The following is a 54654-nucleotide window of genomic DNA, read 5'->3' as shown; positions in this document are numbered from 1 at the left end:
ACCTTCGACTTGTCGCCAGGCTCGCCGACCGCCATTTTTTCGCCGTGCCCGCCGGCGTGGTTGCCGGAGGCCAGGGCAGGGCCAGCGATGGCCGCAAGAGCCAGTGCGAGAGTATAAATTTTCATTTCAGGTCCTTTGGTTGCTGGGGATTTGCGTCAGCCGTGTTGCATCGGCTTCGGCGTGATGGTGGTGTTTGCGTCTTTGGCCTTGGTCGCGTCCGGCAGTTCGCCGGTCCACTCCCAGGCCTGGGTGCCGGGTGGGTTTTCGTACCAGCCGGGATCGGCGTAATCGTCCGCCGAGATACCCTCGCGGACTTTCACGACGGAGAACATGCCGCCCATTTCGATGGGGCCGTGCTGACCCCAGCCGGTCATCATGGGGACGGTGTTCTCGGGAATGGGCATTTCCATTTCGCCCATATCGGCCATGCCTTTGGTTCCCATCGGCATGTAATCAGGTTGAAGCTTGCGGATTTTTTCGGCGAGTTTCGACTTGTCCGCCCCGATGAAGGTCGGGATGTCGTGCCCCATCGCGTTCATCGTGTGGTGCGACTTGTGGCAGTGGATCGCCCAGTCGCCGAGATACTTGGCGTCGAACTCGTAGGCCCGCATCGCGCCGACGGGAATGTCGATGCTCACCTCCGGCCAGCGTGCTTCCGGCCGCACCCATCCGCCATCCGTGCAGGTGACTTCGAAGTCGTAGCCATGCATATGGACCGGATGGTTGGTCATGGTGAGGTTGCCGACCCGCACCCGGACACGATCGTTCTTCGAGACCACCAGCGGGCTGATGCCGGGAAAGACCCGGCTGTTCCAGCACCACATGTTGAAGTCGGTCATTTCCATGATGCGCGGCACGTATGAGCCGGGATCGATGTCATAGGCGTTGAGCAGGAAGACGAAGTCGCGGTCGACGCGCATGAACTTCGGGTCCTTGGGATGAATGACGAAGAAGCCCATCATGCCCATCGCCATCTGCACCATCTCGTCGGAGTGCGGGTGGTACATGAAGGTGCCTGACTTCACGAGGTCGAACTCGTAGACGAAGGTCTTGCCGACGGGGATATGAGGCTGCGTCAGGCCGCCCACGCCGTCCATGCCGGAAGGCAAGATCATGCCGTGCCAGTGGATGGTCGTATGTTCCGGCAGCTTGTTGGTGACGAAGATGCGGACGCGGTCGCCTTCGACAGCCTCGATCGTCGGCCCCGGCGACTGCCCGTTATAGCCCCAGAGGTAAGCAGTCATCCCGTCGGCCATCTCGCGCTCCACCGGCTCGGCGACGAGGTGGAATTCCTTGACGCCATTGTTCATCCGGTGCGGAAGCGTCCAGCCGTTCAGCGTCACGACCGGCTGGTAGTCCGGCCCGGAGGTCGGATGCAGCGGGGGCTGCATGTCGGCCGAGCCCATGGCCGGGGCATCCGGCAGGCCCATTGCTGATGTCTTCGTCCAGGCTCCGGCCGCCATCAGGGCGGCACCAGCGCCGAAAAGTTGTCTTCTGTTGAACATGTGAAAATCCTTTCTCAATGACCGCCGCCGCTCTCGGACGGTGAGGCGGCCTCGGTTCCGGCCGATGCCGCAGACGTGCCGCCGCCATAGACGGCGGGCGCGAGGTTGGCGTCCGCGAGCCAGAAGTCTCGCTTGGCGTTGACGGAGAGCAGGATGGAGTTGATCTTGTCCCGCGTGTCGGTGAGCAGTTCGAAGGTGTTGGTGATCATGCCGTTGTAGGAGAGGAGGGATTCTTCCTCGACCTTGGTGCGGAGCGGGACGACATTGTTGCGGTAATGGCGGGCGATGTCGTAGTTCGACCGATAGGCCTCATAGGCCGATCTCGCTTCCGAGCGGACGTTCACGGCCTTTTCCGCCAGCTGATTGGCCGCACGCATGTAGCCAAGCTCGGCCTTGCGCATGCGAGCCTTGCCGGTGTCGAAGATCGGGATCGCGAATTCCAGCTCTCCGGCCGCCGTCGTCTCCCATTTCTTGTCGCCGTCTTCCCCGACCTCCCTCTCGGACTCGGCTCCGGCAAGGATTTCGAGATCGGTGACGTATCGGGTCGCTTCGGTCAGGCCATAGGAGCGCGCGGTGGCTTCCAGTTCGAGCCTGGCGACCTGAAGATCGATGCGGTTGCCGAGCGCTTCCGCCTCGATCGTATCGCGTTTCATTGTTGTCTTCGGCAGGGGCGGCAGGCTGTTCGGCACCTGGAATTCGGCATCCGAGCCCCACAGGCCCATCTGCCTTGTCAGCTCTTCCTTCGCCAGGCGGGCGGCCAGGCGGGCTTTGGCGGTTTCACCGGCGAGTTCGGCTGCGAACACATGCTCGCGAGCCTGCGCTCCCTTGGCCATCGCCCCGGTCTCGCCAAGCTTCTCGGCAAGCTCGGAGGCCGCATCGGCGGCGGCCTGTGCGCGCTGGAGCTGTGCCACATTCTCCCATGCAGCGACCGCGTTGATCCAGGCGCGGCGGGTGTCGGCTGCAAGCTGTAGCGTGCGCACCGCAGCGTTCAATTGCGCCTGGCGGAAACGCGTATCGGCAATCTCGATATCGCGCTTCCTGGTCATCAGCGCCAGGATGTTGGTGGTGAAGGCGCCTTCAATCGTCCGGAACGCTTCCAGTTCCGGCGTCCCGATACCGGAGAAGCCAACCGAGACCGTCGGGTTCAGCAGCATCGTCGACTGCCACGCGTCGGCAGCACTCTCGCCGAGATCGGCGTAGGCGGCCTGCAGGCCCTTGTTGTTGATAAGGGCGATCTGCACTGCCGTTTCAGCGTCCAGCGTCTTCCCGCGCGCAAGAAGCGCCTTCACCTGAGCGGAGGCCACTTCGGCTTCCTGCCGGTTTTGAACCCAGACGGTCTGTTTGGAGGCAACCCCGCCGACGTTGGCGGAAACTGCCGCGAAACCGGCCTCTTTCGCCGCATATTCGGTACTGCTCACGCAGCCTCCGAGGACGAGGGGCAAGGCGGTGAGGGCGAGTAGCTTTCTGACGACGGTCATGAAGCGTCTCCCTTTTGCGGAGACTGCTGCTCGTTCTGTTGTCGCCAGGGCTTGGGATCGACCGGCTGTCGGGCAACAAATCCCGAGATGGGCGAACGATACTGGAGCGGCCGAACGGAATAGGTCTGCTCGACATCCACAGGTGCAATGACATCGGGAGGAAGAGTGGATGCGCAGCCGCCCGCAATAAGCGGCAGCCCCACCACCAATATGGAAGGTTTCATCTTAAAAATCCGAATAGTAGAGTCTCACGGGCAGGCGCGGTTCACCACGGCATGCCTTCGGACCCGCAGACGCGGGGACGACAGCTATTCAGATCTTGGGCGGACGGTGAAGAGGCGGCACTTCGCCCAAAATGCTCTGATCGTCGACGAACTGGCGGATTGAAGAGATGACGGGTCCGCCGACCTCGTGAGATTCGCAGACGATGCCGAAGCCGCCACAAAAATCCTTGCAGCATTGCTGCTTGGAAAGTTGCTCGTCATCGCTCGCGGACGAGCCGTGATCATGCCGGTCGGCAACACCCTGGACCGTGACGTCTTCGCTCGAAGCGGCATGATCATCGCCTGACATGGCATGGTGGTCATGCGCGCCAGCCACTATCGCCGGCGACTGCAAGCCAGGGAAAGCCGAACCGTGCATGGCGGCATTGGCATTGGACAGCGAGTATCCTGCCAGCGATACGATGATCACCAGCCGCACGAAAAGGAGCAGTCTGCCCAGTGCGTTCAGATACATTTTGCCCATAACCCCGGAGCTGCGATCAAGGCAGCGCCGCTTCAATATCCCGACAGGCCCTCCAATGATTCGCGATCTTCGAGAGGCTGTCCGGATGTGCGTCTAGGGCTTCCCCCTGCTGGAAGGTCAATATCTTTATTGCGTTCGATTGCAATTTTATCGGCGTTGGCGATTCAGGTCACCGTCTGGTCGTCACGCGGCAGGATCATCCGGTCGAGCGTTCCGTCCCGCCTGATCGACGGTCAGCGGATTTCCGATATTGGGCAGCAACTGCCACCAAAGCCCGTTGGCGATCAAACGCCGTCAGGAGGCGCAAAGAAACAGTTCATATGGTAGCGTCCGCCTCGTCCTATCCCATCCGCCTCATTGGGTTCGTCCGTCGGTTGAAGGCAGATGTGAAAATCGCCGTCTCCGGATGGTGACTCATTTCCATAAGGAATCAGGAACGACTGGTTTCTCGTCACCAGGTGATGGTCTCCCGGGTGAAGGATAACGGAGAACGCTCCGGGACCCTTCCTCACCCGGGATCGAGGTATAGCCTCGCAGTCTCCACCGAAATCTTTGCCTTTGCAGCACGAGGGCGGGTATGCCCAACCGCTGCCGGATTGATGGGCATCGCTCTGTGCGCAAATGCTGACCGATATGACGGCGAAAGACATCATGGACGCTGTTGAAGGTGTGAAAGCCATCGACGCCTCCAAACGAACATTCCGCCCACCGAAGAACGGAATTCTGCGTTGATTATTCAAGCGTGTACTGAAAAGCTTCCAAGCCTATCCTTTGTAGCAAAATTGCCGTTCAATTTCTAGTAGCGCAATGATGGCGGCATTTGCTACCGGGCGTCGCCACTCTCCCCAACCAGCTCCCACAAATCCACCTTCTCCGCGCGCCCCTTCACCTGCACCAGCCCCAGCGGCCGAAACTCAAACCCGTCGCCAACCGCGTCGTGAATGGCCGCACTCACCAGGATCGACGTACCAAAATCCTTGTTCAACCCTTCCAGCCGCGAGGCGACATTGATCGTATCACCCATGGCCGTGTATTGCTGGCGCGAGATGGCGCCGAAACTGCCGACGACGGCCGGGCCGGTGTGCAAGCCGAAGCGCGTGAACAGGGCGGGGTGGCCGTTTCTGGTGTTCTCCTCGTTCAGGCCGTCGACCGCCGCTTTCATGGCGAGCGCGCATCGGCAGCCGTTTTCGGCATGCCTGTCGTCCTGCACGGGGGCGTTCCACATGACGAAGATGGAGTCGCCGAGATATTGCACGACCGTGCCGCCATTGCGCTCGGCGATGGTGTTCAGGAGTTCGAAATAGGCCGAGAGCGTATCGACCACGTCTTCGGGCGAATGCTGCTCGGATATGGCGGTGAAATCCCTGATATCGGTGAAGAGCACGGTCACATCCTGCCGCGTCGCCTTGACGACCGTTCGCCCTTCTGGGCTGACAATCCGCCGGACGACTTCGCGCGGCACATAGAGGGCAAACTGCCCGATGGCGTGGCGGCTCGCCGCAAGCGCAGTCGCCAGCGTGTTGATCTCCGTTATCCAGGAATGCGATACGGCTTTCTCGCCGACATCGAGATCGCCGATCCTGCGCGCCTCGTCGGCCAGCCGGTTGAGAGAGCGGCTGACCATGCGCGACAGCAGCACCGATGCCGCGACACCGGCTGCCAGGAGGGCTCCGGCAATCAGGAGATTGTGCAGCAGCAGCCGGTGGGCCTCCGCCACCAGATCCTCCATCGGCACGATGATTGCGGCGGCACTTCCCTCAAACAGGCCGGAGACGCTGACGGGCGCGATCTGCACGAGCTGGCTTTCGCCATCGAGCTCGACGCGTGCCAGGCCGCCATTGGCAAAGGCGGGATCGCGCCTGAGCCTTGCCACGGTTTCGAGGCTCGAGTCGAAACTGTTTGCCGTCGCAACAAGCGAACCTGATGTTCGCGACCATATAGCGATGATCCGGTTCATGATATCAGGGTCGGAATGGGCGATGAGATCATCGCCGGCATCGATGATGTAGGCGCGCGCCCGCGGGGAAATCTCGCGCGCATCCAGCAGGCGGCTGATGGTCTGCAGGTGAATGTTGATGCCGACGACCACCTGGCCGTTGTCTCGCATGGGTGCTGCGATCGTCAGCGTCGGCGCACCAAGCGTTCCGGTGATATAGGGGCCGACGGAAACCGTTGCGCCATCCTGAACGACGGCCTGATACCAGGGGCGCTGGCGCGGATCGAAGGATGCGTATTCGACCTGCCGCTCGCCGATCGGCCTTGCCTCTATATCGAGAAACTGCAGCGTCGAGATGACATTGGCGCTCTGTCTGCCAGCGATCGTCCGGATCGCGAAAGCCGTGCCGTCAGGCGCTGCAAGCGTCCGGGAGATATCGCGCCTTTGGGTGTTGATGACCTGCAGATAGGAGCCGTCAGGATAGCCGGTGTAGATGCTCGTCGCATTGGGGACGTTTCGCAGAATCTCCAGAAAGAATTCCTGCTTTGCCTTGATATCCTGAGGCGGCGGAGAGGCGAGCAGCGGCAGGGTAGAAGCGAGCGCCACCGCCTCCGTGCCTCCCTGCAGCGTGTTGCGATATCCCTCGATCAGCCGCACGCTCATCTCGCGCATCTGCTGCACGCCGGCGCTCACGGCAGCATCGCTTCCACGGCTGAAGGCCAGCCAGATGATCGGCATCGACGTGAACAGCAGCGATGCGACGACCAGGACGCCGAGATGCAGCCTTAAGGGTTTGGACCAGCGCACGAGACTTTCCTCGAAATGCGGGCGCGTTCGGCACAGGTTTCATCTCAAACTTGTGTGGTTGTGCAGGAATGAGCGTACCCAACTGTCGCAGCTAACCGCTTTTTGAGGGCTTATACAAGCCGGATGCGGCTGTCACACATGCCACGTTTTCGCCGGTCGTTGGGGCGCGAATGAAAAGCCCGCGATTGAATGGCCTCCAAGCCTCTCGAAAATCGTCGACACTCTTCTATCTGCGCCATGGCCGGTATTTCCACCGGTTCGCCATTGAGGGCGAGGAGCGATGATTTTCGAACGGGGGCGTTTCATTGACGGACGATATCTCTCAGCCTGCCGGCAGGGCCGAATGGACGCTGGCCGATTTCCTCAGCACCTATCGCTACTGGGCCTTGTTTTTCGCCTCGCTGCTTCTGGCCTTTGGCGGGCAGGGGCTTGCCACGGTCTTTCCGCTGATTTCGCGCGAAGCCGGAAGCAGCTTTCAGACGGTCGGGATCTTCTATCTCGGCTCCAATGCCGGCTGGGTCATTGGGGCTTTCCTGGCCTTCGTCGTCGCCACCCGTCATGGCCGGCCGGCGCTGATCGCGCCGCTTGTCGCCTGCGCTCTTGTCGCCATCGCTGTCATCCCGGCGCCGGCACTCTGGGCTTCGCCCGCGTTCCTGTTTGTCTTCGGGCTGTTGTTCGGCGCGGCGCGGGCGTTTTTCCCGCTGGCGATCGCGATCTTCCTGGTCGGCGGGCGGTCCGGCAGGATTGATTTCGGCTGCGCGCTGACGCTGGTGTCGACCACGATTCTAACCTCGGGCTTCGCGCCCGTCGTCGCCTCCTGGCTCTATCAGGCCGGTCAGGGCGGGGTGCCCGTGACCCTCGGTTTTCTCGCCTGCCTGGTGGTTGCCGTCCTCCTGCTCCTGCCGGCGCAGCCTCTCGCCTTCGATGACGCGCCGCGTCTGCGCCACAGGCCGATTGCGCCGCAAAAGCGATCGCCGCTCATGGTCGCCGTGATCCTCATTGTGCCGATGGTGCTGATCTTCCTCCTCAGTCTCGGGATCTATGGCCTGCAGGGTGGGGATATCGAGGCTGGCGGCACTTTCGAGCTCACCCTGCTTCTGGCGCTCGCGGGGCTCGTCATTGCGATCGCGGCCCTCATCTATCTCGCCTGGTGGTGCTATCGCATCCATGGAGAGCTTGCGGGGGCAGCACCCTCGCAGCGCCTGCTCACACCGCTTGCCGCGATGCTGATCGCAGTTTTCGTGCCGCTCGGCCTGCCGGTTCTGCTGATGACGCTCGGCGATCTCCTCAACGATCGCGGCGGCGAGAGCGGAAAGGGGCGCCTGATCTCCATCGCCTGGCTCGCCTTCTGGAGCTTCCTCCTCCCGCCTGTTGCGATCGCACTGGTGCAAAACGCGGCGAACAGGAGCTATGACGGGGAGGCACTGCAAGCCGGATAGACCGGTGGGTATCGATCGGACAAGCACGCCCATGGGCCGGCGAAAAGAGCGCTCTATGGAAACGATATTGCGCAGTGTGCCGTGTCACACACTTTTCACGCGACTCTTGCTTCCATCCATGATTATTTCACGCGCTTAACGCGTTTTGGCGGACTGAGCAGGTATAGAGGCTCGCGGACGTATTGCGTGGCGAGCCCTATAACCGGCCTCAAATTCTGAGGAGGTTTCGGCCCTTTTGGGCCTGGATCGCTCGCCGGCTCAGCGTCGAAACCATCTTGAAATTGCGTTGGCTAAAGCCTGTCCGGCCGTCGACCGGACTTATCGCTTTAACGAAGGGCGGTTTCCATGCGAACTGCGCCTCCTTCGTTTTCCCATGATGCCAGGGCTTTCTGGTCCGGGTTCAGCTTGCGCCGCCGGGAAGCCGGGTAGCCAGGGCGGGGGATCGTCACGTCTTTCATGTGCCGGATCACCAGCGCCTCTTCATGATGTTCGCCGCTTTCGGGGGGTCGGGGATCGGACGACGCATAGTCTGCGCGCTTGAGCCCGCCCAGCAGACGCCAGCGCTTCCGGCTCGCTGCAGCAGTTCCGTCTGGAAGGAAGATCTTTACCATGGCCAACCGTTCTCGCATGTCGCGATTGAGTGTTTGAAGGTGGAAGATTCTCACCCTCCCTGGATCGGAGCGAAGGGGAGCCTGTGTCTGGCTGTGCCCGCTTCGTTGACCGCCCAACACCCGATGATGCGCTTCCATTGCGCTTTATCCAAGGCGGGAGGCCCCGGCGTTCAAGGCTGGTCAGGCTGTCATGGAAAGCCGGCGTCACTGCCAATCGAACCGCGCCGGCCGTTGGCCGAAGCGCACAACGCTATGCAGGCTGGGGTCGTGTCGACCGGGTTCAGGTGGGTCGGGCTGTATCGGCTGGGACTTCACGTCGAGGACGTCTTCGATCCGCTTCAGATGGTAGAGAACCTTCCTCTGGCGATCGTAAAGCCTGCCAAGCAACGCATAATCCAGATCCAGCGGCGCCCCGATCATGCGCAGCCTTCTAAGGACGATTTCCTGGCTGGTGACGTGCCGCGCCGCCTTTGCGGCGTGGAGCCGCGCGAACTCCAGATCTTTTTTCTTATATCGCACCGACTGCATCTGTTTCGCCAATCGTTTCCGTTATTCGCGCCAGGCCGGGACGCTGTTCTCTAAGGCTCTCGGCTATGGTTGCGGAGGTTTTCGACGGCACGGCCGCTGTGGCCACGAGTCCGCAACAGCTCCTGCGGATGCCGACTGCAAATCAAATTCGGAGCTTTCAAAATAACCAGTAGCATTCTCATCGCAGGCTTTCAAAATAATAAAATATTTTTTGATAATAAAAATGAAAAGTATGACTTTTGTCATTTTAAAAATAAATAAAACCGGAAAAATACAACTTTATTACGAGATATTTTCTGAAGTTTTCGGTATTTTTATTTGAAAATATTTCCATAGTAATTTAGAAGATGCTATCTGTCTGCGTGAACGTAGGATGAATTTTCAAGCATTTATGAAGTAGCATCTTCTAACTAACCGACAGATGAGCAGGGACACGGAACGAAGGCAGATCAAAGCCGGCTCACCATTGATCGTGACGTTCCTGTCACTTCTTCTCCGGTGATGTGTGCGGTCGCGGGCCGTGGCAATGACGGGGTGGGGCGCTGCTCACCACGGCGAATGACAGCAGACCACGGCATGGAACAATAAGGCTGCCGGATGGTTATATGAGGCTAGGCGACGGACATTCCCGTTCGTCATTCAACTCCCCGGAGCCTGCTATCTTCATACTGGAGCGGCTGCCTCTTAAAGCAGAAAGCAGGAGGCGGTTATGTTGAAGGTCAACCCCGGGAATATGCCGACGACAAAGTGGCGCACAGGCATCAGGTCCAGTGCGGGATTTAAAATCTGCATTTGGATACTCATTGCGGCTGCTTTTGCGATGCTTGCATGGAGCATCATTCTTGCATGACTGCAGTGACCCCGGGTTTTCTGCCCGACTGCAAAATCCAATCAATCTTCAAGGAAGGCCATACATGTCACCTCAAGACGAGGAACGTGCTCTATTCGATCGTGTCTGGGCCAAAGGTGCTTTAGTAGCAACAACCAATCGAGACCCAGTGCTCGCCGACATCGCCAGCAGCAAGCCGACACTCGAACAATATCGCAAGACCTACGGCTCTCGAAAAACCGATCTCATCAGGATCATAAAACTCGGTATCTCCCAGCTCCACGCTTCCGGTGAACTGCATGAACCGTAATCTACTTCTTTTGGGTGATTACATCAGGACAAGCGCCTGGCTCCGGTGGAGCCCCATGGCTGCTGCCATGCACCAGTTCGCATCCGCCGCTAGAACGGGATAATCGAAGGGCTCCCACTCAATACTCGGCAAGCCCCCCACATCGGTTTCGGTCCTTGTAATCCTACTACCGCCGCTTAGCTACTTTGGTCGCGTCGCGGTCGATTCGCAATTCATCCAAAAGGGTTAGGGGGGAGAGCCGCTCATTCGTGCTGACGGGGCCTCACGATAACCTTCCTGTCAAAGGGCGACAGGTGCAATGGCCCTGCCGGCCCAAAGCCGATGCTCTCCTCCATCAGCGGGTCAGAAGACCGTCCTCGCCAGCACAAGGCCACCGGCCGCGCCCAAGAATTCTTCTGTGGTTGTTCTTGCGCATTACTCGCGCCAGGCGGGCGGCAATGTTAGAGATTACCTGCTAACTGGGGTTATCTAATGAAAAAACTCATTCTCGCCGCGGCGCTTGCCGCAGCGCTCACGTCCTGCGCGAAAAGACCTGACGCCATCGTGCAGGCCGATATCCCGATGCAGGCCTACACCAATCTCAGCTGCCAGCAGATCGCCAGCGAACACGCGAAGGAAAAGGTGAAGCTCGACGGCCTCTCGAAGCAGCAGATCTCGGCCGCCAACGGCGATGCGTTTGGTGTGTTCCTGGTCGGCGTGCCGATCGGCAGTGTGGCCGGTGGGGATAAGGAAGGCGAGGTTGCGGTGTCGAAGGGCAAGGTTTCGGCGATGGAGAGCGCGGCGCTGTCGAAGGGGTGTAAGTTGTAGGTTGGGGTGTGGGGAGGGGACGCAGCCGGCAAGAGCGCCGGAGCGGCAACCCTCTCCACCGTCATTTCTGTGCTTGTGACAGAGGCCAGCCACTGCGCTTCTGTGCTGTGAATGAATCGTTTTCTGCTAAGGAAGAAGTCGAGGTCGACGGGCACACAATCGCCAATGGTGAGCGGAGTTATGTCGGACGCGTGCGAGTTTTAGGCGAAGAGCGGAGGTTGCTTCGGTTCGATCAATGCTTGGAGTAAAAGCTAGGCTTCGAGAGTCCGCCGCGCACGACGACAACAACAATCGGAACGGAGGAATTCCCAACGCGATGGAGGAAGACGTCAATATCTTCCTCTACATTTCCTACCGGTGATGATTTGGCACAAGACTCTAACACCGATAGGAGAGCTAACCGCTTGCCAAGCCCCAGTGCGTAAGCTGCTGCCTGATCGAAGTATTTTGAAAAATCTTTTGCGTATAATGCCTGATTATTCTCTACCTTCAGTTCTATGGGTATGTCTCGAAAGGTAAGGTCCGTGATGCCTCCAGCGGCTTCGGAGTGGCCATGAAGGTCGCCACCAATCTCCGGGCGCATCCTCAATAACCTGGTTGTCTCCTTTTGAAATTCGCGCTCTGACGTGTTGGCCGAAAAAGTGGCATCGCGCAAAGCCGAGGCTGCAATGCTTCCAAAGCCACCAAGAACTGTCATGGCGTTGGCCAGATCATCCTGGTTTAAACCAGGAAATGACCTCAGACGGTTTCGAATAGCAAGCAAATGGCGATCTACGTTGCTGAAACCTGTCAGCGGGTTTGAAGCAATATCACTGCCTTCTAGAACCAGGCGTCGGTGCCCCACTATCTGGATGCCGCTGTAGGCAGTCATGTCATCGAATTCTGCGGCGTAAAGAAACTCATAAGGCCTCGAACCGAAGGAATGCGCGATCTCTAGGACAGCTCGGCCTGTACCCGTGAGGGTGAATGGACCAGTCCCGTCAGGCTTCTGAAACTTAAACTTAGGGAGCCAATCGCGTTCTCGGCTATCGATTGTCACCGGCATAAGTGACAACACTTTAGCCCGTTTCGGCCAGTTTGAAACGCGCACTTCAATCGTCAGGTCGTAGGCTGTCTCTGGTTTGAGGTAATTCCAGTGCTTTGCGGGCTGTCCGTCAATATCGAATTTTAGGAAGGCGACGGTCGTGTCGAGTTTTTTGGCCGCGGCCGAGCTGTCTGTGCTGCCAACCGCTATCCCAACTCGACCTATGTCATGCTCCACGACATTGGCGAACATAAGAAGAGGCAGGGCCCATCCACCCATCAACGATTGTAAGTCGCCAAGGTCAACAGGATCATAGAGTTTGTTGACCCGATCGAGAACTGAAACCAACTGCTCAACCTGTGCAAAGCTCGCGGTTCGATCAATCTCAGATGCTCTCATTTTCGTAGCACTCAAGAAACGCTGAGCATCGGGCTCCGCATTTCGAATGGCGCGTTTCCATTCAGCCAATGACACGAAGAGACCGGAGGCTACGCCGTATGCGCGGTATTGATCCTCAACGTTCCCTTTTGCCATTGGAGCGATAGCTTGCTCGAAGGTTGACCATGCGTCTCGTAATTGCTCCACAGCCTGCGGCGATGGCGCTAGCGCGTTCTTGACAGCTGCGGCGAGACTAATCCGAGAAGAAAAAGCGCGGCGGAACATCTCGAATTTCGGCTCGTTCTTCATTCTCGATCTCCAACTTGGCGCTTAGCCTTTCCCAATGTTCGATCAGTGCCGTTATGTCTTCACCGTCGGCGACAGCGCCTTCTATCGAAGCGGCGGTTTCTACTAAGGAAGCTCTAAGCCGCCATTTCTCGTACCGATTTTCCGCCGGAATCGCGGCCAAAAGAACCTGTGAGCGATCACGCGCTAATGAAAAGCGACCGGCCTTGGTCAGCGCGGAAATGAGAAGGAGGGCCTCGGCGAAGTCCTCTGGGCGAAATGGCTTTAAGGCATCAAATGCGGCTTCTATGTCATCGGCACATGCCCGTAGTTCATGCTGCGGAGCTCGCAGAACGACCGTGACGCAATCGTCGATGGATATAGAACGAGTGTATTGGTCAGCAAGCGCTTTCAGTGCCACTTTCACGAAGCCTGGAACGTCCTGGAAGCTATAGACCAAATGGTCAACCGCCTCATACAGCGCGTGGCCCTCAAGCTTTAACAGCAGGCCGGAGAGGAAGACTCCGAGCGCGCCCTTTTTTTGTTCATCTGTGAGACAGAGTATCGCAAAAACGTCGATACACTTGACCAAGAATTCTTTATCCTCGCCTTCCTGGGCGTAATGAACAACAAGGTTCCATATCGCTGCATTGAGCAGTGATCGCTTGTCGTCTGGAAAAAATCTCCTTCGTAAGGCGTGGATAGCTCTGCGATGCACGATAACGTAGGGGTCGCTCAAAAGTATCGCAAACGCATGAAAAAAGAGGTCCGGGAAATTCTTTTGCATCTCATAGGGCACGTTTTCCCATGCTTGCGCAGCACTTGCACGCACCAGCGCGCTTTCGTCCATCAACGCTCGATACCAGTCGGATAAAACCTGATTGAGGCTTTCGACGCCTGTGAGGAGTTTCGAAACATGAACAATCATGTTCCCGCGCATTTGGGTTTGGTTCTCCGGCAGATGGCGGTAGAGGGTAAGAAAGTCTCTTACGCCCTCGTTGCCCTTCGCTCGCGCTCCGATGGCGGCCCAATCGATCAATGCGCCCTGCAAGTGATCTATAGCGGTGCGCTTATTGCGTCGCTCCATCTCTGCAAGGAATTCATTAGCGACCTCCAAGGAGTGCTTCTCCTCAAGCCGCTCATACTTGTCACTCAATGTAGCTGCTGCGCCGATTAGTTCATCTAGAAGCTCCGCTGCGAGTTCCGCGAGTTCATCCCACGCGTGCATAAAAAATTGCGCCGCGTCATCGGTCGCCTCTGGCCGGTCGACAGCAGCCCAAAGCAGCCTACGAAACGCTATTCTTTGCGGCTTTCCGATCGTTTGCTTTTTTCGATAACCGTGTTTCAAGACGGATCGATACGTCCTATAGGCTTCGCGTTTTCCAATATCGTCATTATCCCGGAGAAACGATTGAATGATGGTGTCCACTTCGTCCGGGAAAAGTTCGAGGCACTTAGAAGCGGCTTCCTGTAGGTAGTATAAGACTGCACTATCTCTGCGCTCTTTGGGCAGGAGGGTTCTTCTCCGCATCAGTTTCGCGAAGATGCTTCGCGCATGTTTTGCGAACAGCTGATCATTGTGTATCGCAATGATTGCTTCCGTTGCAGCGGCGATCTGACCAGCCTGGGTGCCGGCGAGAAGATTCTCGATCTCCCTACTGACGTCGTCTTGCCTTTTCGTGAACAAAGACCTGATCGGCGCGCTGTCGTAAGTCCGCGTCTCGTTTCCGATTCTCATACTCGGTGGGGCCGGAACAGCCATTGACACGAAACGGCGGATCACCTTTGAGAGGTTTTCAAGACCTAGTCTGTGAGGATTCGCTAGGACATAATCAACCGCTTCTGGTGATTTTACATAGCTGTCGAGCAGCCTGACGGCGACGGCGATCTTTTTGTCGGGATCGAGGCGCGCTCGGATAAGTGCTTTGGCGGCGTGAATGGAATAGGGAAAATACTCTTGTGTTGCCGCGGGCAACAGATGATCGATCACCTTCGGTCCGAAGGCCTCCGGGGCGAGGTTTGCGAGCTGTTCCAACCGGGGATCATCGCTTGGAATGTCATCGGCATCTAGTTCGTCTATTAAATCGAGAACAAAGGTCTCTTCGAGTGACAATTCGCTCCGCAGTTCTGCGCGTTCTTCCTTTCGCGCCTGCTGTTCCTGCTTGCTCTTCCGCCGTTTGGTATCCCGTTCGAGTTGTCGTTGCTCGATAGCTCGTTCTCTAGGCCCAACAAATTCCATGATATTCGGGATGCCTACCGGAACCCGTTTATCGCATCCTTTGCAGTTATTTAAATAGAAGTCGTAGGCTGCATCCTCTAGAAGCCAGCCGAACATTGAGTTCTTCTTTGAAAACTTGCATCGAACACCCATGTGACCGATCGGAAGACCGGTGGCCTCCTCGATCATTCCTCGGCCTGGCATCCTGGCGAACTCTGCGTGGAAACACCAATTGTCGAGAAGCTTTTTTGTCTTTAGGTTCCTTTGGCCTGCCTCGACGGCTTGCTGATAGTCACTTTCGAAATCTTCCATGTAAGAACACCCCGGAGCCTGCCACGGCAAGTTGACGTTCGCAGCAGGGCTACACGCCGAATCCACTTGTTCAGCTCACACTACCGGATTCAGGACGTTTTGCCTCCTTTGTGTTCAGATAATCACCTAGAAATTGTAGGGGTTGGGGCGACCGGTAGACGCATTACTACCATGTCCGACAAAAAGGACCGGTGATTTCAATTGGTGCAAAGCCGACGACATCATTGATACGCCATGTCCCCACTACAGCCGCGCCACCCGTCTCAAATGCTCCGCCGTCGTCGTCGCAAACCCAAAAAACTCCAGATAGGCCGGTATCTGCTCAAACAGCATATCCGTCCCCACCTGATACCTGCACCCTCGCTCCCGCGCTGCCGCAAGAAACGGCGTGATCTCCTCCTTCATCACCACTTCACCCACGAAAGTCCCGGCCGAAAGCCTGTTCACATCCAGCGGCAGCGGGTCGTCCTTGCGCATGCCGAGCGGCGTGGCGTTGATGACGATGTCGAATCCATCCGGGTCGTTTGAGCCTGTGGTGACCCTGGTTGCGGGGTAGTAGGTGTTGAGGCGGGTTGTCAGGCCTTCGAGGGCGGCCTTGCTGTCGTCGTAGAGGGCGAGGTGGCCGATGGCGGCGGAGGCGAGGGAGGCGGCGATGGCCGAGCCGACGCCGCCGGCGCCGATGAGGAGGGCTTTGGCGCCGGCGATGGTCTGGCCCTTGCGCTTGAGGCCGCGCACGAAACCTTCGCCGTCGAACATGTCGCCGATCAGTCTGCCGTCGGGGCCGAGCTTGACGGCGTTGCAGGAGCCGGCGACGCGGGCATTCGTGGAGATCTCGTCCAGCAGGCCCATCGTGGTGATCTTGTGCGGCATGGTGATGAGGGCGCCGTGGATGTTCGACAGGCGGAACACGAGCTTCAGGAAATCAGGGTAATGCTGCGGTTTGCAGCCCATCGGCACGACGACGGCGTCTATGCCCTGTTCCTCGAAATAGGGATTGTAGATCAGCGGCGCCTTGAAGCTTTCCGTCGGGTAGCCGAGATGGGCGATCAGCCGTGTGGTGCCGCTAATCATGGGGTTTTGCCTTTTAGGAATATAGTCCTTCCCGTGCTCGCGGATGCCTTGATCGCCTCGATGACCTCAAGTGTCGCGAGCCCTTCACGGCCGCTGACGAGGGGCGTGGCCGTGCCTTCGATGACATCGCAGAAATGCTGGAGCTGCAGGGTGAGCGGATCGGCCGGTGTGACGGGCAGGCGTTCCTCGGTCAGCTTCTCGCGCCAGTCGGGGCGGCCGCTATTGGTCCAGAGGGTGAGATCGGGGATCGTCAGTGCGCCATCGGTGCCGCCGATCTGGTAGCAGAACTGGTCCTCCTGCGGGAAGCCGGGGTTTTCGCCCGAGGTGCGCTCCCAGCTCCAGGGCGAGGGCACGGCATCGGAGGCGCTGAGTGTGGCCAGCGCGCCGCTTTCGAAACGCAGCAGTACGACGGCGGTGTCTTCGACCGCATGGCCGCGGGCGGCATTGGATTCCATCGCATGCACGCTTTCGACTTCGCCGAGCAGATGGCGGAAGAGATCGACATCATGGATGAGGTTGATGAAGATCGGCCCGGCGCCCGGTTCGCGGCGCCATGTCACCTCGAAATAGTCATCGGGCTTGGCGACCCAGAAGCTGCCGTGGACGGAGCGGATGCGGCCGAGCCGGCCGCTTTCGATCAGACGCTTGGCCTGCCGGATAATGGGGTTGTGGCGGCGGTGGTGGCCGACGAGGATGGGCACGCCTGATGCTTCGGCGCGGCGCACGAGACCTGCCGCGGCTTCGGCGTTATCGGCAACAGGCTTTTCGATGAGGACGGGGATGCCTGATGCCACCACATCCAGCGCGTTTGCCACATGCAGCTGGTTGGGTGTCGCGACGATCACGCCATCGGGCCGGGTGTTTGCCAGCGCCTCGGCAAGGCTTGCAAACCAGGGCAGGCCATTGGCGCGGGCCTCGTCGCGGGCGGCGGGCGAGGGGTCGATGATGGCGGCAAGCCGTGTGCGCGGCTCGGCCAATACGCCTTCGATGTGGCGCTTGCCGATCAGCCCGGCGCCCATGACGGCTATGTCGAGGGGGCGTGTGCGCGAAAGATCCGACATTGAAACTCCTTCAGATCCTAGTTGCGCAGGATTTCGCCGAGGAATTTGCGGGTGCGCTCGTGGCGGGGATTGGTGAAGAATTCGGCCGGTGCCGCCTCCTCGACGATCGCGCCGCTTGCCATGAAGATCACCCGGTTGGCGACCTGGCGGGCAAAGCCCATTTCATGGGTCACGCAGATCATCGTCATGCCTTCCTCGGCAAGGCTGATCATCGTATCCAGCACTTCCTTGACCATCTCGGGGTCGAGTGCGGAGGTCGGCTCGTCGAAGAGCATCACCTTGGGGCGCATGCAGAGCGCACGCGCTATTGCCACGCGCTGCTGCTGGCCGCCTGAGAGCTGCACCGGATATTTATCGGCCTGTTCGGAGATTTTTACACGCGCAAGCAGGGTGCGGGCGCGGTCTTCGGCTTCGGCCTTGGGCACGCCAAGCGCGCGCATCGGCGCCAGCATGCAGTTCTGCAGCACGGTCAGATGCGGGAAGAGGTTGAACTGCTGGAAGACCATGCCGACCTCGCGCCTGATCGCGTCGATCGCCTTGGCCTGATTGCCAAGCAATATGCCGCCGACGCGGATCTCGCCCTTCTCGTAGGTCTCCAGATGGTTGATGCAGCGGATGAGCGTCGATTTTCCGCTGCCCGAGGGGCCGCAGAGCACGATGCGCTCGCCCCTGTGCACATCGATATTGATATCGTGCAGGGCCTGGAAGGCGCCGTACCATTTCTCCACATGGCTCATGGTGATCATGGTTTCAGATGAGGGTGCGGGTGCTGTGGTCATGGTCTCTGGTCCGTTTCGCTAGGGCGCGGCATCAGCGCGCGTGCGCGGCGTTGAAGCGACGCTCAAGGCGCGCGCCAAAAATGGTCAGCGGGCAGCACATCAGGAAATAGAGGATGCCGACGATGCCGAAGACGGTGAGCGGCTGGAAGATCTGGTTGGAGATGATGTTGCCGGCCCGCGTCAGCTCCGTGAAGCCGACGATGGAGGCAAGCGACGTGCCCTTGATGAGCTGCACCAGGAAGCCGATCGTCGCCGGCAGGGAGATGCGCAGCGCCTGCGGCAGGATGATGTCCTTCATGCGCGAGACATATTTGAGGCTGAGGGCTTTTGCCGCCTCCGTCTGGCCGCGCGGCACGGCCTCGATTGCGCCGCGCCAGATCTCGCCGAGATAGGCGCTGGCATGGAGCGTGAGGCCGATCGCCACCGCCACCCAGGCATCGAGCTTGAAGCCGATGAGGGCGAGCCCGTAATAGGTGACAAAGAGCTGCATCAGGAGCGGCGTGCCCTGGAAGACAGCGATATAAGCCGATGTTAGCCGCTCCACCCACACTATGCCGCAGGTGCGCGCCAGCGCTACGCCAAGGCCGGCGATGCAGCCGCAGACGAAACCGACGGCCGAGAGTAACACGGTCCATTTCAGGCCGATCAGAAGGAAGATGAATTCTTCGCTGCCCATGGTGCCCTCACTTGACCGGATAGGTGAAATAACGGGCCGAGAAGAGCGCGAAGAGGCGCATCATCAGCCAGGAAATGATGAGGTAGAACACCGTGACGGTGAAATAGACCTCGAAGCTGCGGAAGCTGTCGGATTCGATGCGCTGGGCGACCGAGGTCAGCTCGTAGGCCGAGATGGCCGAGCAGATGCTGGTCGACAGCGTCAGAAGCACGAACTGGCTGGTCAGCGAGGGGTAGATCGCCCTCAGCGCCGGCTTCAGGATGATCAGCCGGAACACCTGCACCTTGTGCAGGCCGAGCGCCAGGCCCGCTTCCATCTGCCCCTTGGGGATGGATTGCACACCGCCCCTGATGATCTCGATCGCATAGGCGCCGCCATTGATGCCGAGCGCGATGATGGCCGTCGGTGTCGGGTCGAGGCGGATGCCGATCAGCGGCAAAGCGAAGAAGAGAAAGAAGATCTGCACCAGGAAGGGCGTGTTGCGGATGAGCTCGACAAAGCCGATCACCAGCCAGCGCAGCGCCTTGATATGGGAATCCCGCAGCGCCACGCCGCCGATGCCGATGACGATTGCCAGGGCCATGCCGCAAAGCGCCAGAAGAAAGGTGCCGAGACAGCCGAGCAGCAGGCTCGGCAAGCCATCGATGACGGGCGTGAAATCCAGTTGATAATTCATGCTGCTTTTGCCGCTCCGACCATATCCGCCATCGCCTCGATCGCCAGCTCATAACCGCGGGCGCCGAAGCCGATCATGATGGCGGTGGCGACGCGCGAGACGAGGGATTTGTGATAGATCTCCTCGCGGGCATGGACATTGGAAATATGCAGCTCGATCTTCGGCGCATCGAAGGTTTTCAAGGCATCGAGGAGCGCAATCGAGGTAAAACTGTAGCCGGCGGGATTGATGATGATGCCGCAGGCATCCTTGCGGGCCTGATGCACGCTTTCCACCAGCTCGCCCTCGAAATTGGTCTGGCGGAAGTCGATCTCGAAGCCGAGGCTTTTTGCCTTTGCGAGACACATCTGTCTGATATCGGCAAGGGTGGTCGAGCCGTAGATGGCGGGCTCGCGCTCGCCAAGCAGGTTCAGGTTCGGTCCGTTGAGCACAAAGATGGTTCTGGTCATGTCGCGCACCTCAAACGGGGCAGGGCCTTATGCCGTGGTTGGGCATGGCTGTTGCGTTGACGGGCATTGGCATGCCCGCCCTTATTGCTGTCACGAAAGAGAGCGGATCGCTCAGTTTACGGCGAAGGGGATGCCCTCAAGCTTTTCCGGGAATTCCGGAACCGGAACCTTCATCCACTTGTCGTAGATCTTCTTCAGCTCGCCATTCGCCTTGATCTTGTCGATGAACGTATTGATCGAGGCGTTGATTTCCTTTTCGCCCAGACGCGTGCAGGCGCCGTTGTAGAGCTTCTGGAATTCAAGCTTGTTTTCGAATTCGCCAGGGCGGGCCTTTTCGACGCGGTCCATGTAGAAGATGTTGCCACCGAGCGCCTGCACCTGGCCGGAAGCCAGCGCCTGCACGCTTGCTGCATCGCCATCGAAACGGCGGATCGTGGCGGTGGACGGCGCATTCTTCGTTACCTGCGTATCCTGCGCGGCACCCTTGGCGACACCGATCGTCAGGTTCGCCATATCCTCATTGGTCTTGATCGAGGTGGACTTGGCGCCGATCAGCACGATGGCATTGGCGACATAGGGCTTGGAAAACTGCACGGCCTTGGCGCGATCCGGCAGCATGGCCATGGTGGCGAAGAGCACGTCGACACGGCCGGTGGTCAGCGCCGGAATGCGGTTGTTCACTTCCAGCGGCACGAATTCGACTTCGACGCCGAGTTCCTTGGCATAGAGCGTGGCGATATCGGCATCCAGGCCATCCTGCTTGCCGGCGCTGGTCACGAAGCCCCATGGCGGATTGTCGCCCTGGATGCCGACGATCAGCTTGCCGCGGGCCTTGATTTCTTCCGGGGTGACGGCGGCGGCCGGGTTTGCAAGCCCGATGGCGGCCACGAGAGCGGCGGCACCCAGCATGGCGCCACGCCGCGTCAGCAACGATTTCAGCATTGGAATCTCCTCCTTTTTGGCGGCCGTCAAAAACGGCCTCACAGTCATCCTCTCCCGACTGTTCACATCATGTTTGCCAGAGGGGCGCTCATAAATCAACATAGTTTTTGAAAATCATATGAGACTTTTGATTTGATCAATTGAATTGCAATCCTAACGACGTTTGCCATAATGCCATGAGGAGGGTCGCTGGTTTCCGCCATCGCGCCCGATAACGAGGAGGATTTGCGAGCCATGAAGACCTCGATTGCGACGGTGACGCTCTCAGGCGAATTGCCGGAAAAACTCGAAGCGATTGCGCGCGCCGGCTTCGACGGCGTGGAGATTTTCGAAAACGACTTCCTGGCCTTTGACGGCAGCCCCGCCGATGTCGGCCGCATGGCGCGCGACCTCGGCCTTGTCATTACGCTCTTCCAGCCCTTCCGCGATTTCGAGGGCATGCCGGAGGGGTTGCGCAGCCGCACTTTCGACCGGGCCGAACGCAAGTTCGACATCATGCAGGAACTCGGCACGGACATGGTGCTCGTCTGCTCCAATGTCTCGCAGGCAGCCCTTGGCGGTATCGATAGGGCAGCGGCCGATTTCCACGAGCTGGGAGAACGAGCGGCCAAGCGCGGGCTGAAGGTGGGTTACGAGGCACTCGCCTGGGGCCGCTATGTCAACGACCACCGCGATGCCTGGGAGATCGTGCGCCGTGCCGATCACGAGAATGTCGGGCTGATCCTCGACAGTTTCCACTCGCTGTCGCGCAAGATCGACATCACGTCCATCCGCTCGATCCCGAAGGAAAAGATCTTCATCGTGCAGCTTGCCGATGCGCCGCTGATCGATATGGACCTGCTCTACTGGTCCAGGCATTTCCGCAACATGCCGGGCGAGGGCGATCTGCCGGTGACGGAATTTACCGAGGCCGTGGCCTCCACCGGCTATGACGGCTTCTTCTCGCTGGAGATCTTCAACGACCAGTTCCGCGGCGGCTCGACGCGGGCGATCGCTGCCGATGGCCACCGTTCGCTGATCTATCTGGCCGACCAGATCCGCCGCAAGGTGGAGACGCCAGTCGGCATCGATATGCCCCCGCGCGCGGCCGTCAAAGGCGTCGGCTTCATCGAATTCGCCACCGATGATGAGGAAGCGGTGGAGCTCGTCGGCATTCTGGAAGCGCTCGGGTTCCGGAAGACCGCCGTGCATCGCTCCAAGAAGGTGACGCTCTTCCAGCAGGGCGATATCCGCATCCTCATCAATGTCGATCCCGAAGGTTTTGCCAATGCCGCCTATGCGGTGCACGGCACATTTGCCTATGCAGTGGCGCTTATCGTCGAAGACGCGGCGGAAGCCTATGCCCGCGCGCTGGCGCTCGATGCCGAACCCTTCACCCAGGCCGTCATTGAAGGCGAATTGCAGCTGCCGGCGATCCGCGGTGTCGGCGGCGGGCTGATCTATCTCATCGACGAAAAAAGCCCGCTCGGCCGCTTCTCCGAGATCGATTTCGAGCCGGTTTCGGAAGGGGGCGAGGCCGAAGATGCCGGCTTGCTGCAGGTCGATCACATCGCCCAGACCGTCGCCTATGACGAGATGCTGACCTGGCTGCTCTTCTACACCTCGATCTTCGAGACCCGTAAAACCCCCATGGTCGATATCATCGATCCCGCCGGCGTGGTGCGCAGCCAGGTGATCGAAAACGAGGCGGGGACACTCCGCATCACCATGAACGGTGCGGAAAACCGCCGCACGCTCGCCGGCCATTTCATCGCCGAAAAATTCGGCTCCGGCATCCAGCATCTGGCGTTTTCGACCAAGGATATCTTCGCTACCGCCGAGCGCTTACGCGCCAAAGGCTTCAAGCCACTGCCGATCTCGCCGAACTATTACGACGATGTGGAGGCCCGCTTCGGCCTGGAGCCGGAGCTGACCGAACGCCTGAAGGCGGAAAACATCCTCTATGACCGGGATGGTGAGGGCGAGTATTTCCAGCTCTATAGCGGGACTTACGGGGAGGGCTTCTTCTTCGAGGTGGTGGAGCGCCGCGCCTATCGCGGATACGGGGCGCCGAACGCGATCTTCCGGATTGCGGCGCTGAAGAAGCAGATGCGGCCGGAGGGGATTCCGAGGGATGCGGGGTGAGGCCACTTGTCGATCTCCCCCCTTGTGGGGGAGATGCCTGGCAAGGCAGAGGGGGGTGCCACATGGCACAACCTCCGACAGTACAGCCTTACGCCGCTCACCCAATCCGCCCGCTCTTCAGCACATGCTCCACACCGCTCTGCACATGCCTGCGGATCACGGCCCTTGCACCTTCGACATCGCGCTTCAGCGCCAGCTCGAACAGCAGCTTGTGATCATCGACCACGGCCTGCCCGCGAAAGCTTTGCGCCAGCATATGATAGCGCAGAAACCGGTCGAAGACCGAGGACAGTGTCGCCATCAGCGTCGCCGAATTGCAGGCAGAAACGATCGCCTGATGGAATTCCCAGTCATAGCGCACCCAGTCGACAGTGCGCGAGGCGTCCCCCGCCAGAAGCTTCCGCTCGGCCGCCGCCAGCTTGTGATGGGCGGCGACGATGCGGCCTTCCCATTCCAGGTTTCCGGCGGCAAAGGAAAGACCGATCGCGTGGGTTTCGAGCACGGTCCGGAGATCGGCAAGCTCCTCCAGCTCCTTGGCTGAGGCCGGGCTTACCTCGAAGCCGCGCTGTCCCTCGGCAAGCACGAGATTTTCCATCGCAAGGCGGCTCAGGATCTCGCGCAGCGACGAGACACTGATCGAATAGTGTTCTTTCGCCTGTTCGAGCTTGATCTTGGCGCCGGGGGCGAGTGCCCCGGATATGATATCCTGCCGGATCTGCCTGAAGACGACATCGCTGATCGTCTCGGAGGCTTCGCTTGCCAGCTTCGGCATGGGTTTTTCGCCGCGCATCAGGCCGTCATCCCCTGGCCTGCGCGGGCAGGGAGGACAACAGCCCCCTGCCGAGCGCATGTTCGACGCCCGCCTGAATATGGCGCTGCAGGATTTCCTTGGCGGTCTTGCTGTCGCGCTTGAGGGCGGTCTCCAGAAGCTGCCGGTGCTCCTCTTCCGCCACGCTGCCGCGATAGGAAAGCGCCACCATCTGGTAACGCAGATATTTGTCGAAGACGGCCGAATGCGTTTCCATCAGGAGCCGCGAGCCGCAGGCGGCAATCAGTGCCTGGTGAAACTCCCAGTCATAGCGCTTCCAGTCCTCGGCTTGGGCTGTATTGCCCGTTGCCATGACCTTTTCCATGCGCGCCAGCTTGTAATGGGCGGAGACCAGCTGCGCTTCCCATTCCACATCCCCCTGCTCGAAGGATTGCTCCAGCGCATGTTCCTCGAGCAGCAATCTCAGCGCCGCGATCTCCCGGAGATCGGCGACGGAAACGCCGGCGACCTCAAACCCCCGCTGACCCTCGGCCACGACGAGCCCTTCCGAGGTCAGCCGGTTGAGGATCTCGCGCAGCGTGCTGACGCTGGTGCCATAGGCGCCTTTGAGATTTTCGAGTTTCAGCTTCTGGCCGGGCGAAAGCCGCCCGAAGATGATATCCGCGCGAATCTGCCTGTAGCCGCTCTCGGCGACGGACTCCTCGATATCTTCCTGCCGCATGCTTGTCTCCGAGATTTCGCGTTTTCTCCTATATAGCTGGAGAAGTCTGGTGCGTTCAATGGAAAACGGATTTTGGGTTAAGGAGCGGGTGAGGCGAAATGCTGCAGGGCGGCAATCTGTCTGGGTTCGGCGCCTTTTAGAGCGGCATTCACGTAAGGCAAGGTTTATGAGGTAATGTGTCCCGAAACATTACAAAGGCTTGACTATTATCCCAACCGGGGTTCCATTGTGCGACGCAGCATAGGAGCAACGATGGAACTTTCGTCAAAACTCGTGAAATCCGTTGCCTACGACCCGTCGACTGGGGTCCTCGACATCGAGATTCGCCTCAAGGGCCACCGCAGATATTTCAACGTGCCACTGGTCGTGTATGAAAACCTGGTCACGGCCACGTCCCCCGGCTGGTATTACACGCGTCATATCCGCGATGCCTATCCGCGCTCGGCCGAAGGTGCCGAAGGACGCGCGAAACAGGTGCTTCGCATGGTCACCGGCAAGCGCGGTCAATTGTCCTGATCGTCCCCTGCAAGACATTGAGATGATGCAGGCAGGATCGTCCGGTCCGGCCTGCAGGCCCCTGCTATCAGGGGCTTGCGCGCTGCGGCGAATCCGGCGAGCATCCTATTATGCCGACCCTCAAACAGCTCTCCATCGCCCTTGGCCTCCTGACCAGCGACCATGCCCCCATTCCCAACGAGGACGGATGGCAGAACTACGTCTGGCGCGTGCACGCCGCGCAGGAATGTCTCTCCGTCGAGAATGGATATTGCAAACTCGTCGAGGACAAATGGGATTGGAAGCGGCCGCAATATTACAGCTTCGCCTTCCGCACCGACCCGAAGACGAACTCCGTCACCTCGCGAATCACGCTCAGGAACGAAGACCCAGATGATGACGACCAGGTCTGCGTCGTCGCAGGCTTCCTCAATGCGGCCGGCGAGGAGGTGGGCATTTTCTTCGTCAACTGGCGCGCGCTTCCCGGACGCTCCTACGCACGCGAGGCGCCGATCTGGCTGACCACCGATGTCCGCGATATCGTCACCGTGGCCGTCGGCACGAAGCAATGCGACGTGAAGGCGATGGCGGATGCAGAGAATTTTTACAGGATCCGGCTTGAGCTGAAGCAACGCTGACGATGCGGCGCAGGTGTGCCGGTTGGGGGGTGAAGTGACCTATAATTTCAGATTTTCTCTATTCGCGGCAATTCTTGCGATCGCTTCTGGAGGCCTTGCTTCTGTTGACTGCGCCACTGCGGCGGAGCTGCCTTCCTTCTGGAAGAAATCCATGACGAACGATCCGGCGGCGAATTATTACGTCGCCCAGGCGATGAAGCCGCTCGACAACCCGGATGCCCAGACATTGAGGGTCGTGAAGCTCGCCACTTCGCTCGCCACTCTGTGCAGCGGTGCATCGCTCAACAAGAAGGCGCTCTACGCCTATATGACCGAGACCCGCTTTGCCGAGATCAAGGGCAAGGCCTATAACGAGGCGGCTTTCCTTGCCGACAGCACCTTCCGCTATTTCGACTATCGCGCGCTTGCCCATCTCTGCGCGGGAAGCGCCTATCTCTTCGGCCCGAACGGGCATCTTGCGCCGGGATTGCTCAAGGCCGGAAAGGGCAAGCCGAAGATGAGCTACGATCCCGACAATCCCTTCATTACCCTGCCGCCGCTGGTGCGCAGATCCTGAGAGACGGCCCGAGCTGAAGCAGCGCTGACAGCGGTGGCGAGGGGTGGCCACGGTTTGGGCAATTCTATTGAAAGTCGCCGCCTGGTTGCGGGGGCGGAAGCGTGTAGCCGGGATTGCCGATCCTGCCGCCTTTTTTGACACCGATCGTTCCTGTCGAACGCGGGTCCGCCGGCTCATGATGGAATGATGCGGCGATCATGAAAATCCCGAGCGCAAGCGCAATGAGCGGCGGCGCAACGAAGATGATCAAGAGGTAATGCTGTGGCTTCATCGCGTATCGTAGCAGGTGAGCTCTTCACCTGAGCAGCGCTTTCTTCGCTCGGTTGCAATCCGCAAGTTTCAGTAGACTTTCCTGCTGCCCACTCTCACTTGCCCGCTGCCGATGCTGCAAACTCAGCAGGAGACGAACCTGGATCTTTCTTCCATCTCCTACCCCGGCTTTCCATCAAAAGATATAACGACTGTCACATCCCGGTTGCAAACCGGCGGCGGATGGCATTGCGGCTAAATAATTGTTCGCAACTAACTATTATGGGCAATTTGTCAAGATCAGCGTCATGTATGACTATGTAGCCAGCCTGGCTATCGCCTAAAGCGAGCAATAGTCTTTCACATCAGGAACAATTCTATTCGGATGTCACAATGACCTGGACTTCCTTTGAGTGTCACAAGGTGCGGAAGGTGAAGTACAATGAGAGCGACCGCACCCTTGAGATCCAATACGCCGATGGTGGCAGCGCCCAGGCAAGCGGCATCACGATATCCCGGTACGTACAACTGATGTCCACGCGACCCGAAGACCGGGACATCTTTTTCCAGAATATCATCGAGCCATATATCGTCGCGCGCAGGAAGCCACCCCCGTCTGGAGTCACGATCCTGAAGCTCATCGCCGCGGCGCTGTTGCTGGCCGCTTTTTTGTGGCTTCTTTTCTAGTTTGTCGACCACCTGATGATCGGAATTTGCGTCTTTCGGGCGCAATATTGCTGTATTTCGGCCCCGCGGGAAGCCGGTTGCCCTTCATTTTTGATGGGCGAGGTGGCGCCCTATAGTATCTATATATTTGTATTGTCTAAAATATTGCCGCGCTGCAACAGCGTTAGGTATTTGTTAACCAATGCTTTGACTTCTGGTTGCAGCCATGAAAGAAATCCCCCGTTCGCAGAATTTTTTGTGGGGTTTTTATGGGAACGATTATTCTTACTCAGACTGGAGAAGAATCCTTCGGTCAGTTTATCGACGGCACGACATTTACGGGTGGGTCTTCCAATACTTCGCTGGCGATAGGTTCTTTTGATACGTCTCTGGGGCTTACTCTCGGATCAGGACCCTGGTGGCTTTTTGAAAACAACAGAGCGAAAATGGGCGAGGCTTTCGACAACGGCCAAGCCTCCGATACACCGCTGAATGCCTATGTAACCGGCTCGATGGTTTTTGCCTTCGGGAGCAATGGCAATGATCACGTGGAAGTGTCGGATGCAATTTATGCGGCGATAGTGACGGGTGCGGGTGACGATTACATCAAGGCAAGTGGTTTTGCCGGATCCACATATTTGGACGCGGGCGCCGGCGCCGACACGATGGTTGGAGGGTCCGAGATCGACACATATGTCGTTGACGATGTCGGCGATCAGGTTATCGAGCTCGGCGGCAGCTTCCGTTTTGGAGACGCCGTTGTCACATCACTTTCGACCTACACCCTCGGAGCGAACATCGAAAACCTCTTTCTGACAGACGGAGATGCTTCGGGCTACGGCAACGAACTTGATAACAACATCACCGGAAGCTCGGGCAATAACGTCATCGACGGCCGCGCGGGCACCAACTATCTCTTCGGCGAGGAAGGCAATGACAAGTTCCTTGTCACAAGCGACTCCTCACGCAATTCCGTTTTCGGCGGCACCGGCGACGATATGCTTGTGTACAAGCAAGGTTTGGGCGGAGGAGAACTTCCTTGGGCAATCTCCCACGGCCAGTCAGCCATATTCGATGGTGAAGACGGCAACGACTCTGCCGGACTGGACTTCTCGCTTGCGCAGTCCGTTACCGCAACGGTGAACGGTAATACCGTCGTCTACGATATCCTCGGCGCCGACGGCTACCACTCCACCGTTTCGCTGACCTCGGTGGAGCGCGTGAACATCGTCGGTTCCGCCGCCGCCGATACCTTCTACGGCACGTCAGGCAATGACTGGATCGATGCAAGGGCCGGTGCGGACAAGATCTACGGCTCGGCAGGCGACGATGGCTACGTTTTCGACAATGCCGGTGACCGGGTTGTCGATGAGGTGGCAGGCGGCGGCACGGATACGATCTGGGCGACCGTCAGCGTTAATCTCAACGACAATGCCTTTGTCGAAAACCTGCGCATGAATGGCACCGCAAATATCAACGGCATCGGCAACGGTCTTGCCAACATGATCACCGGCAATGCTGGCAACAACGTCATCGCCGGCGGCTCAGGCAATGACAGCCTCTATGGCAAGGGCGGGGCGGATACGTTCCATTTCAATGAGATGGGTGCCGCCAACAAGGACTCGATCTGGGATTTCGATGCCAACGACAAGATCTCGCTCGGCGCTGCCTTCACTGGCCTCGATCTCGACAATAACGGCGTGGTGGATGCCGCGTCCTTTGAGATCGTCAGCAAGTGGGGTGCAGCCGGGACGAAGGCCGGTCCGGAGCTGATCTACAATGCCGCTTCCGGCATTCTCTCCTACGATGCCGATGGCGCCGGCACGGCCCATGCCGCACAGGACATCGCCTTCCTCGGCGTCAACAAGGCCTTCTTCGACCACAGCGACATCCTGATCAACAGCTCTCTGTTCGTCTGAAGGCGAGGTCCAAAACATGGGAAACGGCCGGTTTTGCCGGCCGTTTTTTGCGGACAATGGGTGTCAACGAGCGCTGCCAGCTCGACCAGGAGAGCGCCGATGTGATTTCGCGCTCGCAGAGTTTTTTTGAGGGATTTTCATGGGAACGATTATTCTTACGCAGACCAATGATGCGTACTTCGGTCAGTTTGTCGACAGCACTACATTTACGGGTGGATCTGTCGATACCTCCCTGGCAATAGGTTCTTTCGATACGTCCCTAGGGCTTACTCTCGGATCAGGGCCTTGGTCGTTGTATTTTAGCGGCGACAACACAATGAATCAGGCCTTCTTTGACGGCCAGCTATCTGATGCGCCGCTCAATACCCATGACGTTATTGCCGACCACCTCAGCATTTATGGAGGGAACGGCGATAATCATGTCGAAGTGACCTGGGCAAATTTCGCGAGCATCCTCACTGGTGCCGGCAATGACTACATCAAGGTCTATGACGGTCTTAACGCCTTCATCAATGGCGGCGCCGGCGCTGATATAATGATCGGCGGAACCGAGGCCGACACCTACGTCGTTGATGATGTCGGCGATCAGGTTATCGATCTTGGCATAGACTTTGGCTTAGGCGGTTACGATACCGTTAGTACAACGCTGCTAACCTACACACTTGGTACCAATATCGAGAACCTCAATCTGCTCGAGGGCAATGCTTCAGGCTACGGCAACGAACGCAATAATCGTATTTTTGGAAGCAATGGTAACAACATCCTCGACGGCTTCGCGGGCGACAACACGCTTGCCGGCGGAGGAGGCAACGACACATTCCTCGTCACGAGCGATCACTCCCGCAATCTCATCACCGGCGGCATTGGCGATGACATGCTGGTGTACAAGCAGGGCCTTGGGGGAGGAGAAGACCCTATGGCCTTCGTTCATGGTCAATCGGCCTATTTTGACGGCCAGAACGGCAACGACTCTGCCGCGCTCGACTTCTCCCTCGCCAAGCACATCACCGCAACTGCAACCGGCAGTATGGTGACCTACGACATCCTCGGCGCTGATGGCTACCATTCCATCGTCACGCTGGACTCGGTGGAGCGTGTGGTGATCACCGGTTCTGCGGATGACGACACGTTCTACGGCACGACCGGAGCCGACTGGATCGATGGGCGCGCCGGCGCCGATACGATGCGTGGCTCTAACGGCAATGACGGCTATGTCTTCGACAATGCCGGCGACCGGGTAGTCGGCGAAACGGTGATCGGCGGCACCGACACGATCTGGGCGACGGTCAGCGTCAACCTCAACAAGAATGCCTTTGTCGAACACCTGCGCATGAACGGCGCGGCAAACATCAACGGCATCGGCAATGGTCTCGCCAACATGATCACCGGCAATGCCGGCAACAACGTCATCGCCGGCGGTGCAGGCAATGACAGCCTCTATGGCAAGGGCGGCGCCGATACGTTCCATTTCAACGAGATGGGTGCCGCCAACAAGGATTCGATCTGGGATTTCGATGCCAACGACAAGATCTCGCTCGGTACCGCCTTCACCGGCCTCGATCTCGACAATAACGGCGTGGTGGATGCCGCATCCTTCGAGATCGTCAACAAGTGGGGTGCTGTCGGGACGAAGGCCGGTCCGGAGCTGATCTACAATGCCGCTTCCGGCATTCTCTCCTACGATGCCGATGGCGCAGGCACGGCCCATGCCGCACAGGACATCGCCTTCCTCGGCGTCAACAAGGCCTTCTTCGACCACAGCGACATCCTGATCAACAGCTCTCTGCTGGTCTGAAGACCGCAGTTACCGCCTCTAGAACGGCCGGCTTTCGCCGGCCGTTTTTCGTCATTCAGCCATGCGGCCAACGGCAATTGCCTAACCGCAGCGTGCAGCGGCATGACTTTTGCAAGGTTACCGATATGTTAGTTCGTCGGGAACCAAGCGTAATGAAATGGGACACTTCTGCATCGTTCGATCCGGTCATCCTTGTCTTCAAGGACGGGAACAGACGTTTGATTGTCCGGACGGTCGGGGAAGCTGCCAACGCGCTGATGAGGGAATGGCCATCCGACGATGGCGAGGAGTTCCTGTCTGCCGTGAAAGCCTGCCTGGACGTGATGACCGGTAAAGCCGGAGCCGACGAGCTCAGAGCGGCCATCATCCGGGCCGCAGACGAAGCTGGTGTTACAGCGCTTACCGTTCTTCATTGACCTCAAGGAACGCTGCGACGATTGACGAGCAGCGGCGATGAGGGTAGTGGACCCGCCGCCATGCTCAGCACTGACGAGGTGGTGATGGGGAGGCCTGGTCAGCACGAGGGGCCGGGCCTCTGCCTGCCCGTAAATTCTGGCGAAACACGCTTGAAAATCCGCCATCCGAAATTATCTCGAATCCCGATTTCCAATGATGGAGGGATCGAATGATTGAACGTCACATAAGAGGGCGCGATCAACCGATGACGTCGGATGATCTCGCCATTTGCCAGCGCGTGCTTGATGCCGTGCAGGCAGAATTTCAGCTTGACAGGGATGACGAGGAGACGGCGCGCATCGCCGCGATTACCATCGAGCTGTTCCGTGAGGGCGTGCACAATTTCGACCAGTTGAAGGTTTTGGTCTCTGCCGCCAGAGGCAAGGTCTGATCGGAACTTTTAGATATCGGGTCAGTTAAGGTGGCATGGACCACGCGGCGGGTGCACGTCCGCTTGACCCTTCAATAGCCTCGGCCGCGCTGTCTGACCTTTCCTCAAAAAACTTGCCCGCTTCGGCGGGCCTCTTTTTGCGATTTCTCCGTCGCCGCTTTTATTTGTCAGAGGGACGTCGTTTTCAAAAACAGTCCCGATTAAACGCACAAGGGCGTCGAAATCAGAGCAAAGGTATCGTTACAGAGAGGACAGCAACGAGCGATGCGACGAGAACGGATGTCTCGATCATGAATACGACTATCTGCCTTGTAGACATTTCAGGAAAAAGCGATTTCATGATTTTACCTCTATTAAAATATTATTCTATCAACTGTCATCGTATCATCAAATTGCACGAATAGTTTTTTATTTTCGAATTTTCTAAAGTTTTTGCGTCTCGCGGTTCGCCACATCGAATCTCACCCGCTTTACCGGTTCGGATGTGCGGTCGTGCAGGAGGGTCGGGCGCGGCGTGTGGGACTTTAGTCCGATTGAAGACCGCGATCTGCCTCCTAATTTCTGTTCGGCTGATGCCTCCAGAGTCAGCACGAAAAGGGTGTCTCTTTCCTGACCCCGAGCACCCTTTTCAACTCTTTCTCCTGGGAAGTTCGCCAACACCCTTTGGCGGGCTTCGTTTTGGGGTGGCGGGTCAGGCCGCCAGTTCCGAGACAGCTCTCGGACTGCCGATCTTGCGGATGATCGGCGCCCCGATTTTAGCGACCCCGGTGCCGCACGTGTTGCAGAGGTGTCTTGGGATCAGCAGGTTGTCGAGGCGGATGTTCGTCATCGTCAGCCTAGGCGGAGGCCAGAGTTTCGAGCCGCGGATATGGAAGGTATGGGACCTTAGTCCGATGGCAGACCGCACGCATTGCGCTAATTTCTTTACTGCTGGCGCCTTCAGAGTCGGCAAGAAAAGGGTGTCTTTCCCTGACCGGGAGGCACCCTTTTCAATGGACCGCAGAACCAGATGCCTTCATCCACCGTCGGCCTCTCGCTAGCCTGTACTGCATTCGATACTACCTGCCGCGCCTCCGTGATCTTCGACGGAGGGATCAATCAAACTTAGCGTCATCCTACTGGATAGAGGCGTCCCACTTATGAGGTTGGGGCTGGTGGTATTTAACCTTACCGGTTGACCTTGATCTGATTTTCTCTCGGCCTTGTTGCATTGCGCGATTTACGTGCAATTTCCAGCCTGATACCGCTCCCTTCGGGTTGAGCTTCCGGGGTCGGGTGGAATGGGCATCGAGCAGCTGTTTGAAGAAACGCAGCAGGTTTACGACATAGACGAGTTGATACAGACCGTTGCTGTGAACAAAGGCAACGTTTCCGGTATCGTCAGCTCAAAGGACAAGGTCGTCAAAGAAGCGATTTCGCCTCGGGGCGTAGACGCCCGGGAAGGCGATGGTTGGTCCATGAGAGATGAGATCCATCCGACACCACGTTCCCGCCTGACGGCGGGCCTGCAGCCGAGCATTCGCCGGCCCTCTGCCGCACCCGTTGCATTGCGCGTGGCAACGGCTCTCATTGCGAGGCTCTTCGGCAAGAAGGTCCTCGCTAGCAGATGAGGGTAGCGGATGCCGCAACCGATCGCCTGATGTCGGTGAAACGGCTGTTTCTGGCTTTGGCTACTTGCCGCATGAGCGATGCGCTGGCCGGAGGCATCGAATTAGTCGGCGTCGGACTTTGGTCCGATTGCAGACTACGGTCTGTCCGCTAATTTCTTTCCTGCTGGCGCCTTCAGAGTCGGCAAGAAAAGGGTGTCTTTCCCTGACCGGGAGGCACCCTTTTCCACGCGGGGTCGCCACATCAGACCTTGGTCCCTGTTTTCCGTAGTAACTGCTGTCATATTTCACTCCCACCTAGGGGGAGAATGAATGAGCCATGTTCTGGTGGATCTTGTACGCCTACTTGTCCTTGCAGGCCTTCATTTTAGCAGGGATATTGCTCTTGTTGCTGAGGGACAAACTGAAGGCATCCAGGACACCCGCTTCAGATACGGCGGGGGTCAGGCCGCCAGCTTCCATGCGGCCCGAGGATCAGCAGCAAGCTTACGAATGATCGGCGCGCCGATCTTGGCAACCCCCCGTGCCTCCCGTATTGCAGAGGTGCCGCAGGACCAGCAAATTATCGAGCCGGATGTTCGTCATCGTCAGCCCGGTCGGGAGCCAGAGTTTCGAGCCGCAGATGAGCGAGCGGTTGCGCCCGCCGATGTAGTTACCCGTCGTCCAGCCGCCGCCACTTCCTTGCTGCCGACATAGGTCGAGGTGCCGGTTCCGCGAACCAGGCGCATGCCGGTGGCGACATCGCCGGTGACGTTTGTCTTGGTGCCGGTGATCCCCGGCGTGCCCTTGGGCGGGAAGATGTTGTAGGCGGCAAGCGGATCGAGCGAGCGCGTTTCCCCGGCCGAAACCATGCCCTGCAGGATCGGCAGGAGGATGTCTGATCGTTTTGCCATCAGGTCGGGCTTGGGGTGAAGTCCATCGACAAACATGGCAGGCGAGATGCCGGAGGCGGGGCCATCGAGCGCAAGCGTGTTGCAGAGCATGACGCCTTCGCGGCCCGCCTGCGCGACGATCCACGCATTGACGCCGTCAAGGATGCCGGGCCATGCCGGATCGTCGGTGCCGGGCTGATCGTCGAGCGTGTTTGTCCAGCTCAGTGTCTGCAGGATCACGTAGATGCCGGCATCGACGATGCGCTGCACTTGGGTGTCGAGGTCGGCAACGATCTGAGTAAGCGTCCTGTTTCGGACGATATCGTTATAGCCGATGTCGATATAGACGATGTCCGGCTTCTGGCCGAGAGCGTAGGCGGTGCGGGCCAGCGTGCCGGGGAATTGCGCTTCCAGGCCGGGAACGGGGAAAAGGCAATCGCCTGATTTTCCGCCCATGGCGCCGGAGAAGGCCGCAAAGGAACTCGGCGTGAAGAACGGATGGTTGAGTTCGGCGAAAATGTCGAGGTTGAAGCGGCCATCGGCTGCCTTGATCCATGAGAGGACGGTGCGGCCATTCTCATAGAAACCGGTATGGCCATTCGTCGCCGTCTGTCCTGCGGTATAGGTCTGCGCGGCACCGAGGCCGATGAAGCTGTGGCCGAGGCCCATGATCTTTGCGCCTGTCGCCAGAGGCAGGGCGGGAAGCGGCACCACGATATCTGCGCCCTTCACGGGAACGACCGGCGCGTTGCCGTAGAGGCTGCGCCCATCTGATATCCTGACGGCGCCGAACACGGGCAGGTCGTTATAGATGGTCGCGCCATCGCTGATGATGTCGATGCCGAGGACGGGCTTGTTATCGGTAAACAGGGTGGAGCCGCCCACATCGCGGATGCCGATGACAGGGCGGTTGTTGAACATGCGCGTGCCGTCGGGAACGATCACGACGCCCTGGACGCGCTGCATATTATAGAGTTTCGCCATTGGCGCCTTGCCTTCGCTCGGAGAGAAAAAAAGAGCGGCCGAAGCCGCCCTAGGTGGCCTGTCGATCAGCTTGTGTCAGTCGCCAGGCTGGGAGGAGTTCTGGATTTCCGGCGCCACCCAGTCCGGGGCGGGGCCGCCAAGGGCTTCCTGCACGCCGTTGCCGATTGGCTCGGGAGGCGTGGCGGGCTTGGCTGGCTTTGCGGCCGGCTTTTTCTCGGCCGGCTCCGCTTCCGCCCTGGCGCCGGATCGGGCAAGCCGCACCCATTTCGGGCGGTGCTTTTCGTCCTTCCAAAGCGCGTCCGGCAGAGCGAAGCGCTCGCCGGGCTCGCGTCTGGCGCCGCCGAAATAGCCGCGCTCGATGGCGATCACATCAACCATGCGAGGGAACCCCAGCGGTGAAGCCGGCGGTGATCTTGCCCGTGGTCGGCGCAGTACCCGTCACCGTGTAGAGCAGGCGCAGGTAAAGCTCATCCGTGCCACGCGGAATGTGGCTCGGCGGGATGATCTTGCCGGCCTTGAGGTCGGCCAGCGTGAGCGTGGTTGATATGACCGCCTTCGGCGAGGGGAAGGCCTCGTTGTCGTCGGTCTGGATGGTGACGGCGAGCGACGTCAGGTTGTTGAAGCTTTCCACCACCTGCATGAGGAAGGGGATCGGTTCGCCCTTGCCGATATCGCGGGTCAGACCCGTCCTGATCGGGCCGAGATTGATGACATTGGTGCTGGGGCCGGTTGCGGTGATAACCTGCGCGTCCGAAAGCAGCGTCTGCCGGTCGAAAATCATGAGAAGTGCCTTTCGTTAAAGAGAAGCGCCCGCCGCCCGATGACGGCGGGCTGATGGAGACGATCAGGCGAGCGCCGGAACGGCGGCTTCGGTGTTGAGAATGGCGTCCGTCTCGCGGATCGGGATGCCGCGATAGAACTTCACTTCCTGGCCCTCGACGAACTGCGTGGTCAGGTGCACGGTGTTCTGCCGGTCGGAGGTCAGCGCCCGGTCGGTGGACTGGACGTCGAGCACTTCGAGCACATCCTTGTTCATGTAGATGGCGATGCGGCTCGCCTTGGCATTCAGCCGGCGGGACTGCAGGCGGTAGTAGCCCTTGCGCATCAGCGCCCAGAGATCGACGGTGCCTGATATCATGTCGGAGACGTCGATATTGGCGACGCGGGCATTATAGCGCCAGTCCTTGACGGCCGCGCCCAGATGCCAGGTGTAGAGCGTCTCCTTGGCATAGTAGGGGTCGCCATTGGCATCGAGCACGCGCTGCTCGCCCTTGTCGTCGATCTTCACACCGGCCTTCGTGCCCTTGGGGTAGAGAAGGTGGGTGGCGTGGTCGCCCCAGGTGACGAACCAGATCGAGGTATTGTCGGCACCCGTGCCGCCGCCATGGACGACCTGGTTGGCGATGTTCGGCTGCGCGACATTCGGCAGGTTGGGGTTGTAGGCGGAGTAGCGGGCAGACAGGCCCTTGAACTTCTCCGGGGTCGTTGCCGTATCATGGTAGAAGAGGCCGGAGGCCATTTCCTGGCTCAGGGACTCGATGAAGGGCATGGTATCGACGAGGCGGGCCTTGGCCTTGTCAGGTGCCAGATCGAGCAGGCGCATGTCGATTTCGGAGCGGGCATGCACGAAGCCGGTCGTGTCGTCCACCTGCTGCATCGTCGCCTTGGACTGCTTGATGCCCTGGTAGAGGCGGCCCCAGGAGACCGAGGGCAGGCCGGTGCGCACCATATGGCGGTGCACGGCGTCCATGTTGCATTCGACGGCCATCGCGTCGTCGAGGATCGGGTTCTGCTGGGAGAGAAGCTCGATGACGGCGCCTTCGGCAGAGCCTTTGAATGCGTCAACGAGGTTGGGGTAGTAGCTGCCAATGGTGGCCATGTCTTATCAGCCCTTCGGTGCGTCTTTGGGAAACATCAGGTGCGCGGTTTCGGCTTTTCGGCCGTTTCCGCCCGCGCCGCCATTCGGTGGGTTGTCCTCCTGGATCATCGATCCGACCTTTGCGAAAATTCTGATCATTTCGGGGTGGTTGCCGCCACCGCTGGTATTCAGGTACTCGCGCAGCGCCGGGGTGCCGAGGCGGGAGAGCGCGCGCTGGGCCGAGCCCACGGTGCCGCCCCATTTTGCGCCGCCGATCTCGCGGTCCCGGCGGGCCTCGTCGGCCCAGCCCTGAACGCGGCCGGCCCAGGCTTCGGATGCCGCCTTGCCACGCCGGCCCTGGATCTCGATGAAGCGGTCGGCCAGCTGCTGCGCCTGGCGGTTTGTGAGGCCGAGATCGTGGAAATCGGGGCCGAGCGCGTCGATCAGCTCCTGATCCACCTCGATGCCTTCGGGCATGGTCAACGTGTAGCGGCCATCGTCGGGCACGCGGTCGGCTGGATCGTCGCCGCTATCATCGGGCTTGCCGGCGTCGCGGTCTTCGGTTTCGGCGTGGTCATCGCCACCGGTGTCACCATCCGGTGATGGCATATCATCGGGAAAGAGAATGGTTTCCGGTGCAGCACCTTCACTGCTGCTGCCACTGCCACCGCCGCCGCTATTTGGGCCTTCGGCGCTCATCGCGATTTCCGGCCTGCCGATCTTAAGCATCGCTGTCATGGTCTTCGCCTTCCTCACTTGCGGCGCGGCTTGCCGCCGCTGCCTTGTCATTTGCCTTGAGATCCGCGATCGCCAGCAGCAGGCGCGGGTAGAGCGTCGGGTCGATGCGGTCGAGCTCGGCGATCAGCCTCCGGCCGGCGCCCTGCTTGCCCAGCGTGTAATGCGTGGCGTTGACGAGTTCCCCTGCGTAAGCCTCCTGGTAGATCGCGCACTGTTCCAGCATCCAGAACAGCACGCGGTTGCCGGATGCGGTGGCGAAGACCTCGCGGAACGCCGCGGTGATCTCATCCCGCTCGACGTTGTGGGGCAGAGACGGTTGATCCTTAAAATGATCCATCAGGCGAGGCCCAGCTGGCGCAGAAGCGCTGATCCATTCGGGTTGTCATTGGCATCGGCCAGTACCTGTGCGGCCTTGGCGCCCTGATTGAGGGCAGGCGCCACCTGCGAGGCCATCTGGGCGGTCTGCGCCGCCTGCATTTGCTGGGCCCGCTGCGCGCGGATATCCTCCACCTTGTCATCGGCCAGGATCATCGAGGGTGGGGCGCCGATCGCATCGAAATAGAGGTCGATCGCCTCGTCGACATCGAGTTTATCAAGCGCTTCGGGCTTCACCGCCGAGACCTGACCCATGAAGGCGACGCCGCGCTCGATCGCACCTGTCGCAACCGCCTGCTGCGCCTGGGCGAGCGTCGAAATATATTCCACCTTCAGCTCCATGCCCTGCAGCTCCGGCGGGGGCGGGGGCAGCTCGTCGCGGGCGGCGAGGATGTCGAAAGTGCGGTCGATCGTCGGCCCCAGCTGGTCGCCGAAGACGTTTTCCAGCACGGGGCCGAGCTGCAGGAGCTGCTCTTCCTTGCGCTGGGTCAGCTCGAACTGGTTGCGCGGCTGCACACCTTCCATATTGGTGATCGCGAAGAAGAGATCGGCAAAGAAGGTCTTCTCGATGCGGTTCTGCACTTCCTGAATATCTTCGCGCAGCTCCATCAGGCTGAGGTTCACCTCCATGGCCGGGCGGAAACCCTTGCCGGTCGGGTCATCCACGTAGTTGACCGCGCCCGGCAGCAGCGAAGCGGGGCTGTTCTGCATCGAGGTCGGCGCGTTCATCGGCGGGCGCACCTTCTTGTCGATGCCCTCGAGCTTTCGCGTCTGCTCCAGCTGCAGCATCCTGATGTCGCCGAGCGCCTTCTGGCCGAGAGACAGCGCATAGTGATCGTCTTCGGAAAGCTCCCAGGCGGGTGCGATGATCGGGTTGGAATCGAAGCCGCTTTCTTCCAACAATTCGCTCCCGATCTCGTCGATCCAGTAATTGGAGAGAAAGGGCTTGTTGCGCTTGTCGATCAGTCTGGGGTCGCGGTCGTAGCGCGGCTCGATGGCGTGGTAGACATCGAAGCATTCGCCATATTTCGACGTGTCATAGAGGCTCTGCAGCCGTTCCGGCACATTGTCGTAACCGAAGCGCTCGATGATGCGCTGCACGGAACAGCGGAAGGTGCGGTAGAGCGTGGTCGCCTTGCCCTTGTGATCCCTCGCGATCCAGAAGCGGCCATGCACCAACTGCTGCACGCGGATGACAGTCTCCTCGTCTTCCACGAGGATCGCCACCGATTGGCCGAACTGGCCGAGATCGCCATAGCCGATATGGAAGGCGCGATAGAGATTGGAGGCGGCAAAGACCTCGCGCATCTTGTCCTGCACGGCGGCGAGATAGACTTTGACGGAATCCCGCTTCTTCAGATCCGGATCGAAGGTCGTCAGCCGGAACCAGGGCCGCGCCGGTGAGGTCAGCCCCGAATGCATGCCCGATTTCAGCGTCTCATAGGCATGGGTGCCGGTACTGTCGATGATCTTGTCACGCGAGCGCGGGCCTTCCCGGCCGGAATGAAGCCTGAGCCGCGTCGGCTCGATATGCTCTGCCAGCGCCCGCCACTCGGCCTCCCATGGCTGGCGAACCTCCTTCAGCTCATTCAGCCGGCGGCGGTGATAGGCGATCTGCGTCTCGTTATCGCGACGATGATTTTCCATTGATGCTATCCGCCCTTATTGCCCGAGCAGCGTCTTCTTGAGCGCATTGCCCGAGAGCGCCGGCGACTGCGTATCGGCAAGCGGCGGCGCGCCCGAAGGCGAGGTGAGGATGGTGGACGGCGCACCCTTCACCTTTTCGGAGGCGCGGCGTGCGGCAGCGGACTGGGCCGCGGCATAATCAGGCGTCTTCTGCTGGGCGTATTCGGGTGGCGCCTGCGGCGGCTCGGCTTTCGGCGGCGAGGAGAACATGCACATGAGGGGCATCCGATCGTGAGGGGTGAGCGGTTGGACCGGGTGGAGGAGGGGTGGTGGCCTCCAGCCGGTTCGGCATTGTGGAGGCAGCGTTACGGGTGAAAGGTTGTGGGGGTGTCACACGGCACAAGGCCGGGACTGTCATGGATTCCGTGCGTGAGGCCATGATTGTGAAACGGCACCAAAGTCGAGCCTGGCGGGCTCCGCGGTATGCCATTGAGAATAGAAAGATGATGCTGATGTCCGAGGGGATCTGATCCGCAGTTCCCCCCGCGATGACCACGGTTTCTTGCCACGATCTTGATAGTTCCGCCGCAGATGGTTGGCCGCAACCATACTCGTCGGGCTTAAAATATGATCCAGAATGAATTGATCACTGCAGCGGCAAAAGGCGAGATTTCCGCCACTCCTCGTCGGTACTCAGCGCCCGAAATTACTGATGAACCACGGCAGTTCCGATTTCTCTTGCTCTGGAGAATACTGACTTTCGTTCTGCGGGCCCGTTGGAAGCGTGGCGTTCTGTTCTGGTTTCGCTTTGCCGCCCATCCGATCCTGACTATCAGCTGGTGGCGCTTCCTCGCGGGTTTTGCCGCAGCACGAGGGTTTCCGGCCCCGCATGACGCGTTGCTGCAGAAGCCATTGTCGAAATTCCTGGTTTACGGAATGCACAATTCCGGGCGGCTTGCACGTCTCGTTGACCATTTCCTTGTTGCGGAAAAGATCCTGGCCAGGGAAACCATGATGAGGCTGTGGCAGGGGGAACGGCTGGACATGGGCGTCGTGAACGGCCGCAATGAGGCCTATACGTGCCGCATCGCACTGGCCGATCTTTGTGGCGGACGTCACGAGGGTGCCTTCGCCATCGAGCTCGTCCGTATGCGCGACAAGGCTCTCCTGTGCACAGGCAGGTTCACATTCCTTCGCCAGGGGTCTCAGGGCGGCTACACCTTTGTCATCGGCAGCATGCAGGGGCCCCGCAATGGAAAGCGGCTGATCGTCGAGGCGACCCGCGATCTCCTGGGAATTCGCCCGAAGGAGGCGATCCTGATCCTGCTGCAGGGGCTGACCGTCGAAGGCGGTATGCCGCATTTCCTGGCCGTGTCGCGGGCCAGGCAGCCGATCCAGTACCGCCGCCGCAAACGGCGGTCCATGATGCTGTCGGCGATCGATGCGTTCTGGGCCGAGCGCTCTGCCGATCCTGAAGAGACCTATGGGTTCAGGGTGCCTAATTCCGCAACCGGCGGAACGGACAGGCGCAGCCGGAGCAAATCGCGTTTCCACACGATCGGCGAACTGTTCCATTGAGCATGCCCCGCCTGGGGCGCGGTGGGTGCAATGGCAACTTTGCCGGCCATGATCTCAGGCCGGGGGAGATCTTGCAGGAAGGCTATCAGCGACCATTCTAAATGGCGGTCGGGTCTTTGCGCGTTATGCCGGACGCAGGTGGATTGCGACCATCGCGCCACCGCCTTCCCGGTTGGCGAATTCAAGATGCCCGCCATGGGCAACCGCGATGGCCTGCACCACCGATAGTCCCAGTCCTGTGCCGCCCGTTGCACGAGATCGGGAGGGATCACCTCGCCAGAAGGGGTTCGTGGCCACGGCATCCAGCCCTTGCGGAAATCCGGGACCTCGATCCAGAAAGCGGATGACGACGCTCTCATCCGGGAATTGCTCTGTTTCGCACCGCAGCCAATTGCCGTCTGCCGCGTAGCGGCTGGCATTTTCCAGAAGCGCCAGCACGGCCTGGCGAATACGCGGCGAGTCCACCGATATAAAGGCGGGCTGCAGACCGGTTTCGAGCGTCAGCGTGCTGGTCTCCAGCATGGGTTTGGCCGATGTCAGCACCGCTTCTACCACCTGCGACACGTCGGTCCGTTCACGCTCCATGACGAGTTTCTGGCCGATCGCCAGCGACAGGGTGCGCAGATCTTCAACAATTCTCCCGAGACCTTCCACCTGAACCAGGAGATCGGAGATCATCTTCCGGTCCATTGGAAAGACGCCGTCGAGCATGCCCTGCAATGAACCCCGCAGGATCGTCAGTGGCGTACGCAATTCGTGCGCGACCGCCATGTTGTTGAAGCGCAGCCTTTTTTCCATGCTGTCGAGGCTGGCTGAGAGCGCATTGAAAGTATCCAGAAGACTGGAGACCTCTCGGGTGGTGTGGCGCGAGGCAGCGACGCTCACTGAGAAGTCGCCGGATTTCAGGCCTTCGGCAGCAGATGTGAGTTCTGCGAGAGGCCTTGCGATCTGTCGCGCCAGGAATATCCCGATAATGGCGCAGACAAGGGCCGAAAGCAGGCCGCAGGTCAGAATCAGGATCTGGAGCTGGAAATCTGTCTGTTCTTCCTGCAGCCCATTGAGGTTAGCGAGGAGGAGCTTGAGCGAATCCTGGTCGGGGACGACGCCATTGTCCAGATCGCGATAAGCAGCCGCGGCTCTCGGCGGCAGGTTTTCAATGATGCTTTCCTCGAGATAGGTGGAATACCAGATGGCCCCGAGATAGGTCATGCCGACGCTGAGAAGCAGCATCACTCCGATGATGACAGCGGTGACCGTCGCAAGCGGCAGCGAGGGGAGCCTGAATATCTTCATCTCGGATCCGAAAAACGATAGCCAATTCCCCTTACGGCAGGAAAGAAGCCGTTCTGCCCCATATCTTCCAGTTTGCGCCGAAGGTTGGAAATATGCGTGTCGACAGTGCGCACCAGAGCGTCGCTTTCCGGCAGGCAGGCGTCGAGAATATCGGCGCGCGCGAAAGCCTGGGTCGGATGGCGTATCATATAGGCGAGAATTCGAAATTCACTGAGCGTCAGGGATAGATGCGTGCGGCACTCGTCCCTGGTGACAAACGCCGTGTAGCTGGTGAAATCGACCTCTATAGTCCCAAACCGCTTGATGACGTTGGCATGTTCTCCCCGCGTCCGGCGCAAGACGGCTTTGACCCGGGCAACTACCTCCTGCGGGTTGAACGGTTTCACCACATAGTCATCGGCGCCAAGACGCAGGCCGCTCAATCGGTCGATGTCATCGGCAATAGCCGTCACCATGATCACCGGCGTTGATCCTGTCTGACGCAGGCGCGCGAGCACGTCGAAACCGTCGAGTTTCGGCAGGCGCACGTCAAGCAGCACAAGATCGGGTTTCAGATGGGCATGATGTTGAAGCGCTATTTCGCCGTCGCCGGCGCGAACGGTACGGAACCCGTCACGCAACAAATAGGCTTCCAATATCTGCGCGATTGCCGGTTCATCCTCAACGATCAGAACGAGACTGTTATCCACCCCAATGCCCTGCAGTTGTTCAATTGTCTTTGCCGGCTTTGCCGCCGGGCGCCCACTATCGCGGACAAGCGAGATTTCTGCAATTTGCAAGCGCGCTTTCAGCAGCCGGGCAACCTCTTCTCAACAGCGCCTTGATCCCTTCCTCGCCATTTCTTGACAATTCGAAACCAGCTTGCCGCCCGACTAGAGCGCCGTGCGTCCGTTCGGACGCACAAAGGACGCTCTAACCCTTTGATTTGACGCATCAGCCGTTCCGAAAATCGATTCCGATTTTCGGGCCGATGCTGTAGCATTCGGAGATACCGGCTTGCGAAAATTTGTGTTCGATGACTGGAATTCTGCCTCCAGCGGCGTGACCTTGCCGGCAACGCCATCCACGGCGGACCGGGCGATTGCCGCGATCGGTACGTCGATCGTGTGGGTCAGTTTCGTCTTTGTTGCCTTTCCCAATCTCGATCTCATGGTCTCGCGCTGGTTTGTCAGCGGGGGGATCTTCATTCTGGCCGACGATCCGTTCTTGCGTGAGGTAAGGGATATCAGCCGCCTCGCACAGCCCTATCTTATCGGCTCGATGATCGTGTTGATCGCGCTGCAACGGCTCCCGTCGGGACGCATGCGGTTCTGCTCGCCGCACAAACCCTTGTTCGTCCTCCTGAGCTTTGCCGCAGGCCCGCTCCTCACGGTCCAAACGCTCAAGGTTCTCATCGGGCGTGTACGGCCTCGCGAGCTTGTCGAGTTCGGTGGGACCATGGATTTTACGCCGGTGTGGCAGGTTTCCGCCGCGTGCAGCCGCAACTGCTCCTTCCCTTCCGGCGAGGCTTCCGCAGCTGCGGCATCACTGTCGCTGCTGGTTCTGGTGCCCGCCAGGTTCAGGTGGGCGGCCGCGATAGTGCTGGTGCCTTGCCTGCTGTTTGTGGCGTTCAATCGCGTGATTTTTGGCGCTCATTTCCTTTCGGACGTCGTGCTGGGCTGGCTGCTGACGATGTTCGCCATGGCCTGGGTCTGGCGCTGGATGGATGCATATGCAGTTTCAAAGCTTTGGCGGTGAGGGGATTGATCTCTGCCGCAAGCAAATATCCCGCTATTTCAGCACCAGCTAACTCATGCTATCAATCCGTGCATCCCGCGACCATCCTGGGGGAGACGCGCCATGAACAAACAGCAAATCGCAGCCCTCTTCGCCCATCTGGAACAGGGCGACGGCGCCGCCTTCTTCGCTAAGGTGGCCGAAGACGTCGACTGGACGGTCATGGGCACGCACCCGCTCGCCGGCCACTACCATTCCAAACAGGAATTCCTCGCCGGCACCTTCGCCAAGCTGCACAAGGTGCTGCCCGACGGCACGCAGCTTTCCACGGAGAATATCCTCATCGACGGCGACTGGGCGATCGTCGAACTGCGCTCCATGGCGACCGCCCGCGACGGCATGCGCTTCGACAACCGCTATTGCTGGCTCTGCCGCTTCTCGGGCGGGACGATCGTGGAAGTGCGCGCCTATCTCGACAGCTGGCTGGTCGGCGAGCTTTTCCGGCGCAACCCGATCGGTGCGAGGGGTTCGGCTGTCGTTTGAGGGGCGAGGGCGTTCCATCCGCCCCTATGGAGCCACCTCGATCCGCCCCTTCATATTGGGATGATAGCGGCAGTCATAATCAAACGCGCCGTCGCTCTTGACGACTGTCGACCCCGACTTGCCCGCCGGGATCACCACGTCGAAACTCCCTTTGGATGTTGCGGTGTGATCCATCACATCCTTATTGCGCCAGAGGATCGTATCGCCCGGCCGCGCCTTGACCACCGCGGGCCTGAACTCCAGCTTTTCGATCGTGACCTCGATCGTGGCGGCGCTTGCGGCCGTCCCGCAAAGGGAAAGGCCGGCCGCAAGGCAGAGTCTCGGCAGAATGGCCAAGACCGTCATTTCAGCATCGAGGCAACATGCTCGGCATGCTGCTCATGGCCTTCGAAGAGCTTGAGCCCGGTTTCGAGCAGGGCCTTCAGGTCAGGGTTCTGGGCTGCCGGTATCAGTCCTGTCTTCAGCGCCTCGTTGACCTGCTTGTGGTAGGCCACTTCATTATCGACATAGGCCTTGTCGAAGGCGGCACCCTTGAGCTTGGAGAGTTTCTGCCGCTCCTTTTCGGCCGCCGATGTCAGCGATTTGCTGGTATCATTGTCCTCGGGCGTCACCTTGAGCTTCTTGACGAGATCGAGCGCCTGCTTGTTGACGGCCTCGTGGTCGCGGATCATATCGTTGGCGAAGGCGACGACTTCCTTGTTTTTGGATTTCTCGACCGCCTGCTTGGCCGCCGCGATGTCGATGACGCCGGCCGTGTAGGCGATATGGGCGATCTGCGGATCGGTGGGTGCTGCGCCGGCGGCAAAAGCCGCGGGGGCGGAGAGCGCGAAAGCCGAGAGCGCGGCGATAAGGTGTTTCTGCATCTGGTCCTCCATCCGGCTGATACCGCCGGTCAATGTTTCCTACGCAGGATTGGATGCCGGCATCGGGCAGACGTTCCCGAAAAGATTTTTCCGGATGTGGGGAACCTTTATCCTGCCCCGGCATCCAATGCGAAAAAGGCCCGCATCTAATGCGAAAAAGGATTGAGCCATGGCGCAGCAGGTGGAAAGAGCGGCAGCAGAGAGAAGCGACCCGGAGCTGGTGGCGATGGCGCTGGCGCGCAATCCCGAGGGTTTCCGGGCTATCATGCGGCGCTATAACCGCCGGCTGTTCCGCATTGCCCGCGGCATCCTGCGCGATGATGCGATGGCGGAGGATGCCCTGCAGGATGCCTATCTCAAGGCCTTCCGCCACCTTGGTGATTTCCAGGGCGCCAGCGCCTTTTCCACCTGGCTCACGCGTATCGTCATGAACGAGGCGCTCGGCAGGCTTCGCAAAGCGAGCCGCACGCCCGAAGTACCCGTTGATACCGCCCGGATGCAAAGCCGCATCCTCGATTTTCCCACCGGTTCGCCCATCGACAATCCCGAGACCACCATGGCGCAGCGACAGATCCTGAAACTCGTGGAAGAGGCGACCGACAGCCTGCCGGAAGAATTCCGCCTCGTCTTCATCGCCCGAGTGATCGAGGAGATGAGCGTCGAGGAGACCGCCGAACTGCTCTCCCTCAAGCCCGAAACCGTGCGCAGCCGGCTGCACCGGGCGCGCGCGCTGCTGCGCCGCCAGCTCGACGAGCTGATCGGCCCGATCGCGCTCGATGCGTTTCCCTTTGCCGGCTGGAAATGCGACCGGCTGACCGAGCGGGTGATGGGCAAGCTGATGGGGCGGTGAGGGTGCTATTTCGGCTCGGGCTGCTGGATGACCGCCGGCGGCTTATCGCTCTGGCCGCTACCGCCGAACATCTGCACGCCCAATATGCCGACGACGGATGTGATCATCAGCGCCAGGATTAACATCATCAATAGTCTCATGGGCCTGCCTGATCCGGTGATTGTTGCCCGGATAACATCGGAGGGGCGGAGTTCGTTCCCGTTTGGGGCTTTGAGGGCGCCAGGTATTATGCCGTTTCAATCTGTGCGGTAGGTCCTGACAAACGCTCTTCGCCTCCGAACTTTCTGCGATCCGCCGCGTTCCGGATCAAAGGAGGCAATCAATGTCCCAACGGAAATTCAGGAAACTCACCCACCGCCTTCTCGGCCGGTTCGATGAGGTTCAGAATCTGCTCGACAAGATCGAAGGCAGCGCCATGAAGCTGCAGACGGCCTGTGACGAGGATGCTGAAGGCGAGGTCGTCACGCACCCTGCCGTGCATCTGCCGCAATGGCCGCGGCATGGGGCGGCTCCAGCCGCCCTGTAGCGCGCCTCAAACGCGGGCAGACTTGCCGGCAAACAGGTCCGCATGCGCGGCAAAAAGCGCGCTTAGCCTGTCGATCACCATGCGCACTTCCGGCCGCTGGCGCTCGTCTTCGTGCACGGTGATCCAGATGTCATAGGTCAGGCTGTCGATGACAGGCCCGGCGCGGACCAGACCGGGTTCGGCATCGCCCATGAAGCAGGGCAGCAGGCCGCGGCCGGCGCCGCCGCGGATGAGGTGGAGCAGCATCAGCGGCGTATTCGTCCAGCTGGTGATCCAGTGGTCGGGCTGCTCGAAGGTCCATTTGTCGGCAGGTGTCACCGCAATCTCCGTTCCTAGCGAGATCCAGTTGTGATTGGCGGCGCTGAAGGTGCTGGCCTGATAGGCTGCGTGGGCAACGGAGACGGAGCGGCGCGTGGCGAAATTGCCGCGCTCGGGTCGCCTCTGCATGATGGCCAGATGCGCCTCGCGATAGGTCAGGTCGAGGCCGGTATCGAGCGCCTTGTAACACATGCGGAACCTGTCTTCCGGCTGCCAGACGGCGGGCAGGTGGCCGGCGATGAACCATAACATCCAGGCATCCGCACCCGTCGAGACGATCGGCAGGGTCAGCACGTCGCCGCGCCAGTCGGCGATCGCCTCGGCTGCCTCCTGCATGACCAGAACGCGCTCGAACAGTGTCTCCCCATCCTTGGCCAGCAGATAGCCGGTCGGGCCGCGCCGGAAGAGCGTGCGCCCGGTCGCCCGCTCCAGCGCCAGCATCCGCCTGCCGATGGTGGGCGCGCTGAGGCCCGTGCGGGCGGCAGCACCCGTCAGGCCGCCCGATGTCGCGACATGGAAGAAGAGCTGCAGGTCATCCCAGCTTGCCTCTTTCATCCGTGAAAACCCCCTTTTATCCGCGCGTCTACCTTTGCCGGGGCCGGCGCCTTAGCTCAGTTGGATCAGTCATAAATGGAGGCAGGATCATGCTTCTCAACTGGATCATGCTCGCAAACGAGCTTCACAGGAAAAGCCGCCAGCAGAGACAAGACCCGCTCGCCGATCCGCTCGACGCGCCCGAATGGGATGGCCTGCGATGGGCCTTGCCGCTTTTAAGCCGGATGGCGCGAAGACAATACAAGGACGGTCAGGCGCCTGCGCCGAAGAACCGGGTGAAATGCGCAATGACGGCGTCGGGCGCTTCCTCGGGAATGAAGTGACCGCAGGGCAGGGCTTCGCCCTCGACCCGCTCCGCCCAGCTTCGCCAGGGCTCGAGACCATCCTTGCCTTTCAGCGTGCCGCGTTCGCCCCAGAGCATCAAGAGCGGCATGTCGAGTTTGCGGCCGCGATCCTGCTCGTCAAGTTCGCGGTCGATCGTCCAGCCGGCACGATAATCTTCGGCCCAGGCATGAACGCTTCCGGGGTCGCTGGCGCAGGCGACATAATCGGCCATGTTCTCCTTCGGAAAGGCAAAACCCTGAGCCGACTGATGCGAGAGGATGTAGCGGATGAACCACTCCGGATCGGCGCCAACAAGCTTCTCCGCCAGCCCGTCCGGCTGTGCCAGCATTGACCAGTGCCAGGCGGAGACGGCCTCCCTGGCGCCCATCCGCGCCCACATATCGGCCGTCGGGATCACGTCGAGGCTCGCCAAGCGGGTAACCGCCTCGGGGTGGTCAAAGGCGAGGCGATAGGCGACGCGCGCGCCGCGATCGTGGGCGCCGACGGCAAAGCGCTCGAAGCCGAGTGCGCGCATGGTTGCGATCTGGTCACGGGCCATGGCGCGCTTGGAATGGGTCTGATGATCGGCGCGGCCCTCGGGCTTGTCGCTCCGGCCATAGCCGCGCAGATCGGGCACGACGACCGTGAAGTGTCTGGCCAGATCAGGTGCGACGCGCGACCAGCACATGCGGGTCTGCGGCCAGCCGTGCAGGAGGAGGAGTGGTGGGCCATCGCCGGCAACGAGCGCGTCGATCTCGACGCCGTCGCCCGGGAGGCTGTGGCGCTGGAAGCCTTCGATGATGCCGGTGGACATGGTGTTCTTTCCTCGGTTGCGGGGAGAACTCTTGCGGGTGGGGTTTGATTCAAGCGCTAGCTAGGCTGCAAGCGGATGACGTCAAGTTACAAGGGCGCGCCCCGGCACGCCGTTTCAGATATGCTCAGCCACCCTCCTGCCGCCTTCTCCGCCAGCAGACCCCGATCTCCGTCATCAGCTGCACATGGGCCGGCGACGAGGCGCGGGCAACCATGCTCACGCGCCTTCGTCGGGAATGTTGAGAACTTCGCCGCAGGCCTTGCAGTGAACGGCATCGGCGTCATGGCGCTGCAGGCCGCAGCGGTGGCAGGGAAAGGTCACCTTGTGCGGCCGCACCACCGCCTGCGCCAGCCGGACGAAGAGCGAGATGCCGACAATCATGGTGACGACCGAGGTGAGCTTGCCGAGCGTGCCGGGCAGTGTGATGTCGCCGAAGCCCGTCGTGGTGACGGTTGCGACGGTGAAATAGAGCGCATCGACGAAACCTTCGCCTCCCTCCAGGTTATAGAAGAAGGATGTGTAGACGAAGCCGGTGACGAGGAAGAGGAAGACCACGAAATTGATGACCGCCCGGACAACATCGATCCGGTCGACACAGCCCATCCGGCGCAGCGCCACCCTCAGCAGCGGGCTGCGGCCGATCGTCCAGAGCCGCATAACCCGCAGGAAGGCGAAGTTGAAGAGCGCGAAGGGAAAGAGAAGCGTCGCCAGTACCACGAAATCGATCCAGGTCATCGGCCGCAGGATCCAGGTGCGCAGCGACGGAGCGGCAATGGCGCGCGCCGCCATCTCGGCGGCGATCCACAATGCAATCGCGTAATCGATGACGAGATAGGTGGGCGCGGCGCGGAAATAGGGGCCGAGCACGAAGAAGACGAGAATGGCGATATCGATGACGGTAAAGAGGAACTGCACGGCAAGCGCCTTCTGGCCTTCGCCCCGCTCTATCCGCTGAAGTGTGAGGCGCAGCCCCTTGCTGCGTGACGTTTCGCCGAAGATGCCCATGCCGGCGAGATAGCTCGCGGATCGCGTGTATCAATGGCTCGCCGGAGCCGATTTGCCGCCTCGCGAAATTCTTCCGGATCGGTCAGTCCGCCCGCTGCTTGCCACGGGCCTTCTTCCTGACCTTGCGCAGCTCGTCCCTGTCGATGAAATGGTCGGTGACACCGGCTTCCTTGTCGGGGTGGGAGATTTCCACGTCCAGTTCTTCCGGCAGGTCAAGCGCCTGCCTGGTATTCATGATGCCGAGCGGCACGCGGCCGTCCACGGTCCTGGCGGCGACTTCGACGAGCGGTTTTGTCTTGTGGGCCATGAAGCGCTCCTTTCTCTTGAAGCCCAACGCGGGGCGGACTCGCCTGTTCCATCGAGGCTGAGAATTGCGGGCAGGCATCATGGCGCCCCGTTTCGGAACAAACAGCATTTGCCGGCGTTCGATCCTTGCGAACACACTCATATCATGGAGGATTTTCACATGGGTCGCGGTATTCTTCTCTGGCTTCTCGGCATCCCCCTGCCGATCGTCATTCTTCTCGTTCTGTTCATGCGATAGGGGGCTTACATGTCTCTTGCTGAAGGCAGATACCCTCTTGAAGGTGGGCAGACCGGTGTGATGCCGGTCGAATCCTCTGTAGCGGCCATCGCCTGGGGACCGATCATCGGCGGCGCCGTGGCGGCGACGGGCATTACGCTCATCCTGCTGCTGCTCGGCTCCGGCGTCGGCCTCACCATGGTGTCGCCTTGGGCGGGACAAAGCAGTTCGGCGGCCACCGTCGGCATCACCGCGGCCATCTGGCTGGTCGTCGTGCAGTGGCTTTCCTCAGCCCTCGGCGGTTATCTGACCGGGCGGCTCAGGACCAAATGGGCGGCGGTGCACACGGATGAAGTGTTCTTCCGCGATACGGCCCACGGTTTCCTCAGCTGGGCGCTTGCGACCGTCTTCGTCGCCGGCTTTCTGGCCTCGTCGCTGACCTCGCTTGCGGGGGCAGGGGCAAGTGCTGCCGGTCAGGCCGCCATGGCCGCCGGTGTCGCCGGAGGTGCCGCCGCCGCTTCGGCCTCGGACACGGATTCGGCCGGTGCACCCACCTCCTATTTCACCGATGCGCTGCTGCGTCCGCAGAATATCGCCGACCGCGCCAACGCGGATAATGGTGCGGCCTCTGCCGAAATCTCCCGCATCCTCCTGCAGGGGGCGGCGAACGGCTCGGTGCCTGACGGCGACAAGACCTATATTGCCGGCATCGTCTCGGCCCGCACGGGCCTTCCGGAAGCCGATGCTCGTGCAAGGGTCGATACGGTGCTGAAGCAGATCGACGATGCCAAGGTTGCAGCACAGGCTGCTGCCGACAAGGCCCGCAAGGCTGCGGCAACCTCGGCTTTGATCGGCTCGCTGTCGCTGCTGGTCGGTGCCTTCATCGCCGCTGCGGCCGCCGCTTTCGGCGGGCGTCAGCGGGACGAGGAGGAGGATCTGATCGCGACCAGCCGCGGACCGCTGGTGTGATGGATGGGCGGTGCTCTCGAAGGAGAGGGTGCCGCGCTCTCGTCAGGTGCGTTGCGGCACACCTTTCCTCCCTCACACAGGAATCCAGTCACCGCGCGTCTGCGCGGTGACTGATTCCCTACTTGCCGTAGGCGAAAAAGTCTTTCCTGCCCAAAGACTTGGGCAGGCTGGATCCGTGTGACGGGCACAGGGATGAGGGGAGGTTGGGGCGGTCTCAGTGCCCCAAGCAAGCCCTGCGCATTGGCGGTGACTGTGCGCCGGGAAAGTGTTGCGGCAGACGTCCGCAAGTTCATCGTCTCTCGACTTCCATATTCCCCAGGCGAAACATCTGCGTGAAGAATGCCTTGTCGGGCAGGCGGCGCAGCAGGGCGGCAATCGCTGCGCATGCCGCTACGGCGAAGATGAGCCGGCCGGTCAGAACGCCATGCAGATCCGCGCCGAGCGAGATCACCACGATCGTGTCCTCTATCACGCTATGCGCAAAGCCCATGAACACGCATGACAGAAAGATCTGGCGCGGCGATATCGCTCCCGATTGCGCCTCGCGGATCAGCAGGCCGGCGCCGTAGGAAATGCCCAGAAACAGGCCGATAGCCGTGAGATGTTCGGCCTCTCCCCGAATGCCGGCGAGGCGCAGCACAGGCGAAAGCGCCTTCATCATCAGGCCCAGCAGCCCGGTCACCTTGAGGATTTCAAGGCCCCAGGACAGGACGACGAGGATGACCAGCATCCAGACCATGGTCTCGGCAAGCCCCCTGATATAGTCGGCCCAGTCGGGCGTTGCGCTCATCGGCAGCCAGACAGGATTGGCAGGGCCAGACAGCCAGCCTGTCGCCATCAGAACATGGTGCAGCAGGAAGGCATAGAGCAGGCCGCCCGCAATGCGCAGTGTGGTCGTCGCGATCATTCCTGGCCCCGCCTTCTGGATGATCTTCTGCTCGATCGGCAGACCATGTGCAAACAGGATGAGCGCCGAAAATACCGTGATGTCTGCGACGCTGAGCGAGGATGCGGGAACGAGGGTGAAAACGAGCGGAACGGCACCCCAGATCCCCACCAGCATGCCCGTCAGCCAGGCCACGCCCAGCTCCGGAGGCAGCCCGATCAGGTTCATGACGGGCGCAAAGACGGGGGCGACCGCCTTGACCGCCCCCATCCTCGACAAGAGCTCGGCCGCAACAGCGATCGGAACCGTGATGCGGACAAGCACCCAGTAAATTACGAGTGTTTCCTGGGTGTTGCGGCGGATGAGCGATAAGAACGACATTTGAGACCCCCTGATGGTGCCTCAATCTGTTAGCCCCGTTCGCTTCGAATTTGTGGTCAAAGATTGCAGGTCTATGCAATTTTATTGCAAAGACGCGTTCAACCGGTATGCTCGCTGGCATGGATCGTATCGACCGCAAACTTCTGAACCTGATGCAGCGCGACGCATCGCGCACGAATATCGATATGGCCGAGGAGGTGGGCCTGTCTCCTTCCAGCTGCCTGCGCCGCGTGCAGCGGCTCCACAAATCGGGTGTGATCGACCGTATCGTGGCAATCCTCAATCCCGCCAGGGCCGGACGCGGGATCAAGGCGCTGGTGACGGTGGAAATGAAGTTGCATGGCGAGGCGCATATGCGCCGCTTTCTGGATATCGCGGTCGCCGAAGAGGCCGTTTCGCAAGCCTATTCCGTCACTGGCGAAACCGATGTCGTCCTGATGCTGCGCCTGCGCGATATGGAAGAATTCGATGCTCTGTGCGACAGGCTTTTCCGCGACGAAAACAATGTCGCCCGCTTTTTCACCATGATCGTTATCCGCACGGCGAAAGAAGAGACCGCCATCCGGCTTTGATCGGCTCGCCGTGGCTGCCGGTCGCCGCTCTCAAAAGGATGTCACGGCCCTGAAACCAAAAATCGCTGCATTCTGTATCCGCGAATTCGGCTTGTCGGGATCGGCTGCATTGCCGCCGGGTCGGATGACATATTGAAAGAATGGCTGGGCCGTAAACCATGGCGTGATGGCCGCCTGATATGTGGCTTCGATCGCGGCCTCGGAGCTTGGAACCGGCTGCGACGTCCCGTTGAAGGCATTCTCGGCCCTTACCAGATCCGACATGCCCGAACTCATGCTGGCATAGGCAAAGCTCACGCCGGCTGTGTCATTGTCGCGGCCCGGCAGAAGCCCCTTATAGGCAAGGCCCAGATCAAAATACCAGTTCATGCTGTTGCGCTCCTGCTGCGGCGCAACCGCGATACGGACAAATCCATTGAGGCCATTGTCCGTACTCCCGGGCTCCTGCCAGAGCGTCTGATCGACAACGGCATAAACAGCAAAATTGCCCGAGAGCTGGCGCGGGCTGCCGCTCGACAGGGGATCGGCGAGCGAAACGCCGTTCGATGCGGTGGACAAACTGTCGAACTGCTCCGAATTATACCAAGCGCCGATCTTGTAGGTGCCCGGCAAGCCGGGCTCGCCCTTTCCTGGCGTATAGGCATAGGCCGCCTCGGCAATCGCAAGCACGCCATCGCCAACCGGAAACCCCAGTCCATTGGCATTGCCATCGGGGTCCGAACCGGTTGGGCTGCCATTGAAGACGGCAGCCTGCAGCGTCCAGGCATCGTCAGGCTTGATGATGATCTGAGCGCCCGGAACGGCGAAGGGATAGGCCGGTCCTCCTCCGGGCAGATCCGCGGCAAAAATGCCGGGCCATCCGAATGTCGAGTTGACGAAAAGGCTGGCCGTATTGCTGATCGCGAAATTCTGGTCCGCCAGGATTTGCCCGAGCTTCACCGTCACCGTGTTGTTCATAAGGCTCTGCGAGAGATAGAATTCGCCCAGCCTGAAGCCGGGATCGGCCTCCACCGAGGTTACGGTCAGAAGATTGCCGACATCCTTGCCGGACAGGCCCTGTCCCTGGATCGCATAACCGGAAATATGAATGGCGCCGCCGGTCCAGCCTGCCAAGCGGCCCATGTCGAAATCGCCCTGCAATTGGAAAAGACCGTCATAGGCCGTTCCTCTTCTCACGCCGCCCGATACGTTGCCGAGCACATCGCTGGTCTGCGACATCGTGAACGTGACG

The 54654-nt window shown here is 60.0% G+C and carries 59 protein-coding genes (2 of these 59 only partly in view); 20 read left to right on the top strand and 39 right to left on the bottom strand.

Annotation, left to right across the window (positions count from 1 at the left end):
- From AB8B33_RS12305 to AB8B33_RS12280, 6 genes are all read right to left on the bottom strand, one after another.
- A protein-coding gene (locus tag AB8B33_RS12305; protein WP_439015583.1) for a cupredoxin domain-containing protein crosses the window boundary here: on the bottom strand, window positions 1-125 show its 5' end (the start). 355 nt of this gene lie to the left of the window's left edge; 125 of the gene's 480 nt are visible here — the first part of the coding sequence; it begins with the start codon at window positions 123-125; its stop codon lies off the left edge, out of view.
- 30 nt (window positions 126-155) lie between these two features.
- Window positions 156-1505, bottom strand: coding sequence for a multicopper oxidase family protein (locus AB8B33_RS12300; protein WP_439015582.1), 1350 nt, complete (start codon window positions 1503-1505; stop codon window positions 156-158).
- A 14-nt stretch (window positions 1506-1519) separates the two neighbouring features.
- Entirely contained in the window at window positions 1520-2983 is a 1464-nt protein-coding gene (locus tag AB8B33_RS12295; RefSeq protein ID WP_439015581.1) for a TolC family protein, read from the bottom strand.
- Window positions 2980-3207, bottom strand: a complete 228-nt coding sequence (locus AB8B33_RS12290; RefSeq protein WP_310386442.1) for a hypothetical protein — start codon at window positions 3205-3207, stop codon at window positions 2980-2982. The genes AB8B33_RS12295 and AB8B33_RS12290 overlap by 4 nt, the downstream gene beginning before the upstream one ends.
- An 88-nt stretch (window positions 3208-3295) precedes the next feature.
- Window positions 3296-3730, bottom strand: a complete 435-nt coding sequence (locus AB8B33_RS12285) for a hypothetical protein (protein ID WP_439015580.1) — start codon at window positions 3728-3730, stop codon at window positions 3296-3298.
- Window positions 3731-4553: 823 nt separating this feature from the next.
- Entirely contained in the window at window positions 4554-6473 is a 1920-nt protein-coding gene (locus AB8B33_RS12280) for an adenylate/guanylate cyclase domain-containing protein (RefSeq protein WP_439015578.1), read from the bottom strand.
- Between the two features lie 305 nt (window positions 6474-6778).
- Here AB8B33_RS12280 and AB8B33_RS12275 point away from each other — a divergent pair, with 305 nt between their 5' ends.
- Window positions 6779-7912 carry a hypothetical protein gene (locus AB8B33_RS12275; protein WP_439015577.1) on the top strand — a complete coding sequence of 378 codons (1134 nt, stop codon included), beginning with the start codon at window positions 6779-6781 and terminating at the stop codon, window positions 7910-7912.
- A 326-nt stretch (window positions 7913-8238) separates the two neighbouring features.
- Here the strand turns inward: AB8B33_RS12275 and AB8B33_RS12270 are convergent, their stop codons facing one another.
- Both AB8B33_RS12270 and AB8B33_RS12265 read right to left on the bottom strand, forming a co-directional pair.
- Window positions 8239-8661: a hypothetical protein gene (locus AB8B33_RS12270; RefSeq protein ID WP_439015576.1), complete on the bottom strand. Its 423-nt coding sequence runs from the start codon at window positions 8659-8661 to the stop codon at window positions 8239-8241.
- A gap of 66 nt (window positions 8662-8727) precedes the next feature.
- A complete protein-coding gene (locus AB8B33_RS12265; protein WP_439015575.1) occupies window positions 8728-9063 on the bottom strand; it encodes a hypothetical protein in 336 nt (111 codons plus the stop codon).
- A 902-nt stretch (window positions 9064-9965) separates the two neighbouring features.
- Between AB8B33_RS12265 and AB8B33_RS12260 the strand changes: the two genes are divergently transcribed.
- Together AB8B33_RS12260 and AB8B33_RS12255 are read left to right on the top strand one after the other, a co-directional pair.
- Window positions 9966-10190: a hypothetical protein gene (locus AB8B33_RS12260; RefSeq protein ID WP_162748171.1), complete on the top strand. Its 225-nt coding sequence runs from the start codon at window positions 9966-9968 to the stop codon at window positions 10188-10190.
- A gap of 471 nt (window positions 10191-10661) precedes the next feature.
- The gene (locus AB8B33_RS12255; RefSeq protein ID WP_439015574.1) at window positions 10662-10997 is read left to right on the top strand and encodes a hypothetical protein; all 336 of its coding nucleotides are present in this window, start codon (window positions 10662-10664) and stop codon (window positions 10995-10997) included.
- A gap of 232 nt (window positions 10998-11229) precedes the next feature.
- Here the strand turns inward: AB8B33_RS12255 and AB8B33_RS12250 are convergent, their stop codons facing one another.
- From AB8B33_RS12250 to AB8B33_RS12210, 9 genes are all read right to left on the bottom strand, one after another.
- Window positions 11230-12708 (bottom strand): hypothetical protein, encoded by a 1479-nt coding sequence (locus AB8B33_RS12250; RefSeq protein WP_439015573.1) that lies wholly within the window; start codon window positions 12706-12708, stop codon window positions 11230-11232.
- A complete protein-coding gene (locus AB8B33_RS12245; protein WP_439015572.1) occupies window positions 12653-15214 on the bottom strand; it encodes a hypothetical protein in 2562 nt (853 codons plus the stop codon). Before AB8B33_RS12245 ends, AB8B33_RS12250 begins: the two co-directional genes overlap by 56 nt.
- Before the next feature lie 243 nt (window positions 15215-15457).
- The gene (locus tag AB8B33_RS12240) at window positions 15458-16285 is read right to left on the bottom strand and encodes a shikimate dehydrogenase family protein (protein ID WP_439015571.1); all 828 of its coding nucleotides are present in this window, start codon (window positions 16283-16285) and stop codon (window positions 15458-15460) included.
- Entirely contained in the window at window positions 16282-17346 is a 1065-nt protein-coding gene (locus AB8B33_RS12235; protein WP_439015570.1) for a Gfo/Idh/MocA family protein, read from the bottom strand. Before AB8B33_RS12235 ends, AB8B33_RS12240 begins: the two co-directional genes overlap by 4 nt.
- 17 nt (window positions 17347-17363) lie before the next feature.
- Window positions 17364-18092 carry an amino acid ABC transporter ATP-binding protein gene (locus tag AB8B33_RS12230; RefSeq protein WP_439017245.1) on the bottom strand — a complete coding sequence of 243 codons (729 nt, stop codon included), beginning with the start codon at window positions 18090-18092 and terminating at the stop codon, window positions 17364-17366.
- 64 nt (window positions 18093-18156) lie between these two features.
- Window positions 18157-18801, bottom strand: coding sequence for an amino acid ABC transporter permease (locus AB8B33_RS12225; RefSeq protein WP_113324688.1), 645 nt, complete (start codon window positions 18799-18801; stop codon window positions 18157-18159).
- A gap of 7 nt (window positions 18802-18808) precedes the next feature.
- Window positions 18809-19477 carry an amino acid ABC transporter permease gene (locus tag AB8B33_RS12220; protein WP_439015569.1) on the bottom strand — a complete coding sequence of 223 codons (669 nt, stop codon included), beginning with the start codon at window positions 19475-19477 and terminating at the stop codon, window positions 18809-18811.
- Complete coding sequence (gene aroQ, locus AB8B33_RS12215; protein ID WP_439015568.1) at window positions 19474-19926, bottom strand: type II 3-dehydroquinate dehydratase; 453 nt, start codon at window positions 19924-19926, stop codon at window positions 19474-19476. The genes AB8B33_RS12220 and aroQ overlap by 4 nt, the downstream gene beginning before the upstream one ends.
- Before the next feature lie 111 nt (window positions 19927-20037).
- Window positions 20038-20868, bottom strand: a complete 831-nt coding sequence (locus AB8B33_RS12210; RefSeq protein WP_113324685.1) for a transporter substrate-binding domain-containing protein — start codon at window positions 20866-20868, stop codon at window positions 20038-20040.
- 234 nt (window positions 20869-21102) lie between these two features.
- Here AB8B33_RS12210 and AB8B33_RS12205 point away from each other — a divergent pair, with 234 nt between their 5' ends.
- Window positions 21103-22992 (top strand): bifunctional sugar phosphate isomerase/epimerase/4-hydroxyphenylpyruvate dioxygenase family protein, encoded by a 1890-nt coding sequence (locus tag AB8B33_RS12205; protein WP_439015567.1) that lies wholly within the window; start codon window positions 21103-21105, stop codon window positions 22990-22992.
- Between the two features lie 97 nt (window positions 22993-23089).
- On the opposite strand, the gene AB8B33_RS12200 is transcribed toward AB8B33_RS12205, so the two are convergent.
- Window positions 23090-23782, bottom strand: a complete 693-nt coding sequence (locus tag AB8B33_RS12200) for a GntR family transcriptional regulator (RefSeq protein ID WP_439015566.1) — start codon at window positions 23780-23782, stop codon at window positions 23090-23092.
- Window positions 23783-23789: 7 nt separating this feature from the next.
- Window positions 23790-24482, bottom strand: coding sequence for a GntR family transcriptional regulator (locus AB8B33_RS12195; protein WP_439015565.1), 693 nt, complete (start codon window positions 24480-24482; stop codon window positions 23790-23792).
- 252 nt (window positions 24483-24734) lie between these two features.
- Here AB8B33_RS12195 and AB8B33_RS12190 point away from each other — a divergent pair, with 252 nt between their 5' ends.
- The 3 genes from AB8B33_RS12190 (at window position 24735) to AB8B33_RS12180 (ending at window position 26171) form a co-directional block, all read left to right on the top strand.
- The gene (locus AB8B33_RS12190; RefSeq protein ID WP_113324682.1) at window positions 24735-24998 is read left to right on the top strand and encodes a KTSC domain-containing protein; all 264 of its coding nucleotides are present in this window, start codon (window positions 24735-24737) and stop codon (window positions 24996-24998) included.
- 110 nt (window positions 24999-25108) lie between these two features.
- Window positions 25109-25615, top strand: coding sequence for a hypothetical protein (locus tag AB8B33_RS12185; RefSeq protein WP_439015564.1), 507 nt, complete (start codon window positions 25109-25111; stop codon window positions 25613-25615).
- Window positions 25616-25766: 151 nt separating this feature from the next.
- A complete protein-coding gene (locus AB8B33_RS12180) occupies window positions 25767-26171 on the top strand; it encodes a hypothetical protein (protein WP_439015563.1) in 405 nt (134 codons plus the stop codon).
- 64 nt (window positions 26172-26235) lie between these two features.
- Here the strand turns inward: AB8B33_RS12180 and AB8B33_RS12175 are convergent, their stop codons facing one another.
- A complete protein-coding gene (locus AB8B33_RS12175) occupies window positions 26236-26442 on the bottom strand; it encodes a hypothetical protein (RefSeq protein WP_113324679.1) in 207 nt (68 codons plus the stop codon).
- A gap of 371 nt (window positions 26443-26813) precedes the next feature.
- Between AB8B33_RS12175 and AB8B33_RS12170 the strand changes: the two genes are divergently transcribed.
- The 6 genes from AB8B33_RS12170 (at window position 26814) to AB8B33_RS12145 (ending at window position 33257) form a co-directional block, all read left to right on the top strand.
- Window positions 26814-27107, top strand: coding sequence for a hypothetical protein (locus AB8B33_RS12170; protein WP_439015562.1), 294 nt, complete (start codon window positions 26814-26816; stop codon window positions 27105-27107).
- A gap of 425 nt (window positions 27108-27532) precedes the next feature.
- Entirely contained in the window at window positions 27533-29005 is a 1473-nt protein-coding gene (locus tag AB8B33_RS12165) for a calcium-binding protein (protein ID WP_439015560.1), read from the top strand.
- 316 nt (window positions 29006-29321) lie between these two features.
- Window positions 29322-30800: a calcium-binding protein gene (locus AB8B33_RS12160; protein ID WP_439015559.1), complete on the top strand. Its 1479-nt coding sequence runs from the start codon at window positions 29322-29324 to the stop codon at window positions 30798-30800.
- 152 nt (window positions 30801-30952) lie between these two features.
- On the top strand, window positions 30953-31216 hold the full coding sequence (locus AB8B33_RS12155) for a DUF982 domain-containing protein (protein WP_439015558.1): 264 nt from the start codon (window positions 30953-30955) through the stop codon (window positions 31214-31216).
- Between the two features lie 209 nt (window positions 31217-31425).
- Window positions 31426-31647, top strand: a complete 222-nt coding sequence (locus AB8B33_RS12150) for a hypothetical protein (protein ID WP_439015557.1) — start codon at window positions 31426-31428, stop codon at window positions 31645-31647.
- Window positions 31648-32927: 1280 nt separating this feature from the next.
- On the top strand, window positions 32928-33257 hold the full coding sequence (locus tag AB8B33_RS12145) for a hypothetical protein (protein WP_439015556.1): 330 nt from the start codon (window positions 32928-32930) through the stop codon (window positions 33255-33257).
- Window positions 33258-33841: 584 nt separating this feature from the next.
- Here the strand turns inward: AB8B33_RS12145 and AB8B33_RS12140 are convergent.
- From AB8B33_RS12140 to AB8B33_RS12105, 8 genes are all read right to left on the bottom strand, one after another.
- On the bottom strand, window positions 33842-35110 hold the full coding sequence (locus AB8B33_RS12140) for an SGNH/GDSL hydrolase family protein (protein ID WP_439015555.1): 1269 nt from the start codon (window positions 35108-35110) through the stop codon (window positions 33842-33844).
- A gap of 75 nt (window positions 35111-35185) precedes the next feature.
- Window positions 35186-35488 carry a hypothetical protein gene (locus tag AB8B33_RS12135; RefSeq protein ID WP_439015554.1) on the bottom strand — a complete coding sequence of 101 codons (303 nt, stop codon included), beginning with the start codon at window positions 35486-35488 and terminating at the stop codon, window positions 35186-35188.
- A complete protein-coding gene (locus AB8B33_RS12130; RefSeq protein ID WP_439015553.1) occupies window positions 35481-35891 on the bottom strand; it encodes a Bbp16 family capsid cement protein in 411 nt (136 codons plus the stop codon). Before AB8B33_RS12130 ends, AB8B33_RS12135 begins: the two co-directional genes overlap by 8 nt.
- 63 nt (window positions 35892-35954) lie before the next feature.
- A complete protein-coding gene (locus tag AB8B33_RS12125) occupies window positions 35955-36989 on the bottom strand; it encodes a major capsid protein (RefSeq protein WP_439015552.1) in 1035 nt (344 codons plus the stop codon).
- Between the two features lie 6 nt (window positions 36990-36995).
- Window positions 36996-37706, bottom strand: a complete 711-nt coding sequence (locus tag AB8B33_RS12120) for a hypothetical protein (RefSeq protein ID WP_439015551.1) — start codon at window positions 37704-37706, stop codon at window positions 36996-36998.
- Entirely contained in the window at window positions 37690-38043 is a 354-nt protein-coding gene (locus AB8B33_RS12115; RefSeq protein WP_439015550.1) for a hypothetical protein, read from the bottom strand. Before AB8B33_RS12115 ends, AB8B33_RS12120 begins: the two co-directional genes overlap by 17 nt.
- Window positions 38043-39728 (bottom strand): portal protein, encoded by a 1686-nt coding sequence (locus tag AB8B33_RS12110; RefSeq protein WP_439015549.1) that lies wholly within the window; start codon window positions 39726-39728, stop codon window positions 38043-38045. The genes AB8B33_RS12115 and AB8B33_RS12110 overlap by 1 nt, the downstream gene beginning before the upstream one ends.
- Window positions 39729-39743: 15 nt before the next feature.
- Entirely contained in the window at window positions 39744-39983 is a 240-nt protein-coding gene (locus tag AB8B33_RS12105; RefSeq protein WP_439015548.1) for a hypothetical protein, read from the bottom strand.
- 462 nt (window positions 39984-40445) lie between these two features.
- Between AB8B33_RS12105 and AB8B33_RS12100 the strand changes: the two genes are divergently transcribed.
- Window positions 40446-41285 carry a DUF535 family protein gene (locus AB8B33_RS12100; RefSeq protein WP_439015547.1) on the top strand — a complete coding sequence of 280 codons (840 nt, stop codon included), beginning with the start codon at window positions 40446-40448 and terminating at the stop codon, window positions 41283-41285.
- Between the two features lie 123 nt (window positions 41286-41408).
- On the opposite strand, the gene AB8B33_RS12095 is transcribed toward AB8B33_RS12100, so the two are convergent.
- Both AB8B33_RS12095 and AB8B33_RS12090 read right to left on the bottom strand, forming a co-directional pair.
- The gene (locus AB8B33_RS12095) at window positions 41409-42578 is read right to left on the bottom strand and encodes an ATP-binding protein (RefSeq protein WP_439015546.1); all 1170 of its coding nucleotides are present in this window, start codon (window positions 42576-42578) and stop codon (window positions 41409-41411) included.
- Window positions 42575-43267: a response regulator gene (locus tag AB8B33_RS12090; RefSeq protein WP_439017244.1), complete on the bottom strand. Its 693-nt coding sequence runs from the start codon at window positions 43265-43267 to the stop codon at window positions 42575-42577. Before AB8B33_RS12090 ends, AB8B33_RS12095 begins: the two co-directional genes overlap by 4 nt.
- A 307-nt stretch (window positions 43268-43574) precedes the next feature.
- Here AB8B33_RS12090 and AB8B33_RS12085 point away from each other — a divergent pair, with 307 nt between their 5' ends.
- Window positions 43575-44315, top strand: coding sequence for a phosphatase PAP2 family protein (locus AB8B33_RS12085; protein WP_439015545.1), 741 nt, complete (start codon window positions 43575-43577; stop codon window positions 44313-44315).
- Window positions 44316-44417: 102 nt separating this feature from the next.
- Window positions 44418-44837: a nuclear transport factor 2 family protein gene (locus AB8B33_RS12080; protein WP_439015544.1), complete on the top strand. Its 420-nt coding sequence runs from the start codon at window positions 44418-44420 to the stop codon at window positions 44835-44837.
- 24 nt (window positions 44838-44861) lie between these two features.
- On the opposite strand, the gene AB8B33_RS12075 is transcribed toward AB8B33_RS12080, so the two are convergent.
- Both AB8B33_RS12075 and AB8B33_RS12070 read right to left on the bottom strand, forming a co-directional pair.
- Window positions 44862-45182, bottom strand: a complete 321-nt coding sequence (locus tag AB8B33_RS12075; RefSeq protein ID WP_439015543.1) for a cupredoxin domain-containing protein — start codon at window positions 45180-45182, stop codon at window positions 44862-44864.
- Entirely contained in the window at window positions 45179-45700 is a 522-nt protein-coding gene (locus AB8B33_RS12070; RefSeq protein WP_439015542.1) for a DUF4142 domain-containing protein, read from the bottom strand. Before AB8B33_RS12070 ends, AB8B33_RS12075 begins: the two co-directional genes overlap by 4 nt.
- A 169-nt stretch (window positions 45701-45869) precedes the next feature.
- Here AB8B33_RS12070 and AB8B33_RS12065 point away from each other — a divergent pair, with 169 nt between their 5' ends.
- Window positions 45870-46550, top strand: coding sequence for an RNA polymerase sigma factor (locus AB8B33_RS12065; RefSeq protein ID WP_439015541.1), 681 nt, complete (start codon window positions 45870-45872; stop codon window positions 46548-46550).
- A 5-nt stretch (window positions 46551-46555) separates the two neighbouring features.
- On the opposite strand, the gene AB8B33_RS12060 is transcribed toward AB8B33_RS12065, so the two are convergent.
- On the bottom strand, window positions 46556-46678 hold the full coding sequence (locus AB8B33_RS12060) for a hypothetical protein (RefSeq protein WP_310386355.1): 123 nt from the start codon (window positions 46676-46678) through the stop codon (window positions 46556-46558).
- Between the two features lie 194 nt (window positions 46679-46872).
- On the opposite strand from AB8B33_RS12060, the gene AB8B33_RS12055 reads away from it, so the two are divergent.
- Window positions 46873-47076 (top strand): hypothetical protein, encoded by a 204-nt coding sequence (locus AB8B33_RS12055; RefSeq protein WP_439015540.1) that lies wholly within the window; start codon window positions 46873-46875, stop codon window positions 47074-47076.
- A 6-nt stretch (window positions 47077-47082) separates the two neighbouring features.
- On the opposite strand, the gene AB8B33_RS12050 is transcribed toward AB8B33_RS12055, so the two are convergent.
- The 4 genes from AB8B33_RS12050 to AB8B33_RS12035 all read right to left on the bottom strand — a co-directional run bounded on the left by AB8B33_RS12050 (window position 47083) and on the right by AB8B33_RS12035 (window position 50399).
- Entirely contained in the window at window positions 47083-47949 is an 867-nt protein-coding gene (locus tag AB8B33_RS12050) for a LysR family transcriptional regulator (protein ID WP_439015539.1), read from the bottom strand.
- 250 nt (window positions 47950-48199) lie between these two features.
- Window positions 48200-49087 (bottom strand): alpha/beta fold hydrolase, encoded by an 888-nt coding sequence (locus AB8B33_RS12045; protein ID WP_439015538.1) that lies wholly within the window; start codon window positions 49085-49087, stop codon window positions 48200-48202.
- Between the two features lie 216 nt (window positions 49088-49303).
- On the bottom strand, window positions 49304-50092 hold the full coding sequence (locus AB8B33_RS12040) for a potassium channel family protein (protein ID WP_439015537.1): 789 nt from the start codon (window positions 50090-50092) through the stop codon (window positions 49304-49306).
- 82 nt (window positions 50093-50174) lie between these two features.
- Complete coding sequence (locus AB8B33_RS12035) at window positions 50175-50399, bottom strand: hypothetical protein (protein ID WP_113325323.1); 225 nt, start codon at window positions 50397-50399, stop codon at window positions 50175-50177.
- A gap of 246 nt (window positions 50400-50645) precedes the next feature.
- Here AB8B33_RS12035 and AB8B33_RS12030 point away from each other — a divergent pair, with 246 nt between their 5' ends.
- Window positions 50646-51584 carry a hypothetical protein gene (locus AB8B33_RS12030; RefSeq protein WP_439015536.1) on the top strand — a complete coding sequence of 313 codons (939 nt, stop codon included), beginning with the start codon at window positions 50646-50648 and terminating at the stop codon, window positions 51582-51584.
- A 289-nt stretch (window positions 51585-51873) separates the two neighbouring features.
- Here the strand turns inward: AB8B33_RS12030 and AB8B33_RS12025 are convergent, their stop codons facing one another.
- Entirely contained in the window at window positions 51874-52851 is a 978-nt protein-coding gene (locus tag AB8B33_RS12025; protein ID WP_439015535.1) for a nucleoside recognition domain-containing protein, read from the bottom strand.
- A 119-nt stretch (window positions 52852-52970) separates the two neighbouring features.
- Here AB8B33_RS12025 and AB8B33_RS12020 point away from each other — a divergent pair, with 119 nt between their 5' ends.
- The gene (locus AB8B33_RS12020) at window positions 52971-53423 is read left to right on the top strand and encodes an Lrp/AsnC family transcriptional regulator (RefSeq protein WP_113325324.1); all 453 of its coding nucleotides are present in this window, start codon (window positions 52971-52973) and stop codon (window positions 53421-53423) included.
- A 30-nt stretch (window positions 53424-53453) separates the two neighbouring features.
- On the opposite strand, the gene AB8B33_RS12015 is transcribed toward AB8B33_RS12020, so the two are convergent.
- A protein-coding gene (locus AB8B33_RS12015; protein WP_439015534.1) for a carbohydrate porin crosses the window boundary here: on the bottom strand, window positions 53454-54654 show its 3' portion. The gene runs 149 nt beyond the window's last position; 1201 of the gene's 1350 nt are visible here — the last part of the coding sequence; the start codon falls outside the window, past its right edge — the gene reads right to left on this strand; it ends in the stop codon at window positions 53454-53456.

The organism is Rhizobium sp. 768_B6_N1_8 (genome assembly GCF_051811225.1).
Classification (GTDB): domain Bacteria; phylum Pseudomonadota; class Alphaproteobacteria; order Rhizobiales; family Rhizobiaceae; genus Rhizobium.
The sequence above is the reverse complement of the archived record's forward strand: the minus strand, read 5'-3'. Positions and strand labels throughout refer to the sequence as shown.

Bases quoted from the DNA above. Each gene is read 5' to 3' on its own strand.
- AB8B33_RS12300 (WP_439015582.1), bottom strand. From the start codon at position 1,505: ATGTTCAACAGAAGACAACTTTTCGGCGCTGGTGCCGCCCTGATGGCG.
- AB8B33_RS12295 (WP_439015581.1), bottom strand. From the start codon at position 2,983: ATGACCGTCGTCAGAAAGCTACTCGCCCTCACCGCCTTGCCCCTCGTC.
- AB8B33_RS12290 (WP_310386442.1), bottom strand. From the start codon at position 3,207: ATGAAACCTTCCATATTGGTGGTGGGGCTGCCGCTTATTGCGGGCGGC.
- AB8B33_RS12285 (WP_439015580.1), bottom strand. From the start codon at position 3,730: ATGGGCAAAATGTATCTGAACGCACTGGGCAGACTGCTCCTTTTCGTG.
- AB8B33_RS12270 (WP_439015576.1), bottom strand. From the start codon at position 8,661: ATGGAAGCGCATCATCGGGTGTTGGGCGGTCAACGAAGCGGGCACAGC.
- AB8B33_RS12260 (WP_162748171.1), top strand. From the start codon at position 9,966: ATGTCACCTCAAGACGAGGAACGTGCTCTATTCGATCGTGTCTGGGCC.
- AB8B33_RS12255 (WP_439015574.1), top strand. From the start codon at position 10,662: ATGAAAAAACTCATTCTCGCCGCGGCGCTTGCCGCAGCGCTCACGTCC.
- AB8B33_RS12250 (WP_439015573.1), bottom strand. From the start codon at position 12,708: ATGAAGAACGAGCCGAAATTCGAGATGTTCCGCCGCGCTTTTTCTTCT.
- AB8B33_RS12245 (WP_439015572.1), bottom strand. From the start codon at position 15,214: ATGGAAGATTTCGAAAGTGACTATCAGCAAGCCGTCGAGGCAGGCCAA.
- AB8B33_RS12240 (WP_439015571.1), bottom strand. From the start codon at position 16,285: ATGATTAGCGGCACCACACGGCTGATCGCCCATCTCGGCTACCCGACG.
- AB8B33_RS12235 (WP_439015570.1), bottom strand. From the start codon at position 17,346: ATGTCGGATCTTTCGCGCACACGCCCCCTCGACATAGCCGTCATGGGC.
- AB8B33_RS12230 (WP_439017245.1), bottom strand. From the start codon at position 18,092: ATGATCACCATGAGCCATGTGGAGAAATGGTACGGCGCCTTCCAGGCC.
- AB8B33_RS12225 (WP_113324688.1), bottom strand. From the start codon at position 18,801: ATGGGCAGCGAAGAATTCATCTTCCTTCTGATCGGCCTGAAATGGACC.
- AB8B33_RS12220 (WP_439015569.1), bottom strand. From the start codon at position 19,477: ATGAATTATCAACTGGATTTCACGCCCGTCATCGATGGCTTGCCGAGC.
- aroQ (WP_439015568.1), bottom strand. From the start codon at position 19,926: ATGACCAGAACCATCTTTGTGCTCAACGGACCGAACCTGAACCTGCTT.
- AB8B33_RS12210 (WP_113324685.1), bottom strand. From the start codon at position 20,868: ATGCTGAAATCGTTGCTGACGCGGCGTGGCGCCATGCTGGGTGCCGCC.
- AB8B33_RS12205 (WP_439015567.1), top strand. From the start codon at position 21,103: ATGAAGACCTCGATTGCGACGGTGACGCTCTCAGGCGAATTGCCGGAA.
- AB8B33_RS12200 (WP_439015566.1), bottom strand. From the start codon at position 23,782: ATGCGCGGCGAAAAACCCATGCCGAAGCTGGCAAGCGAAGCCTCCGAG.
- AB8B33_RS12195 (WP_439015565.1), bottom strand. From the start codon at position 24,482: ATGCGGCAGGAAGATATCGAGGAGTCCGTCGCCGAGAGCGGCTACAGG.
- AB8B33_RS12190 (WP_113324682.1), top strand. From the start codon at position 24,735: ATGGAACTTTCGTCAAAACTCGTGAAATCCGTTGCCTACGACCCGTCG.
- AB8B33_RS12185 (WP_439015564.1), top strand. From the start codon at position 25,109: ATGCCGACCCTCAAACAGCTCTCCATCGCCCTTGGCCTCCTGACCAGC.
- AB8B33_RS12180 (WP_439015563.1), top strand. From the start codon at position 25,767: ATGACGAACGATCCGGCGGCGAATTATTACGTCGCCCAGGCGATGAAG.
- AB8B33_RS12175 (WP_113324679.1), bottom strand. From the start codon at position 26,442: ATGAAGCCACAGCATTACCTCTTGATCATCTTCGTTGCGCCGCCGCTC.
- AB8B33_RS12170 (WP_439015562.1), top strand. From the start codon at position 26,814: ATGACCTGGACTTCCTTTGAGTGTCACAAGGTGCGGAAGGTGAAGTAC.
- AB8B33_RS12165 (WP_439015560.1), top strand. From the start codon at position 27,533: ATGGGCGAGGCTTTCGACAACGGCCAAGCCTCCGATACACCGCTGAAT.
- AB8B33_RS12160 (WP_439015559.1), top strand. From the start codon at position 29,322: ATGAATCAGGCCTTCTTTGACGGCCAGCTATCTGATGCGCCGCTCAAT.
- AB8B33_RS12155 (WP_439015558.1), top strand. From the start codon at position 30,953: ATGAAATGGGACACTTCTGCATCGTTCGATCCGGTCATCCTTGTCTTC.
- AB8B33_RS12150 (WP_439015557.1), top strand. From the start codon at position 31,426: ATGATTGAACGTCACATAAGAGGGCGCGATCAACCGATGACGTCGGAT.
- AB8B33_RS12145 (WP_439015556.1), top strand. From the start codon at position 32,928: ATGGGCATCGAGCAGCTGTTTGAAGAAACGCAGCAGGTTTACGACATA.
- AB8B33_RS12140 (WP_439015555.1), bottom strand. From the start codon at position 35,110: ATGGCGAAACTCTATAATATGCAGCGCGTCCAGGGCGTCGTGATCGTT.
- AB8B33_RS12135 (WP_439015554.1), bottom strand. From the start codon at position 35,488: ATGGTTGATGTGATCGCCATCGAGCGCGGCTATTTCGGCGGCGCCAGA.
- AB8B33_RS12130 (WP_439015553.1), bottom strand. From the start codon at position 35,891: ATGATTTTCGACCGGCAGACGCTGCTTTCGGACGCGCAGGTTATCACC.
- AB8B33_RS12125 (WP_439015552.1), bottom strand. From the start codon at position 36,989: ATGGCCACCATTGGCAGCTACTACCCCAACCTCGTTGACGCATTCAAA.
- AB8B33_RS12120 (WP_439015551.1), bottom strand. From the start codon at position 37,706: ATGACAGCGATGCTTAAGATCGGCAGGCCGGAAATCGCGATGAGCGCC.
- AB8B33_RS12115 (WP_439015550.1), bottom strand. From the start codon at position 38,043: ATGGATCATTTTAAGGATCAACCGTCTCTGCCCCACAACGTCGAGCGG.
- AB8B33_RS12110 (WP_439015549.1), bottom strand. From the start codon at position 39,728: ATGGAAAATCATCGTCGCGATAACGAGACGCAGATCGCCTATCACCGC.
- AB8B33_RS12105 (WP_439015548.1), bottom strand. From the start codon at position 39,983: ATGTGCATGTTCTCCTCGCCGCCGAAAGCCGAGCCGCCGCAGGCGCCA.
- AB8B33_RS12095 (WP_439015546.1), bottom strand. From the start codon at position 42,578: ATGAAGATATTCAGGCTCCCCTCGCTGCCGCTTGCGACGGTCACCGCT.
- AB8B33_RS12080 (WP_439015544.1), top strand. From the start codon at position 44,418: ATGAACAAACAGCAAATCGCAGCCCTCTTCGCCCATCTGGAACAGGGC.
- AB8B33_RS12075 (WP_439015543.1), bottom strand. From the start codon at position 45,182: ATGACGGTCTTGGCCATTCTGCCGAGACTCTGCCTTGCGGCCGGCCTT.
- AB8B33_RS12070 (WP_439015542.1), bottom strand. From the start codon at position 45,700: ATGCAGAAACACCTTATCGCCGCGCTCTCGGCTTTCGCGCTCTCCGCC.
- AB8B33_RS12065 (WP_439015541.1), top strand. From the start codon at position 45,870: ATGGCGCAGCAGGTGGAAAGAGCGGCAGCAGAGAGAAGCGACCCGGAG.
- AB8B33_RS12060 (WP_310386355.1), bottom strand. From the start codon at position 46,678: ATGATGTTAATCCTGGCGCTGATGATCACATCCGTCGTCGGCATATTG.
- AB8B33_RS12055 (WP_439015540.1), top strand. From the start codon at position 46,873: ATGTCCCAACGGAAATTCAGGAAACTCACCCACCGCCTTCTCGGCCGG.
- AB8B33_RS12050 (WP_439015539.1), bottom strand. From the start codon at position 47,949: ATGAAAGAGGCAAGCTGGGATGACCTGCAGCTCTTCTTCCATGTCGCG.
- AB8B33_RS12045 (WP_439015538.1), bottom strand. From the start codon at position 49,087: ATGTCCACCGGCATCATCGAAGGCTTCCAGCGCCACAGCCTCCCGGGC.
- AB8B33_RS12040 (WP_439015537.1), bottom strand. From the start codon at position 50,092: ATGGGCATCTTCGGCGAAACGTCACGCAGCAAGGGGCTGCGCCTCACA.
- AB8B33_RS12035 (WP_113325323.1), bottom strand. From the start codon at position 50,399: ATGGCCCACAAGACAAAACCGCTCGTCGAAGTCGCCGCCAGGACCGTG.
- AB8B33_RS12030 (WP_439015536.1), top strand. From the start codon at position 50,646: ATGTCTCTTGCTGAAGGCAGATACCCTCTTGAAGGTGGGCAGACCGGT.
- AB8B33_RS12025 (WP_439015535.1), bottom strand. From the start codon at position 52,851: ATGTCGTTCTTATCGCTCATCCGCCGCAACACCCAGGAAACACTCGTA.
- AB8B33_RS12020 (WP_113325324.1), top strand. From the start codon at position 52,971: ATGGATCGTATCGACCGCAAACTTCTGAACCTGATGCAGCGCGACGCA.